We start from the raw sequence: 57,671 nt of genomic DNA on the forward strand, positions 1-57,671 counted from the left end.
TTTAGAGCGCACTCGGTATTATATTTATACAAAATCAAGGATTACCCCAGCTTCTTGTAGCGCACGCGCTTGGGCTCAACGTCGCCGAGGCGCTTCTTCTTGGCTTCTTCGTAGTCCGAGAAGTTACCCTCGAACCACACCACTTCTGAGTTGCCTTCGAAGGCCAGAATGTGCGTGGCAAGACGGTCGAGGAACCACCGGTCGTGGCTGATAATAACGGCGCAACCGGCGAAGTTTTCTAGTGCATCTTCCAGGGCTCGGATAGCATTCACGTCCAGGTCGTTGGTAGGCTCATCGAGCAGCAATAGGTTGGCGCCTTGCTTGAGCGTAGTAGCCAGGTTGACGCGGTTTTTCTCGCCGCCCGAGAGCATGGCTACCTTCTTTTCCTGGTCGCCGCCGCGGAAGTTGAAGTTGCTCACAAAGGCGCGTGAGTTGACGGGCCGGCCGGCCAGTAGCATGGTTTCGGTACCGCCCGAAATGGTTTCGAACACCGACTTATTGGGGTCCAGGCTTTCGTGCTGCTGATCTACATAGGCCGACTGCACAGTGGGCCCAACCACGAAGCTACCGGCATCGGCCTCCATTTGACCGGTTATCAAGCGGAAGAGCGTGGTTTTGCCGGCTCCGTTTGGCCCGATGATGCCCACAATGCCGCCCTGCGGCAAATTGAAGCTTAGGTTCTCGAACAGCAGCTTGTCGCCAAATGCCTTAGTTAATCCTTCGGCTTCAATTACTTGGCCACCTAGGCGAGGGCCGTCCGGAATGAACAGCTCTAACTTCTGCTCTTTCTCCTTGGCGTCTTCGTTCACCATCTTGTCGTAGCCGGCAATGCGGGCCTTGCTCTTGGCCTGGCGGGCTTTCGGGGCCATGCGCACCCATTCCAGCTCGCGCTGCAAGGTTTTTTGGCGCTTGCTCTCGGTCTTCTCTTCCTGCGCCAAGCGGTTCGACTTCTGCTCCAGCCAGCTGCTGTAGTTGCCTTTCCAAGGAATACCTTCCCCACGGTCCAGCTCTAGAATCCAGCCGGCCACGTTGTCGAGGAAGTACCGGTCGTGGGTTACGGCAATGACGGTGCCTTTGTATTGCTGCAAGTGCTGTTCCAACCACAGCACGCTTTCAGCGTCGAGGTGGTTGGTGGGTTCGTCGAGTAGCAGTACGTCGGGCTCTTGCAGCAACAGGCGGCAGAGGGCCACGCGGCGTTTCTCACCACCGGAGAGGTTGCCGATAATGGCGTCGGCATCGGGGGTGCGCAGAGCGTCCATAGCGCGCTCCAGCTTGCTGTCGAGGTTCCAGGCGTCGAGCTGGTCGAGGCGCTCTTGCACGGTACCCTGGCGTTCGAGCAATTTGTCGAAGTCGGCGTCTTCGGCCCCGAAGGCTTCGTTGATTTCGTCGAACTCCTTAAGCAAGGCCACAGTTTCGGCCACGCCTTCCTGCACCACTTCCATCACGGCTTTGGTGGGGTCGAGTTGGGGCTCTTGCTCCAGGTAGCCCACCGAGTAGCCCGGCGAGAACACCACGTCGCCTTGGATCTGCTTATCAACGCCAGCAATGATTTTCAGCAAGCTGGATTTACCGGATCCGTTAAGACCCAGCACGCCAATTTTGGCGCCGTAGAAAAACGAGAGGTAGATGTTTTTAAGAACTTGTTTTTGGGGTGGGTAGACCTTGGTTACCCCCGCCATCGAGAAAATAATAGTGGGCTGGTCGCTCATGCGGACGTATTTTTAAGAATGTTGCAGAAGTTTGGGCTAGTGCCAAGACCTGCCTATTGGCTTATGCAGGAAAGAAGCTGATTGTAAGTATAAAAGACCAGTGAAGTCTTCTGATTTCTAAAAGTGTTATTTTTCAAGTGGTCAGCCCTACCCGCGAGGGCCGCTCAACCTTCCGAACCGCGCTTACGTTCGGCTGAACAAGCATTCTGCCATTGCCGGCATTGTCAAAGGTAGCCAGCAGCTGCTTGGTTTGCCACCTGTGCAGAATGCAGCATATATTGCAACAAGACGTAAACTTGCACATCTTTCCATTTTAGGGTACTACTCCACGCTCTTTCATCCTACCACCACCGATTCGCCTTCGCGTTATTTGAGTTTATGGAACAACAAGACCACCTGCTGGCAGAAGCCCGCCGCTACGGCTACATCGAGGGCGACGAAGTGTGGCTCAAACCATTTATGAATCTGCCGGCCCGCAAAGTGGGGCAAGTGAAAGAATCTGCGGATGCTTCCTTGCTGTATTTTGCCAACCGCTTCGAGCTATTCCGGGGCAAAGTAGAAGATTTGCTGCAGAAGATAGAGGAATCCGAAAACAAGGGTTCATTTCTGATGAAGGCCCTGCACCTAAAGGAGCAAGTAGCTTCCTACGATGCTCTCGGTGACTTCGAAAGCCTGCACACCCGCCTCACCGAGGCCGAGGAAGCCATTAAGGTGACCGTGGCCCGCAACCGTGAAAAGAATCTGGCCACCAAGATCAGCCTGATTCAGCAAGTGGAAGCCCTGCACAACGCCCTGGACTGGGCTACCGCTGGCGACGAACTGCAGGAGCTGCGGCAGGCCTGGATCAAGACAGGGCCCGTAGACAAGCAGCACACCGACGACCTGGAAAACCGGTTTCGGGTGGCTGCCGACGAGTTTTTCATGCGGCGCAAGGCCTTCCAGAACGAGAAGAAGGCCATGACCAACCGTGCGGCCGAGCAATTCAAGGCGCTTATCCGGCAGTCGGAAGGGTTGCAGGATTCCACCGACTTCGAAGGCACCACGGCCAAGCTCAAGAAGCTCCAGCAAGACTGGAAAGAAGTGGGTGGCTCCTTGCCCCGCAAACAAGCCAACGACCTATGGACCCAGTTCCGGGCCGCGCACAACCATTTCTTTGAGCGCCTGAAGGTGCATATAGAGAGCAAGCGCACTGAATCCAAGGACAGCTCCACCGACGACAACTTGGCACGCAAGCGTGCTTTGGTGGCCGAAGCAGTGGAACTACTCAACCGACCCATGTCGGAGGCAGTGGCGCGGGCCAAGGAACTGCAGGCAGCCTGGAAAAAGGTGGGCCCAGTACGCGGCCCCGAATCAGACAGAGTGTGGGAGCAGTTCATTCTGGCCTGCGACCGGGTATTCGAGCTTAGCGCCCTAGAGCACTTCATCCGCAAACGGCCTGAAAACGCCACGGCCAAGCCCGAAGAGCAAGTGAACATGCGGGTGCAAGCCTTGCGCGACTTCATCAAATACGACCAGCAGGAGCAACTCACGCTAGAAGAGAACCTCGGCAAGCTAAGTTCTGCGCCGGCCAATGATGCGTTCCGGCAGATGCTGCAAGGCAAAATCCGTGCTTTCGAGCGAAAAATCCGCACTAAAAACGATTTAATCGAAATGTTGCGCCAACGCTTGGTTGCGTAGCCCAACCTTCGCGCCTATCTTACGTTGCTGCCAACTACAACAAGCCGCTTTTGGTCACGTTGTCAGTTATAGTGCTCCGGCCGGATTTTTGATAGCCGGAATTACCTTTCTTTTGACCACCTTTTAAGTACCCCCCACACTTATGTACTGGACGCTGGAACTTGCTTCGTACCTGGAAGATGCTCCCTGGCCCGCCACCAAGGATGAACTCATTGACTACTCTATCCGCTCGGGTGCTCCCATGGAAGTAGTGGAAAACCTGCAGGCCTTGGAAGATGATGGCCAGCCTTACGAAAGCATCGAGGAAGTGTGGCCGGATTACCCGACCAAGGAGGACTTCATGTTCAACGAAGACGAGTATTAATTGCTGCGTGTTGTGTGTTGCGTGTTAATCGAAGAGCTTTCTTACCCAGTTAGTTGAACGACCAACAATCAACCGCCGACACTCAACTGTTACCAGCTTTACGCACCGAGAATTTGGTTGCGGGGTACGAACCACGTGTTCTGCTCCGCAACCTTTTTTTAGAGGTAGATACCCCGTCATTTGTCGCTATTGTGGGTCACAACGGCTGCGGCAAAACCACCCTGTTCCGGACCATAACCGGGCAGCTACCATACTCCGGCAACGTTTGGCTGAACGGACGCAATTTGCGTACCGTTCGTCGGCCAGCTACGGCGGGCTTGCTGGCGTACCTGCCGCAGCGCACCGTAGTAGGCTTTCCTATCCGGGTACGAGAGCTGGTGGTGATGGGCCGCTACCGCCAACACGGCTTGCTCAGCACGTACTCCACCGCCGATTACCAGTTGGCTGATGCGGCGCTGGCGGCAGTTACTGCCACCCACCTTGCCGACCAAGATTTCACACTGCTTTCTGGGGGAGAGCAGCAACTCGTATGGCTGGCCCAACTCAGCCTGCAGGATGCCCCTCTGTATCTCCTCGACGAGCCCACCCAGCAGCTCGATGTCTACTACCGCCGCCGCGTATTTGATTTGATGCAGGCGTGGGTGGTAGAACAACGAAAAACGGTGCTCTGCATCACCCACGACCTCGATAATTTACTGACGTTATCTGGCTATCTGCTTAATCTCTCCCATCCTCAGCCATACTTGGAACCCCTTACCCCCAGCAGTGTGCGCGCCGCGAAAGAATTTTTGGAAGCTTCTCCGCTTTAGAACAACACCACTCTTCCCGACTACGGTGGCAGACAGCAACTTCTCAGCTCTAAGCGCGCTGGCTACGCTATGCACTCTAGGCTATTCAAACAGTAGCGTTATACTGCTCGCCCGAAGCACAGTAGGAACAAATACCCTTTCTGCTTCGTGTATAGCACTATCGACCCCAAAGGTTGGCGAGGTGGAAGGCACTACTTCTGGCAGTGGACGCAACAGGAGTGGGTGTGTTGTGGTTGGGTAGTTAACGGCTTCACTTCTCTCACGGTAGCAGTGTTTTGAGCTGGATTCAGAAATTATTTTGCACGCCTTGCTGACGAGCTTCTACTAAATTTACAGAATCACGTACACCCGCCCAGAGTAGATAGCGCAGCAGTTTTTTCCGCATGATTCACATTATTTACATTAGCCGGGCAGTGCGCCCGCTCTCCGACCAAGACTTACAATTGCTGTTGGATCAATGCCGCCGCGACAACGGCCGACACGATGTGACAGGTGTTTTATTCTACAGTCACGGGAACATTGCACAGCTTATTGAGGGAGAAGCGGACGTACTGGAACCGCTGTTCGAGAAAATCTCCCGCGACGGACGCCATTCCAACGTTACGAAGCTGGTAGACAAGCCGATTAGCGTGCGAAGCTTCGCAGAATGGTCGATGGCCTTTCACCCCCTGGAACCAGCTGGCTTCGAAACCTTGCAAGGCTTTTTCTTGCCTAGTGGGATGCCTCCAGCCCTTACTTCGCTAACTATTGCCGATGCTACACTCGTAGATTTGGTGCGCATAGCCGTTTTCGGGCCCGACGCTACTGCCACCTCGGTACTCCCTCAAGAGTAATTACAGGTATTTTGCTTTTTTCCTCGTCCTTCACCCGGAGTATCAGCATAAGTATGCTTTTTCTATTTCCAAGTACTGCGTATGCGTGAGCAGCAACTGCGGGACATTCTCCAGCATATGCCAGCCGGCGTAGCAACCTTGCAGGGCCCAGAACTGCGCTATGGTTTCGTAAATGAAGCTATGCAAGCAGCTCTAGGAGGCTCTGCTACAGAAGGGCGCCCCGCTGCCGATCCTCCAGGATGCCTTCCCGACGACTTGCTGAACGTGATGCAGGAGGTATACCAACGGGGCCGACCTTACGTGGCCAAAGCCTATCGGCTGCCTTTTCCTGGCACGGAGAGTGAGCCACCACGCATGCGCTATTATGATATTGCCTTGGAGCCCGTCCGGGAAGGGGGCGGGCCGGTGAGTGGCCTGCTGCTGTTTGCCGTGGACGTGACGGAGCAAGAAGAGGTTCGCCAACGAACCCATGAGTTGGCCATTGAAACCCGGCGCCTAGATACCCGCTTGCGGGTGCTCACCGAAACAGTACCTCAAATCACTTTCAGCGTAGATTCCAGCGGCAACTACGAGTACGTAAGTCCGCAGTGGTACTACTTCACGGGCCAGCCGCCTACGGCCGACCTGAACGCCATGTGGCCGTTGCTGATTCACCCCGACGACCGGCTGCGGGTACTCTACCAGACCGATGCGGCCCGCACCGCTGGCAACGGCTGGAGCTACGAATACCGGTTGCGCCGACACGATGGCCAGTACCGGTGGGTATTGAGCCGTGCCCTCCCCGAGTTTCAAGCCCCCGACAAACCAGTGTTTTGGCACGGCGCCCTAACAGAGGTGCACGACCAACGCGAACTATCAGAGGCCCTGCGCCGTGGCGAAGCCGAGTTACGCTTCCTCGCCGACAGTATTCCGGAGCTAATTTGGACGGCTACTGCCGAGGGCTTTGTAGACTATTATAATCAGTACTCCGAGGAGTATTCCGGCTTAACCGGCAAAGACCTTGGGCCTACCGGCTGGATCAACTTGCTGGATCCGAGCGAGCAGGCTAACGCGGCGCGGCGGTGGGTGCACAGCATTGCGAGTGGCGAAGCATTTGAGGGGCTGTTTCGAATGCGCCGGCACGATGGGCGCTACCGGTGGCATATCATTCGGGCGCGGCAGCTCACCGACGCGCGGGGCCTGCGCTGGTTTGGCGCCTGCACCGACGTTGACGACCAGCACCGCTTACGCGAGGTGTTGCAAACCCAATACGACGAGCTAGCGCGCACCAACCGCGACCTGGACACCTTCGTGTACACAGCCTCTCACGACCTCAAGCAACCGTTGCTCAACTTGCGCGGCTTGTTTGATGAGCTACGCCGCAGCGCTTCCTTCGACGACCCGCAGGAAGCCCAAATCCTAACTATGGTGGATGATGCATTGCGTCAGCTCGACCTTACGCTGCAGGATTTGGCGGCCACCGTACAAGACCAACGTGGCCTCTCCGCTCCCGCCGAGCCTCTGGACCTACGAAGCGTAGCAGAAGAGGTGCTATTAGGCCTGCGGGCCCAAGTACAGGAGTCGAATGCCGTCATCGAGTTGAACTTCGAGCTAGCCCCTACCCTAACCTATGGCCGTGCCAACTTACGCTCGGTGTTGCACAACTTACTCAGCAACGCCATCAAGTTTGCCCATCCTGAGCGCCCCGCACACATAACGGTGAAGAGCCACTTGTCCGCCACGCAGCACCCCATGCTCACGGTACAGGATAATGGCATGGGCATGATATTGCCGGACGTACCAGCACCAGTGTTTCAGCCTTTTGCGCGGCAGCATCCCCAGATTGGAGGCGCGGGAGTAGGCATTTACTTGGTGCAGCGAATCATCACGAGCCGTGGTGGGCACCTAGAGGTAAACAGCACCGTGGGGGAAGGCACTGCGTTCAACATCTACTGGTTCGATGCCTAGGACATAGCATAGGCTGAGGTAGCTACGCTCGTGTCCCTGGCCGCCCGCGCAGCAGATGCGTGATAGAGCGCAAAAACGGACCGGGCGTCACGGAGTTCATCAACTGCAAGTTTTCCCAGTTGGACGTGCGTTCATCTAGGAAGTCAAAGATTCGCTCGGGCGTGTTGCGGGTAAATAACTCACTGAAAATGTCCCGGGTTCGTTCGCCTTGGCGCTGCATAATATCCAGCAGCAGCGTATCGAAAACATGGAACTGCCATTGGTCGCCGGTGGAGTCGGCGGGCGGGTGGCCAGTGGCAGCTAGGGCCTGCACCAGACGAGCAGAATGGGCTTGGATACGCTTGAAAGCATATCCAGTGCTTGGTTTCGCCCGGCCAGCACGAGTGCCCAAGTTGATGATATGTGTGCCGTCGGTGCTGGGTAGAGGGTGGTCCGTCATCGGAATGGCTCCTACTTCCTCGGCCACAATTCGGAAGTCAGCAACGCCCAAGCTACTCAGGTACTCGCGCATAGCGGCTTCGTATTCTGCTTTCGGCAGCACCTTGCCCGAGAAAAGCGTGTACTCCACCAACGCCCGGTTCTCGCTGAACGGCAACACGTATATGAACCGAGCTTCGTGCTGCTGCTCGCCCCGAAAATCCATGAACTCCACCGTTTCGGGGTTGAATACGGGAGTGGTGGTTTCCACTTCCCAACCCACAAAGTGCTGAAGCAGGTAACGGTACTTATCAGGGCGCTTTTGAAGTTGCGGAGGGCGGCTGTCGAAGGCGAACTTTGCTTGGAATGATTCCCCGTTGCCCGTTTGCGCCACAATCCCAGTAGCAGTGTTTTCCAACGTTTCTACTATGCCCTGTACGCGACGGAACTGAGGTGAGGCCGCTAAGGCCTGCTCCACAAACGTGTAGAAGTCCAGCCCCCGAATCATTTTATAGCGGTGCCGGGCTAGCGTGAACACCTGTTCTACCTGGGGGCTTCGGAAGGCAATTTTCCCCCATTCATGCGCCACAATCCCATCGAACAGAGTGGGTGTATCCGTCCAGAACGACCACGTTCGGTCGTTCTGATCCTTCACTTCCGGCTCAATAAGCAGCACTCGTTTGTCGGCGAGCTTTGGCTCTTGGCTGATGTGATATGCCAAGCTGAGCCCTGCTGCGCCGCCGCCCACTATAAGATAATCGTATCTGGAGTCTGCTGCCACACCGTTTTCCTACTTAGTAGAGGTAGTTGTTGCAAGTTAACTGATAGCCGCCACATCCATTTTTCGGCTAGGTAGGAGCCAAGGCAGATGTAGCCCCTGCCAAGTCGCGCACCGCGTCACGCACGTCGAAATCGAGCTGGGCGCTGAAATGCTGCCGCCCGGGCAGAATGCTTACCTGCGAATGGAGGCGTTCCACCCACAGACGTTCGTTGTCTTGGTAGCCTGATGTGTACGGGTCATCGTCGGAGAGCAGCACAATCATCTTGTCAGTTGGAATGAGGCTGCGAGCTGCCTCGAAATCGATGGGCGCATCCATCCAGTTCTGAATATCCTGCCAAGGGCTATCCACTGAAAACCAGCCTGCTACGCATAGCACGCCTCCTACCTGCTTGGCCGCCGGGTTGGCTTTGGATACATTAGCCAAGTAGTGCAAAATAGCCAAGCACCCAACGCTGTGCCCCACCAGAATAATATCTTGGTTGAGCTTTTCGGGCGGTAGCACCTGCTGCAAGTACTCCACTGCTTGCCCAATGATGGGCAGGTCCCAGGCGGGCATGGTCAGCGTATGAATGCGGTATTCGATTCCGTCTTCGGCGGCTACCGCCCGTAGCTGATTGCCTAGCCAGGGGTACCAATCATCGTGCGGAGCACCGGCCCAGCGGGGCACAATGAACACTTCTTTCACTTCGGCTTGGGTAGGAGTCGTTTGCATACTCAGGGAATTTCGAGGTGGGAGTTCTAAAATACTCGATTTTGTGGAAGCAGGTTATTGCAACAATGATTTACCTATCAGCACATTACTAAGCTGGCTACAACGCAAAAAAGCCAGCTCTTGCACAGAAGAACCGGCTTTTTTACTGCCTGAAAGCGCAACTTAGAAGTTCGGCGACAGCAGATATTTTGAATAGAAATCGTCAATGATTTTAACGGCCGAAGCAGCATCATCTACGAGTTGCACGAGTTGCATGTCCTCGGCTGATATGTTGTGCTCTTCGTGGAGCATCACCTTCTCAATCCATTCGAACATCCCTTTCCAGTAGGCGGTACCCACCAGCACAATAGGGAAACGCCCGATTTTTTTGGTTTGGATCAGCGTAATAGCTTCAAACAATTCGTCTAGTGTACCAAAGCCGCCGGGCATACCAATAAAGCCCTGCGCGTATTTCACAAACATTACCTTCCGCACAAAAAAGTAGTCGAAGTTGATGAGTTTGTCTGGGTCGATGTAGACGTTATTGAACTGCTCGAACGGCAATTCGATATTCAACCCAACAGAACGGCCACCTTCAGCGCGGGCGCCTTTGTTGCCAGCTTCCATGATGCCGGGGCCGCCGCCCGTAATCACGCCATAACCATGGCGCACCAGCTTAGCCGCAATTTCCTCGGCCATTTGGTAGTAAGGGTTGTCGGGCTTGGTGCGAGCCGAACCGAAAATAGACACGCATGGGCCAATTTTCGACATCTTTTCGAAGCCTTCCACGAACTCGGCCATCACCTTGAAGATCTGCCAGGAGTCGGCAATCTTGATTTCATTCCAGTCTTTGTCAACGAAAGCCCGCCGGATACGCTGTTCATCGTCTAGCTGCACCGTGCGCTGACCGTGAGTTTGCTCTCGGATGTCGCTAATGCTGGTGACCTTGTTGTTGTTGACATCCGGCTGCCGGATGGTTTGGCCGCTACCGGCATTGAGCGCTTCATCGGAAGCTTTGGTCCGACTGGTTTTTTTGAGCTTAGACATTCTGTTTGCTTACTGATTGACAAGCCCGTAGGGGGACCAGCTTGCCAGGAAATGGGGAATTTGAAAAAGAGAAAGCCGCCCTACACAACGAGAGCGGCCAAAAGTACGGACGCGCAAATTAACAATTTGTTAACATTGAATGGCCAAATAGTTGCGATACTCGGCAGTGTCTGTCGAACCAGCAGCTACTCAACGCACTATCTTTTGCGAGGCAGTTTTATTTGCTTCGAATAGCAATAACCGGATCCAGGTTGGCGGCCATTACAGCCGGAACAATCCCAGCCAGCACCCCAATCACCACTGATACGGTGAGGCCCAATGTGATGTTGGCAGCGGAAAGCGTGAGCGGTAACGAGTCTTGGGGCACTAGCGTGATCAGCCACACCAGAAAAATGCCCGCAGCCCCTCCTATCAAACACAGGAAAATAGCCTCAAACAAAAATTGAAATAGGATAAAGTAGTTTTTAGCGCCTAATGACTTCTGGATGCCAATGATGTTGGTGCGCTCTTTCACCGACACGAACATGATGTTGGCAATTCCGAATCCACCTACCAGCATCGCAAACGAGCCAATAACGCCGCCGGCAATGCCAATTACCGAGAAGAGCTTACCAACCATGTTGGCTATCATCTCGGGGCGGTTCAGGGCGAAGTTGTCTTCCTCGCGAGGCTTGAGCGTACGGATGTTGCGGATCAGGCCTTTCATCTCGTACTCCAAGTCCAGAAGGCCGGCATCTTCTTCGCGGCCCTTCACGGCTATAGTAGGCGTTACCCCGGTCAGGCCGTTGGTGCTCAACGCAAACATCTTAGTGAAAGCCTCAAACGGAATAACGCAGTTGGTATCGTTGCTGGGCGTGTCCAGAATCTTTTTGCCCTCTTTCTTGACGATCCCAACAATAGTGAAGGAAAGGCCGCGCACCTTGAATTCTTGGCCCAGCGCCGAGCCGTTAGGATACAGGTTGGCCGCAACATCAGCACCTACTATGGCGACGTTACGCGCCGCTTCCACTTCCTGCGTGGTGAAGTAGCGGCCTTCGGCAATAGGCAAATCCGAAACGCTGCGGTAGTCATAGCTGACGCCCATGAGTGCGCACCCCTGCATACTGTTGGAACCCACACGCAGCGTGTTGCCACCCGTGGCAGCATATATAGCCACGCCGCGCTGGTTATCAGAGAGGCTACGCTGCAAAAGCTGAAACTCCCGCACCGTAGGCGCAGGCCGCTGGAAATAGCGCCACCACGGATAGTCGGGTTGGTCGAAAGTCCAGGGCATTTTCATCACATAAATCACCTTATCGCCAACGAAGCTCATGCTTTGGCGCACGTTGGCTTCCAGCGAGTCGACGACGGTGAAAACGGCAATAATGGCGAAGATGCCCACCGTGACGCCAAGCAAGGAAAGCACTGTCCGCAGCAGATTTGATTTCAGCGCTTGCCACGCAAAGCGGAAGCTTTCCAAAGTCAGACGCAGAGCTTTCATAAGGTGCAGGAGAGGGATGATGAAACAGTGAGGAGGAATGTTCTAATGGTATAACAAACGGATTGATTGAAGGTCAAGCGCGTTGTGCACCCATCTCACTATTTCACCTTTTCGGGCGAAAAGTAACGATAAATCAAGCTACGTTGCGTACTTTCGCCGACTCAAATTTTCTTTAGCTTCCCCAGCTATTGCCTTTGCCTTTCCTGCCTATATGAAGCTCTCCGAGTTTAAGTTTGACTTGCCTGAAGCCCTGGTGGCGCAACACCCGGCTAAAAACCGCGACGAATCGCGCCTCATGGTACTGCACCGCGACAGCGGCAAGATCGAGCACCGCACGTTCAAAGATATAATCGAGTACTTCGGTGAGGGCGACGTCTTTGTGGTCAACGACACCAAGGTGTTTCCTGCTCGCCTGTATGGCAACAAAGAAAAGACCGGCGCCAAGATCGAAGTGTTTTTGCTCCGTGAACTCAACAAAGAGATTCACCTCTGGGACGTATTAGTGGATCCGGCCCGCAAAATTCGGGTAGGCAACAAGCTGTACTTTGACGACGAAGGCGAAGTAGTAGCTGAAGTTATCGACAACACCACCTCCCGTGGCCGGACCATCAAGTTTCTGTTCGATGGCTCCGACGAAGAGTTCTACAAAGCACTGCACAACCTCGGCGAAACGCCACTCCCTCGCGAGTCTATCACCCGCGACGCTGAGCCAGCCGACAAAGAGCGTTATCAGACCATCTACGCCAAGCACACGGGGGCAGTAGCGGCGCCTTCGGCCGGTTTGCACTTCACCCGAGAGGTAATGAAGCGCCTCGAAATCAGAGGGGTAGAAATTACACCCGTTACGCTGCACGTAGGGCTAGGCACCTTCCGGACAGTGGACGTGGAAGATTTGACCAAGCACAAGATGGATTCCGAAAACTTCATTGTTCCGGCTTCTTCGGCACTGGTTGTGAACAAGGCCTTGGATGCCAAGAAGCGGGTATGCGCAGTAGGTACCACTTCTATGCGCGCCATGGAGTCGTCGGTATCAGCTAACTCGCGCTTGAAGGCCAACGAAGGGTGGACTGACCGGTTCATCTTCCCGCCCTACGATTTCAAAATAGCCAACACGCTGCTTACCAACTTCCACACGCCTGAAAGCACGCTCATGATGATGGCCGCTGCCTTTGCTGGCTACGACCTCCTTATTGAAGCCTACCAAACGGCTATTAAAGAGAAGTATAAGTTCTTCAGCTACGGCGACGCAATGCTCATTCTGTAAGGCAGAAGACAGCGTAACCTAGCACCCCAGAATATCAAAAGCCCTACTACCTTGCGGTGGCGGGGCTTTTTTGTTTGTGCCTGCATCTACACTATGACCGAATCAGAACTTTCCAACGCCGCAATGCCATTGGCTACCTCGGCAGCCATAGTGCCACGCGTTGCTATTATAGTAGCAGGGGGCAGCGGTACCCGTATGGGGGCCGACCGGCCCAAGCAGTTCCTGGCGTTGAATGGGGAGCCGGTGCTGCTACACACCTTGCGCCGGTTTGCTACCCCGGCCCTAGGCGTGACCACCCTGATAGTAGTATTGCCCCCAGATCAATTTGCTAGTTGGACCCAGCTGTGCGCCACGCACCAAGTACAGATTCCGCACGTGGTGGTGGCGGGTGGCGCTTCGCGGTGGGCTTCCGTACGCAATGGCCTTGCCGAACTAGCGGGGCATTCAACGGGTGTAGTAGCGGTGCATGATGGGGTGCGGCCCCTAACTCCCCTATCCGTTATTGAAAATACGTATGCCGCCGCCTTAGAGCACGGCGCAGCCATAGCCGCAGTGCCTCCCAAAGACTCGGTGCGGGGGCTGAGTCAACAAGGCTCCTATGCCCTAGACCGGTCCCGGCTACGCCTCGTGCAAACCCCCCAGTGCTTTGATTTAGAGCTACTACGGCGCGCCTATAACCTGCCTGAACTATCTACCTTCACCGACGATGCCAGTGTGGTGGAAGACTTACATCCTATCCGGCTAGTGGCGGGCGACTACTGCAACCTAAAAATCACGACTCCGGAAGACTTGCTGCTGGCTGAAGTGCTATTACGGCAGGAGGTTAAATTTTAACACGTTGCGACGTTCCTAGCCGCCAGTAAGAATCAATGGGCAGGACATAGTCTAGAGGCCAGTTCCATACGGAACTGGCCTTCTGTTATTCCTGAGCTACTCTCTAGCGCTTGAGCGGATACTTGAGCTCATGTACTACACGGCCAATAAGCACACTGCCAGTACATGGCTCCGCTGAATACAGTAGTTGCGCTGTTGCACTGGCTTGTTTCAGCTCAGGAACCGATGAGCGAGTACCTCCACGCAGAAGACAAGTGTCGCATTTTGGGAGATGCCTATCTGCCTCTACCCCAACCGCTAGCTAAGCTTGCCGTATAGCTTGACACATCCCTCGCTTTTCCTGTACATAACTCCGAAGTCATGCGCCTTTTTCAACTCTGTGCCTTACTTATCCTTCCCTGGCTTGCAGCCTGCTCGGGAGGAGAAAGCAACAAAGACCCTGTGGCAGAAGCCAAGTTCCAAAACGAAAAGCGCATCGGCGACGAGGCAGTGACTGAAAAGCAGGAGCGCGATGCTGAGTTCATGGTTACGGCAGCAAGCAGCAGCATGACTAATCTGGAAATCAGCCAGATTGCCCAGCGCAAGGCTACCTCTCCCGATGTGAAGTATCTCGCCCAAATGATAGTTGGCGAACACGGCAATATGCAGGCCGACTTGAAGTCACTGGCGCAGAAGAAAAGCATTGTACTGCCCACCAACCTCGGCGAAAACCAAGCAAAGATTGTTGGCGAACTGACTGCTCTCAATGGCGCAGGATTCGACCGCAAGTACCTTGACTTACTGGAAGACATCCACAAGAACAGCGTTGACGAGTTCGACGACCTAAGCGAGGATGCTTACGACGGTGATATTCGAGCTTTTGCCGCTAAGTATCTGCCAACACTCAAGAAGCACCGCGAGGCTGCCGAACAAGCCGCCGACAAACTCCCCAAATAATACCACTCCGTTTTCCTATCAACCACAAACCCTAATCCCTATGAAAACCCGCTTTCTTTCCCTCATTGCCCTCGCCACCGTTCTCTCCTTTAGCAGTTGCGGTAATACCGAACAACGGACCGACGGAACAGCTGGCGAAGCGGTGAGCGACATCGATAAAGCCGCTGAAGAAGGCGGAGTTGAGGCTGATGCCACGGTAATTGACAACGATGCCGGCCCAACAGTAACAGCTGATGCCGATTCAACCACGGCTACCGAATAATAGAGAACAAGCTCGTCTATAACCTAAGCTCGTCAAAAAGAGTACGTTGTACTTTAAACACCTCAACCGAACACGCTATGAAACGCTTTCTTTTTAGTGCCTCTTGTCTAGGGCTTCTCGCTCTAGGTTCATGTAGCCAATCCGCTGAAACCACTGCCGCCGAGGGCGATACCGCTACTGGCAGTGCTCCTACCAACACTGAAGCCGGTACCATGGATTCCACTGGCATGAGCGGCGACACCGCCTCAGCCAACGCAACGGGCGGTGGTGCTATGGCGGACCCTAACGGTCCTACTGCACCCCACAGCGATGACCCTACCTTCATGATGTCGGCGGCACACAGCGACCAAAACGAGATTCAGCTCAGCAAGCTTGCGCTGAAAAAGGGCGCTACCGGTATGGCACAGCAGCACGCCAACATGATGATCACCGACCACACCAAGTCGACAGCTGACTTGAAAGCTATTGCGCAGAAGAAAAGCGTGACGCTTCCTACCGATATGGATGCCGAGCACAAAGCCATAGCTGCAGAGATGGAAAAGCTTTCGGGCAAGGAATTGGAGAAGAAGTTCATGGATCAGATGGTAGTTGATCATCAGAAGACGATGAACACGATGGCTGCTCATCAAAAGATGACCAAGGACACGGATCTGCAGACCTTCATTACCAAGACCACTCCCGTAATCGAGAAGCACCTGAACATGTCGAAAGAGCATGCCGGCATGATGTAAAATAGACGCTAGCTTCCGCTAGTTCTGAAAGCCGTTGCCTCATCGGGCAGCGGCTTTTTTTATTTACTCCCTCACAATTTGTCTTGTCATGAGGGGCGCATTGTCTCTCTTGTTGCTTTAAAATTATCCTCCTGTGGAAGGCATGACGCAACCGCTACGGTTGGACTCAGCATTGCTAACACCGTCTGTGAGGCGGAGTAAAGCTCGATTTGAGCGTTATCGAACTACTTGCTACTGGTTGAGTATAAGGCAACGGATTGCTACCTCCTCTCTCTAGGGATGTATAGCCAAGTGGCTAGTGCTATTCCTGCCTAGCTTTCTTACAATCACTTTGCCTGACTTCTTGACTTATGAAAAATTCATTCAACCACCTAGCTGTTGCATTGCTACTTGCCGGTGGCATAGTAGGTAGCACGCTGCCTGTGCAAGCCCAAACCAAGCAAGCTGAAAAGATCAACAAAAAGCGTAGTAAGGCACTGGCCTCCAATTCAACCTATACCAAAGAGCAACTCAAGTACGATTCAGAGTTTACGGTAGCGGCAGCTAGCGCCAACATGCTGGAAGTGTCGCTCGGTAAGCTAGCCCAGCAGAAAGCAATTTTGCAGGAAGTCAAGGACTGGGGCAAAACCATGGACCAAGAGCACAGCGAAGCAGGTACGAAGCTAGAAGCCATTGCCTCACGTAGCAACATTGCGCTGCCAACCATGATGAGCACAGAAGACCGTAGCATCTACGACGATGTAGATGACCGCAAGTATTTGGGCTTCGACAAGAAGTACTTGCGGGATTTGAAAGACCTGCACGAGCGCACCGTGAAGCGTTACGCCGAAGCGGCCACCAAGCTAGCTAATCCTGAACTGCTAGCCTACGTGACGGAAATGCTGCCCAAGCTTCGCGCCCACGAAAGCCAGACGAGCATTCTGTTCGACCGGGCCAATGCACTGAAATAACAGGTACTGTACTTCCTTGACACACAAAAGAGCTCTAGCGGGTGCTAAGGCTCCTCGTGTTTGCGTCCTGAACAATTACCGCAGGCACTCTGCAGCTTACTAGCATGCTGCCTGACAATTCTATACGTACGACAGCGCCTGCTCTCCCATAGGAGAGCAGGCGCTGTCATTAATGGGTACGGTTATTATGTGCTGCTTACGCTTCCATGTATTTGCTGGTGCGCAGTTCCTCGGCCAGGAAACGGCTGGTGTGCCCTTTGCCTGATTTGGCTACCTGCTCCGGCGTGCCTTGCGCTACAATAGTACCGCCCGCTGCGCCCCCTTCAGGCCCAATATCAATCACGTGGTCCGCTACCTTAATTAGGTCGAGGTTGTGCTCGATGATGAGGACGGTGTTGCCTTTATCGGCCAGCTTCTGCAGCACATCAGCCAGGTGGCTGATATCCTCGAAGTGCAGACCGGTGGTGGGCTCGTCTAGGATATAGAACGTCTTGCCGGTGTCCTTTTTGCTGAGCTCGGTAGCCAGTTTCACGCGTTGGGCTTCCCCACCGGAAAGCGTAGTGGCTTGCTGCCCGAGCGTGAGGTAGCCCAAGCCTACCTCGTTCAGGGTCTGAATCTTGCGCAGAATACGGGGCTGAAACTCGAAGAAGTCCACTGCTTTTTCCACAGTCATGTCCAGCACGTCGGTGATGGACTTGCCTTTGAAGCGTACTTCCAGCGTTTCGCGGTTATAGCGGCGGCCTTTGCAAGTTTCGCAGGGCACGTGCACATCGGGCAGGAAATTCATTTCAATGGTCCGGATGCCGGCTCCCTCGCAGGTTTCGCAGCGTCCACCTTTCACATTGAATGAGAAGCGCCCTGGTCCGTAACCCCGGATTTTAGCTTCTGGCAACGACGAGAACAACTGCCGAATCTCGGTGAACACGCCAGTGTACGTCGCCGGATTCGAGCGAGGCGTACGCCCAATCGGTGACTGATCGACCTCAATCACCTTATCAATCAGGTCCAGACCTTCTATGCTGCCGTAAGGCAGGGGCTCGCGCTTGGCGTTGAAGAAGTGCTGGTTGAGGATGGGGTACAGCGTATCGTGAATGAGCGACGACTTGCCCGAACCCGACACGCCTGTTACAGCTACTAGTTTGCCGAGCGGAAACTTAGCCGTTACGTTTTTGAGGTTGTGCCCTTTGGCTCCCTTCAAGACCAAGTCTTTCCCTTCCCCAGTCCGCTTTTTCTTGCGCAGCTCGATGTGTTTTTGGCCGCTTAGGTATTGCGAAGTGAGGCTACCCGAGTTGAAAATCTCCTGCGGAGTGCCCGACGCTACAATGTGGCCGCCGTGGATACCTGCCCCCGGACCGATATCCAGCACGTAGTCGGCGTGCATAATCATATCCTTGTCGTGTTCCACCACAATCACCGAGTTGCCGATGTCGCGCAGGTGTTGCAAGGCTTTGATTAGGCGTTCGTTGTCGCGCTGGTGCAACCCAATACTGGGCTCGTCCATGATGTAGAGCACCCCTACCAGTTGGGTACCAATCTGGGTAGCTAGGCGGATACGCTGGCTTTCGCCGCCGCTCAGGGTCCGCACCGAGCGGTGCAGATTCAGGTAGTCGAGGCCTACTTCCAGCAGGAACCCAATGCGCTTGCGGATTTCCTTAAGCAACTCGCGCGCAATCAGGTTTTGCCGATCGGTCAGGCGCGTTTCCAAGCCCTCAAACCAGTCTGCTAGCTCGTTCAAGTCCATCACCGACAGCTCGCCGATGTGCTTGTCGTCCATCTTGAAGTGCAGGCTTTCCTTTTTGAGCCGGTAGCCATGACACTCCGGACAATCTTTGGCCTGGGTGTACTGCTGGATCCACTCCCGAATGTTTTCGGAATCAGATTCCATCTGGCGCCGCAGAAACGGAATGATACCTTCGAATGGCTCGGCGTAATTGGCCTTTTTGGGGTCGGCGTCTTCGTCTTCGGTGATGCCGTACAGCAGCCGCTCAATCAACTCCTCGGGCAGCTTTTCCAGTGCGGTACTTAAGCTGAACTTCTGCCGTTTCAGGATGGCGCTGAGCTGCTGAAAAATCCAGATGTCGCGGTACTCCCCAAGCGGCGCAATACCGCCGCGGCTGATGCTTAGCTTGCGGTCCGGCATCACCGATTCCTCGGTGATTTCCTGCACCTCACCCAAGCCGTTGCAGACAGGGCACGCGCCGTAGGGCGAGTTGAAGCTGAACGTGTTCGGCGCCGGATCGTCGTAGGCAATGCCCGTGACGGGGTCCATGAGGAACCGGGAGAAGAACTGCGTTTTTTTGGCCGCGCTTTTCTCGTCGGGGTCCAGCACTAACATGGTGCCTTTGCCGTGCGTTAAGGCGTTCTGCACCGAGCCAGAAAGACGGAACCGGTCCTCTTCCTTCACAACCAGCCGGTCAATCACGATTTCAATGTCGTGGATCTTGTAGCGGTCCACCTGCATCTTGGCCGTGATGTCGAGCAGTTCGCCATCTACCCGCACCTTGGTGAAGCCGAGCTTAGCAATTTGCTGGAATAGCTCACGGTAATGTCCCTTGCGGCCTTTCACCACGGGAGCCAACACCACCAACTTTTTGCCATCAAACTGCTGCAAGATGTAGTTGATGATTTGATCGTCGCTCTGCCGGATCATCTTGGCGCCCGTGGCATAGCTGAACGCCTCAGCCGTGCGGGCGTAGAGCAGGCGCAGAAAGTCGTATATCTCGGTAATGGTGCCCACCGTGGAGCGCGGATTGCGCGAAGTGGTTTTCTGCTCGATGCTGATAACCGGCGACAAGCCCTCTATCTTATCTACGTCGGGCCGCTCCAAGCCTCCCATGAAGCTCCGCGCGTAAGCCGAGAAGGTTTCCATGTAGCGGCGCTGCCCTTCGGCGTAAATCGTGTCGAAAGCCAACGAGGACTTACCCGAACCCGAAATACCCGTGAACACCACCAATCGGCCACGCGGAATCTGCACCGACACGTTCTTCAGGTTGTGTTCCCGCGCGCCGTATACTTCAATGAAAGGCGCCTCGGTATCGGCAGCGTGGCCGTTGAGCGGACTGGCAACCAACGGCGGCTGAACCGGAGTAGGCTCTGCAACCAATTCGGCTACTACCACTGGGGCCTCTTTGAGGGCCACGGCAGCTTTCGGGGCCTTAGGTGTTTTGGGAGCTTTAGGCGATGCAGCAGAAGATGCTGCGGTTGATTTTTTGGCCATGCACTAGCGAAGCGAATAAGTCTGCAAAGGTACGCAAAACCCGACCTTCTGACTACTCGGAATAGCTTATTTGCCAAGCGTTTTGGCAGGTATAAACAAGAGCACTCAGCCGACGATACGCGCGGATAGACTGCCTACAACAACGATGGTAGCCTAAAAGTCCCGCTACAGCTGAAGTTCTAACTCCAGCCTTGATTCTGTGTGGTTTAGGAAGTGCTCTTTCCTATAAATGGCGCTGTTATTGCCTATGGCAAGCTGTTCTTCATTTTTCTATTTCAACCATGAAACTGATGCTAAAATCGGGCCTCGTGGCACTACTGGTCTTGCTACTGCACGCCAGTACCGCGCAGGCACAAGTTCGTGTAAACGTCAACGTGGGTTCTCCGGCTTGGGGCCCGGCCGTTGGGCCAGACGTAGCGTACTACTACATTCCGGAAATTGATGGCTATTACGACCTGTACACGCAGCAGTACGTGTACCTAGACCGTGGCTACTGGGTTAGCTCGCCATACCTCCCTTCTCCCTACGCTCACTACGACCCTCGCTTTTTCCACCCTGTAGTGATACACTACGCAGGCCGGCAGCCGTGGAACTCTATCCGCGACCACCGAGCCTATTGCAACCAACGTGGCTGGCAACCCGGCCGCTATTACGGAAACAACGGCTACTATGGGGGCGGGCGCGACTATGGCTACCGTACTCCAGCTCCTGGCTATCGGCCAGCGCCGGGCAATTACGGCAATGCCCCTTACAACAACCGCCCTTACGCACGCAGCAACGAGTACGACCAGCGCAACACCCGCGGCTATTACGACCGCCGGGACGAGCGTAGCAACCAGAACGCCCCCAACCGCCCCGACCGTGGGGTACAACAAGGCCGCGATGGAGACAGACAGCCAAATTATGGCGGTGGCCGAGGACCGAGCCGAGGCTGGTAAATGGTCTGCTAACCCAATACTTTCAAAAAGAGCGCCTTCATAGAAGGCGCTCTTTTTCATTAAGCGAGTTTGCATTGTATATGCTCATGATATTGCCGCGCTTGGATAGTTGCGCTACAGTTTGGCCTCTTTCTTGCCTTCGTCCTACCAACACCACACACTACCATTCTTTCTACCATGAAACTTATCCTCAAACTTGCCTTAGCGCTATTGCTTACAGGCATCTCTTTTTCAAGCCAAGCGCAAGGGCGCAGCCGAATAGCGCATCCATCTTGGGGTCCTGCTGTGCCGGCTGGTAAACAGTACTACTACATCCCCGAAGTGGGTGGCTATTATGACCTCAGCGCCCAGCGCTACGTGGTGCAGCGCGACAACCAATGGGTGCGCGTTTCCGATATTAGCGGCTACTCTCCCTCATCGTTTCACCCAGTCATTATCGACTATGTAGGCGCGCAGCCATGGGGCCAGATTGGTCAACACCGCACGCAATATCCTGCAAGCTTGCCTCCGGGCCAAGTGAAACGCTTAGAAAACGGGAAAGGCTTGCCGCCCGGCCAAGCCAAGAAGCTAAGAGCCGCTGCTCCGGGTGGGATATATGTAGTGGAAGGCAACAACAAAGGCAACAAGGGCCACGGGAAAGGCCACGGCAAACACTAACCGGGTTTCTTTCGCCTCTGATGCGCCGAGCTTCTTCGAGAAGCTCGGCGCTTTTTTTTGTAGTGACTCTACCCGACCCGGCACGCGAAATTCTCAATTATTGGCTTGCAATACTAGCTTGCGCAAGCACACACTGCCCATACAAGTGCAACGGTTGAGCTTGGGCCGGCCAGCTTTTTGGTCAGCACCTTCATCATACAATTGATGAAAATGGGTTCGAATCTTACTTGTACGTGAGCGAACCAAGTAACGAGAAGGCGCTTTGCTCAATGTTTCTTACTACCCGTGTTCCCATTGCCAAGCGCAATATCTGGTGCTTTATCAAAGACAGCTTAAAGATGAACGTTCTCCATTTGAGCCCGATGAGCCTCGAATCGAAAGCATTTACGAGGTTGGTTTTGACCACGAGAGGTTGCTGGAACTACTAGGCCCCGCACCAATTGTACAAGCAGCAAAGTAGTTGTAACCACCAACGAAGCTTTGGTGAACAGTTGGTACCGCACCGAGTGCTAGGTCTATGGCATCTCAACAGGCGCGGCCCGCCGGAGTAGTATATCGGCGTCAGTCATTAATTCACAAATAGTCTCTTCCGCATTGTACGGGCGGGGCTGTTTGTGGATTGGATAAGTAACTTATATCGACTTTTAGGGCTCAACAACCGCCAATCCTGTACTTTCGGGCAGACATACGCTCTACATTATATGGTATTCAGCAGTACTCTCTTTTTGTTTTATTTCCTGCCAGGCTTTCTGCTTCTTTACTTTCTTACCCCTAATAAGTTCAAGAATACAGTTGCTCTCATAGCGAGCATTGCCTTCTATGCTTGGGGTGGAATCAATTTCCTGGCACTGTTTGTGGCCTCTGTTGTAGTTAACTTTTTCTTGATTCGGCTTATGGACCGAGCCGAAGGTTGGCAAAAGCGGATTTACTTAACAATGAGCATTGTTATTAATGTGGCAATGCTTTTTTACTTCAAGTACGCCAACTTCTTTCTGGAAAACTTTAGTGCGGTAAAGACTTCTTTGGGTGGAACAGCGCTGACATGGGAGAAAGTGGTGCTACCAATTGGCATCTCTTTTTTCACCTTCGAAAAGCTCACGTATACCATTGATGTGTACCGGGGTGTAAACAAGCCGTTACGCAGCTTTTGGGATTTCATGCTCTACATCATGCTGTTCCCAAAGATGATTGCCGGTCCCATCGTACGCTTCCACGAAATAGCGGGCCAACTTACTGACCGCCGAGCCTTCGATACGGTCGACCACAAACTAGCGGGGTTATTCCGCTTTGGTATCGGCTTGTCAAAGAAAGTGCTTATTGCCAACGTGCTAGGCCAAGAAGCCGACCGTATTTTCGGCCTGAACCTAAACGATGTATCGGCACCATTGGCGTGGTTGGGCGCCTTGGCATACACTTTCCAGATATACTTCGACTTCTCAGGGTATTCTGATATGGCCATCGGACTAGCTCGAATTATGGGCTTTCAGTTTCCCGAGAATTTCAACAACCCGTATGTTTCGCGTAGCATTACTGAATTCTGGCAACGCTGGCATATCACGCTAGGACGCTGGATGCGTGACTATCTGTATATCCCTTTGGGAGGCAACCGGGTGAAGCCTAGCCGGCTTTACATTAATCTCTGGACCGTGTTCATTCTCTCAGGTTTCTGGCACGGGGCGGCTTGGAACTTTATTGCCTGGGGTGCTTTCCACGGTTTATTCTTGGTGCTCGACCGCCTATTTCTGCTGCGCATTTCCAAGCGCTTGGGCGTCCTCAGTATCATTCCCACCTTCTTGGTGACAGTGGTAGGCTGGGTGCTATTTCGAGCCGACAGCTTGTCCGGGGCGTTGGCTTACTTACAGCGAATGTTTAGTGGGAGTTCAGCTACCTCTTCCCCTTACTTCAGCAATGAGTTCTGGGTCACACTCGGCTTAGCTATTCTCTTTGCTTTTATGGCTGCTTTGCCACGCGTAGAACGTTGGGAAGTGAATATGCTGTCTGGCGAGAAGCTGAGCATACCTCGTGCAGTTGGCCTTACCCTAGCTACAACAGTGCTGCTTGTGCTCAGCGCTGGCGCTATAATTGGCAACTCGTTCAACCCATTTATTTATTTCAGATTCTAACTTATGCCGACTTATAATCTCGTTCTATTGAAACGCTTTCTATTCGGCATTCTTCTAGTAGTTCTAGTTTTACCCGCTATACAGACTAAATTTCCAATTTTTGAAATGGGCAGTTTAGGTGGGTATGCTGAACGTGCACCGCACCCCGAGTTCAATTACGCTGATATACTAAATAATAGTTATCAACCAGCATTAGAAAAATATGTTGAAGACCGAATAGGGTTTCGCGAAGCTTTAATTCGCTTACGAAATCAATTAGGCTACTCGTTATTCGGTGTAAGCAAGGCAAACGGTGTCCTTGTAGGTAAAGACAACATGCTATTTGAAGACGGCGGAATATATGGCTACTTAGGAAAGGATTTCAGAAGTGCTGATGTTGCCCGTATGAACGTACGAAAGTTCAAACTAGTACAGGATACACTGGCCAAGAGGGGTATACTATTAGTTTTTGCTATTGCGCCTGACAAAGCCAACTTCTTTTCTGAAAATATTCCTGATTATTATCGTAAACAACCTCGTTCCCAAACGAACTATAGTGTTTACGCTCAAGAGATGGAGCGCAAGGGAGTTAATATGGTTGATTTAGCAAAACTTTTCAAACAATGGAAAGACACAGCCCGTTACCCCTTGTTCCCACGCGGTGGAATTCATTGGAGCGGTTATGGGATTACGCTAGCGGCCGATACGCTCTTCCGCTATATAGAACAACGTGGCCATTTTGATTTGCCTAATTATTCTATTACAAGCCATACTGTTACGGATAAGCTTCGGGAATCCGACAACGACGTAGCAAAGTCTTTGAATTTAATTTGGGAGCCAACGCCATTTCAAATGGCTTATCCCGAAATCAAATTCGAGAAGCCAACTCCTACCCAGCAAAAGCCTAAGGCTATAGTTGTTGGGGACAGCTTTACGTGGGGATTTTTCAGCTTTTATCCTTTCATGTCAAATTTATTTGATTCAAAAATTCAATTCTGGTACTATAATACACAAGTCCAAATTGGTGGTCGAGATGATATGCCTCCCAGTCGAGAAGTGCGGCTTCTGAATTTTGAAGCAGAGGTACTGGCACAAGACGTAATTCTCATACTGTTCAATCAGCATAACATGGATTCTTTTGACCATGGCTTCTCTATAACGGCGTATGACTTATTTTTTCCTCTTACTGACGTTGATAAGAAAAATATTGAAAGTATTAAACAGAAGCTGAGTCAAGATCCTAAAGTGCAAGATAAAATATGGAAGCAAGCCAACACTACCAACCAAGATTATAATCAGTTACTCTACGGTATGGCTGTTGAAGAGTACGAACTGCATCGACAATAAACAGTGAATTGCCTTATTAATTCTTAATACACTAATTTCTTATTCTCGCTACTAGAATTAATAGCATAGGTTTATTTGCTGTCATACACTAGATGCATTGGATGCATTTAGTGTATTTTACGGCGGCCGTAGCACTAGCATTTACAAGCTTATATATGTCGGAACCAGTACACGAGACAAGGAATAAGCAGCGGTTACTCGGTGTCTTACTCTTTCTGCTACTGCTGCCTGCTATTCAAGCTGGGTTGAACATGAAAATCTTCCGGGCGCCGCCTCCCGGCTTCGAAGCCGACTTACCTCGCCCGGTGTTCAGCTGGGCGGGGCTGTGGAGCACTGAGTTTCAGCCCAAATTAGAAGCTTTTGCCACTCAGAAACTGGGATTCCGAAAGTGGTTGTTGCGGCCGCGTAATCAACTATCCTTTTCGCTATTTCGGGAGCCTCGCAATCAAATTATTCTTGGCAAGCAAGGAATGCTTTTCGAGAAAGAGCCGCTGCGAGCAGCTATGGGCCGCGACAAAGTGCTAGCCCCCGCCGAGGTGCAAGCCAGCGTGCAGCGCCTCCGGACGCTACAAGACACGCTGGCGCGCCGTGGCAAGCTCCTGCTGTTTGTGGTAGCGCCCAGCAAAGCAGCCTTGTATCCGGAAAACTGGCCCGACTCCTGCCAGTCCCAATGGAACCAGCCTAGCAATTATGAACGGCTTCGGCAGCCCATGCAGGCAGTAGGCCTCAACTTGCTCGACTTAAGTGCTTTGTTTCGCGCGTGGAAAGCCACCAGCCCGCATCCGTTATTTCCACAGGGGGGCATCCATTGGAGTGGCTACGGCCTGACTCGGGCGGCCGACACCTTGCGTCAGTACTTCCATGCGCACAGTCATTTTCAGCTACCGGCAGTGCGGCAGACGGGGTTGGTGGTAGGTGCCCCACCCCGCTACACCGACGATGATTTGCTGAAAGTACTGAACCTGTATGTTGACCCTTCCCCCAATCCGCCGCTTGCTTACCCTGAGTTGGCTTTCGAGGCGCCCAACCCGGGTAGCCCACGCCCGCGGGTGCTGCTGGTAGCCGACAGCTTCGGTTGGGGCTTGGTGGAGTTCTACCCCTACTTCGATAACTGGTTTGCGCCTGGTTCCCAATACTGGTATTACAACAACGAGGTAGTCTGGCCAAAAGTAAATGGAGCAGTGGAAGGCCCCGTCGCCGTTGCCGACCGTGACATGCGCGTTGAATTGGCCACGCATGATGTGGTGCTACTGCTTTTCGGCGAGCAAACACTAGGAGAAGTTGACTGCGGATTTAGCGAAGCCGCTCTCCGAACATTCCAGCAACAGGCCAACTAGAGGCTTGCGTCGCTTACGTACTGGCAGCAAGGAGTCTTTAACAGGTATGTGAGCCTCATTAGACAACTAGTTGAGGACCAACAATCGTATCAGGAGTGTACCCAACCTCACGACCATGCCCGCCTCTTACCAACCCATCAGCTGCTCCTTCTATGACGAGCTAGAAGCCCGTGCCACCACCAGCCAGACGTGTACCCTCACGTACCGCACCGAACCAGATACCCCGCCCAGCACCTACCAAGGCACTATTCAGGACCTCTTCATTAAGGACAAAGTGGAGTACCTGCGGCTCGCCGACGGCTTCGAGCTGCGGCTAGATGCGCTAGTGGCCGTGGATGACAAAGAGTTGCGTAACTATTGCTAGAAAGTCACATCTTGACGAATATGAAGTATTTGCTCTGTTTGTGGGTAGCGCTTACCGCTTGTTCAGCTCCAGCCCGAGACATTAAAGGGTATAAGTATCGCCTATCAGTAACTACGAGCAACTTTAAACTCGCGTCTTACCGCGACACAGTGAAACTTGTCATGTCGGTGGACGCTGCCAATAGTGATAGACTCACTTCTTACACTTGGGTAGCGCCTTACAGTGTAGAAAATTCTGATGGCTTGCAAAACAGTGCTGGAATTTTAGCTGCAAGTGCCGCAGACAGTGTGTTTTACTACGTCCAGCAAATATTCTCTCAAATACCTATTACTTCTGGCAACACTCTCATTCCCTCTATAACGGATGGGCCTGAAACCAAAATAGATGTAGTTACCGAAGCTGACTCTCATGCTACCATTACTTTCTCTAATGCTGCTATACCGTCAGCCTACTATAAACTTTTAAGATTAATGGAACGCCAGCCTATCGAAGGTCAATAAACCAAAAATGTCCGCCTGAAGTGGGCGGACATTTCTGGTTAGCATTTCTAGAACTCGGCGCTCTTGGGGAAGCGGGGAAACGGAATAACGTCGCGGATGTTGGCCATGCCGGTGACGAAGAGAATCAGGCGCTCGAAGCCCAGGCCGAAGCCAGCATGCGGCGCGGTGCCGTAGCGGCGGGTGTCGAGGTACCACCAGAGGTCTTCTTCGGGCACGTGCATCTCCTGCATTCGGGTCAAGAGTTTGGTGAGGTCTTCCTCCCGCTGCGAGCCACCGATGATTTCGCCGATGCCGGGAAACAGCACGTCCATGGCGCGTACAGTGCGGCCATCCTCGTCCAGCTTCATGTAGAACGCCTTGATTTCCTTGGGGTAGTTGGTTAGGATAACAGGCTTCTTGAAGTGCTTTTCCACCAAATACCGCTCGTGCTCTGACTGCAGATCGGTGCCCCAATCCACTGGAAATTCGAACTTCTGCTTGGCTGATTTCAGGATTTCAACGGCCTCCGTGTAGGTGAGGCGCTGGAACTCGTTGTCCACCACGAACTTCAAGCGGTTCAGTAGTTCCTTGTCGTACTGGTCGTTGAGGAACTGCAGGTCGTCGGGGCAGTGCGTTAGCGCATAGCGAACTAGGCTGCGGAGGAAATCCTCGGCCAAGTCCATGTTGTCCTCTAAGTCGTTGAACGCTACTTCGGGCTCGATCATCCAGAACTCGGCGAGGTGACGGGCCGTGTTGGAATTTTCGGCGCGGAACGTGGGGCCGAACGTGTAGATCTTGCCTAGTGCCAGAGCGGCCAACTCGCCTTCCAGCTGCCCTGATACCGTGAGGTTGGTGGGCTTGCCGAAGAAGTCTTGCTTGTAATCAACCTGGCCAGCGTCGTCGAGCGGCGGGTTTTGCTCGGGCAGCGTGGTTACGCGGAACATCTGGCCGGCACCCTCGGCATCGGAGCCAGTGATGATGGGCGTGTGGACGTAGAAGTAGCCGTGGTCGTTGAAGTACTGGTGAATGGCGAATGCCATGGCGTGCCGGATGCGCAGCACGGCCCCAAATGTGTTGGTACGGGGGCGCAGGTGCGCTATTTCGCGCAGGTACTCCAGCGAGGTAGCCTTCTTTTGCAAAGGGTACTCCTCCGGGTCGGCGGTGCCCAATACTTCTATTTCAGTGGCCTGAATTTCTACGGCCTGTCCTTTGCCTTGCGATGCTACCAGCTTGCCGCGCACAGCTAGGCAGGAGCCCGTGGTTACCCCTTTCAGATTTTCCTCCGGAAATTTCTCGGCATCAGCTACCACTTGGATATTGTGGATGGTGGAGCCGTCGTTGAGGGCAATGAATTGCACGTATTTGTTGCCGCGGCGGGTACGCACCCAGCCACGTACTAGCACTTCACGGTCCAGGTCGGTGCTGCGGAGCAAATCCTGCACGCTGGTCTTTCGGAGGTCGGACATTGGGACTTTACTTCTCGAGGTTGATAGTCATGGATAGAGGGGGTAAAGGTAGGACTTTTGAAAAGGCTCTGAAAACCGCTCACTCAACAGGCGTATCTTCTTAGAAAACGTGGCTCCTCTCCTGCTTGCAGGCCGAGCGGCAGGTTGCGTGTGCCAGATGGCATCTGACGTTTGTATGCCGCTTCCACACGCGAGCAACAGCTGAACCTTTCCTCATTTTAGCGGCTCTTGCTGATGGTCAATGAAAGTGGCGAACCACTGAAATTGGCTATGCCCTATTTATCCTTGCTTGCGTCTTATAGTGGCTACTTGAGGCGGATTATTTCTTGTTTATGGCAATCCGTACCCCAACATTTTACAGTAAACGCAAGTACAGAAAGGCCTATATTTGACCTAACCGCCCCCGTTTCCACCTAGCGGGGCGTACGAGTTTTAGAGCGTATGCAACGACTGGATATGAAGCAGCTTCTTTCGCAGAAGCTGTCGCCCCAACAGATACAATTCATTAAGCTACTACAAATCCCGACGGCGGAGCTGGAAGCGCGCATCAAGGAGGAGTTGGAGGCAAATCCGGCGCTGGAAGAAGGCGACGATGCCGACGACGAGGTGGAGGACCAAGAGCGCGACGACTCGGATGATGCCGATGATTTTGATGACCCGGATGCCGAGTTCGACAACCCCGACAATACGTTGGACGAAGACTTCGACAACGACGACCGCAGCGAAGAGCAGCCCGAGATAGAGCTGCCCACCAAAGACGAGCCGCTGGAGCAAACTGCCGAAGCCAGCAACGACGACCTCGACCTGAGCGACTACCTCAACGACGATGAAATAGCGGGCTACAAAATGCAGGGCGACGGCCCCGGCGAAGACGAAGACGACCGGGAAATGCCACTAGCCGACACCGGCGGTTCCCTCATCGACAGCCTAATCGACCAGTTGGGCTTCGCCGACCTCGACGAGAAGCAGGAAGCCATTGGCCGCCAACTTATCGGGTCCATCGACAACGACGGCTATATCCGCCGTGACTTGTCGGCCATTGCCAACGACCTGGCGTTTGCGCAGAACATTGAAGCTACCGTATCCGAGATTGAAGGGGTGCTGCACCTGATTCAAAGTTTCGACCCCGCCGGTATTGCCGCGCGCGACCTCCAGGAATGCCTCATTTTGCAGTTGGAGCGACGCCCACAGGACGACGTGACCGAGCACGCGGAGCGCATTCTGAACGAGACCTTCGATGAGTTTACCAAGAAGCACTACCAACGCATCCAGCAACGGTTGGACCTGGAAGACGAGGAGTTGAAGGAAGCCATTGCGGTTATTCTGAAGCTTAACCCCAAGCCCGGTGGCAGCGGCCCGGTTGGGTCTGGCAAGGTTCAGTACATCATCCCCGACTTTATCCTGACCAATGACAACGGCGTTTTCAACCTGACGCTTAACTCCCGGAACGCCCCCGATTTGCGCGTGTCGCCGGCGTACACCGAGATGTTCCGCGCCTACGATAAGGGAGCTAAAAAAGACAAGAAGCTGAAGGAGGCCGTAACCTTTGTAAAGCAGAAGCTGGATTCGGCCAAGTGGTTTATTGATGCCATCAGGCAGCGCCAGAACACGCTGCTACGCACCATGGACGCTATTGTCCGCTACCAGCGCGAGTTTTTCCAGGAAGGCGACGAAAGCAAGCTGCGCCCCATGATTCTCAAGGACATTGCGCAGGAAATCAACATGGACATCAGCACCGTGAGCCGGGTAGCCAACTCGAAATCGGTGCAAACGGAATTCGGTATTTACCCGCTGAAGTACTTCTTCTCGGAAGGCATTGCCACTGATTCGGGAGAAGATGCCTCTAGCCGCGAGGTGAAGCATATCCTGAAAGAAATCATCGAGGGCGAAAAGAAAGACCGGCCACTCTCCGACGACAAGCTAGAGAAGATGCTTAATGCCCGCGGCTACAACATTGCCCGCCGCACCGTAGCCAAGTACCGCGAGCAGCTAAACATTCCGGTGGCCCGGCTACGCAAGGAACTGTAAGCTAGCGGCTTCTTGCCAACGCGTCAGAGTTGCCGTTGTATATGTATCAAAAAAAGCCCGGAGCTAGATGCTCCGGGCTTTTTTTTGATGCTGTTATTTCGGTGTTGCTTATTGCTTCACAACGCGCTGCGTGGCGGTTTGTCCGTTGCCTTTCACCGTCAGCACATACGCGCCAGCGGCAAGGGTAGTAGGTGCCTGCACTGCAAACTGACTAGCGGCAGTCCGAACGGCAGAGCGGTACACCACCCGGCCCTGCATGTCAGTGAGGGTGAGGCTAGTGCCCGCTGCAGCCGGACGGTCCAGCGTAATATTCAGCGTTTCGCGGAACGGATTTGGGTAGGCGCTACGCACAAAGGTGCTGGCAACGGCTGCCTTACCACGTGTGTTCAGTATCCGGAGTGCCTCCGTAGTATAGATACCCCGGCCGTGGGTAGCTGCTACCACTTGTTTGTCGGAGTTGCGAATGCGCAGCATGTCCACCCGCACGTTGGCAAGGCCCATGTTGATCGGTTGCCATGCAACAGTGTTTGCGGCAAGGTTGTCGCTACCCCAAACGCCTAGTTCGGTAGCCAGCATAATGCGTGTGCCATCAGCAGGGTCAAACAACGCCCACCGAATAGGCATGTCGGGCAGGTTGCCTTCTACGCTCCGCCAGGTGGTGCCGCCGTTGGTGGTTTCCCACACGCTGTTCACGCCATAGTTGGAATACGTGACCACTAAGTGCTGCTCATTAGTACGGTCCACAGCCACGCAAGACACCGACGCGGAAGGCGTCACTGGTCCGCGGATTTCGGTGACGCGCGGCGCACGAGGAGCTACGTTCTGGACCGAATCGACCCGCAACACTTTACCTGAGTTGGTGCCTACATACACGCGGTCCAGTACGCCTGGCGAAACGGTTACGTGCGTGACGTTACCCGCACCAGGCAACGCAATAGCCGTAGCCGTGCTAGTAGCCGTGGTGGGGGCGTTCAACCACCGGAACATCTGGTTGGCGCCGTACCCACCGAACATAGCGTTGGAGCGGCTGTCGTAATCGGTAGGGTTGATGAAAGACCCCAACGTGGAACTGATGGCGTTGAAATTACCGAAACTAGTTCCTCCGTTGGTGGAGCGGGCATACTGCGCATATACGTAGCTCGTGAATTGGTACTGCGGCTCATCTTCGTCGATAAAGCAGAAGCCGCCGTCGCCACCGGTAGCGGAGGTAGTACCCACAAGGCCAGGGCCGTTGAAGCGCTGCGTACCGTTGTCTTGCGAACCCGCCAAGAAGTAGTTGGCATTGGTGGGGTGCGTTGCCACAGCGTAAAACTGTGTGATGTTTAGGCCATTGAGGCGGGTGCTGAACACTGGTGTAGCGGGGCTTTCCACCGCAGCATTCAACGTAACTGATACGCCACCATCGTTGCCGAAGTAGCAGATATCGGGTGTAGCGAAGGCAATGGCATGATGGTCGGCGTGCAGGTAGCCCGCCGCGCTGCGGTTGGCTGTCCAGTTCGATACTTTGGTCCAGATAACCGGATCATCAGCTGCGGTGGAAGAACGGAACACGTCCAGTCCGCCCACATAAATCAGGTCGGGGTTAGTGGGCGATACGCCAGCTAGCAAATCGTACCAGGCCTGGCTGCTAGCCAGGGCGGTAGTGTTGCCACCGGGCAAGGTCATAGTTACCCACGTTTCGCCGCCATCGTCGGAGCGGTAGAGGTTGAGGACTCCCCCAGTAGTGGAGCTTTCCATAATGGCATACACGCGCCGGGCCCGGCTGGGTGCGCAAGCCAGTTCAATCCGCTCGTAGCCCGTGGTAGGCAGGCCAGAGTTCATTAAGGTGTTCAGCTTGGTCCAGGAGTTGGCGTCGCCGGAAGGAGAGCGGTAGATACCGTCGGTTTGGCCAATGCCTGCTGTAACGAACAGCTTTCCGTCGGCGGCAATTTCGATGTCAGCAATCCGATCAGCCAAGGCGCCTAAGCCTGCGCCCAGCACTTTGGTCCAGGTGGTGCCACCGTTGGAGCTGCGGAACAAGCCAGCACGGGTTCCCGCGTACAGGTCGCCGTTGGTTGGATGCACCAGCAGCTTCTGCACATACTGGAAGTTGACACCGTTGGTGGTGGGCAACTGTGCCCAGGTCTGGCCGTGGTTGGTGCTCTTCCAAATGCCTTCGCCCCGAATTGCGTCGGCATTCAGAAAGCCTTCGCCCGTACCGAAATACATGACATCAGGGTTGCGCGGATCGGCAGCCAGCGTTGTCACGGCCAGATTAGAGAAGAAATTATCTACACTCTGCCAAGTAGCGTTGGGGTTAAGACCGTTAGTGGTTTTCCAGAGGCCACCGCCTACTGATCCGCACCACACTGTGTTGCCGCTGGGGTCGCCGGCGTCTACGAGCAGAGCACGGGTCCGGCCTCCTACGTTGGACGGCCCCCGTTCAGCCCACTGGGTTAGTGCAAGGCTGCCCGACGACGGGCGCTGATTGGCACGCTCAGCTACCAATTTCTGAGCGTATTGCTGTGCCTCCACCAGCCGCTCACGTGGCACCGTACCAGTAGCCGGGTCCATAGTACGCGCTATTTCCTGCTCTATGGCTAAATCCGGACGATCCTCGCCAGCTTTTCCTTCTTCCTCTTCTTCCCGCTCCCTTGCATCGCGCAGTTCCTGCGGGGTACCGGCTTTTTCAGGTTGTTGCTGCCACCACCAAGCACCACCCGCAAGAGTGCCGGTTGTGGCCAAGCCAAGTACTAATTGTCGCCCACGGGGCCCGAGTAATTTACGCATCATAGGGTAATGGTGAGGTGTAAGAAATCAGTTCTTCATGTAAACTTCATGTGCTTCACACATGAGGTTCCTAAATATAAGCAGCAAGCCGTGAAAGCCAGCGGGTTTGGCGAATTTGGCACACAATCTTGCCTTGCCAGAGTCCAACTATTTCCTTGAGACGGTCTGTTGCCACTTTTTTCTGTCATAGGTCATCCTCTGTTACTGCCCGGTTGTTTGTTTTATCTGGTGTGCTATCAACTGCCGGGCACTGTGCTATATCCCTTCTCGCTGACTGGTGGCGGCTGACTGGCCTAGTTGTGCTCTTCCCGTTGGTGTTGCCCTGGGTTGGCGCAGCCTTTCTGTTGTGGCTTGGCATTGTGAAGGGCAACCTTGAACTGCGCGAACGGCAACAACGCCCGTCGCCCTTTTTGCTGGCAGCCCTCAGCTTCGGGGTGGCTATATTCCGGTTGTATTGCGCCCTGCAGGCCCTCGATAATTTGTTGCGCTTGTATGATGCTGGCCGCCGTGCTGACTCTGCTAGTTTCCTTACGCTGGAAAATAAGTAACCCACGGCGTAGGAGTTGGTAACGGTGTGGCCCAAGCTGTTGCTGACCCTACTTTACAGCAACAGCTTGGGCCGCACCGCTACGCTTTGGTGGCTGCTGAGCAACATCTTACTGGCAGGAGTTGTGTTTAGCGCCTAGCCAGCACCTACCCCAACTCATACTCCAGCATGAGTTGGGGTAGGTGCTGGGCTGGTGGTATCTGGGGTTGCCTCAGCACTTATGTAAGGCCCTCCACGCAAGCAGTACCAATACCTACCTTGGTGTGCTGGCGAGAGTTGATTGAATGTTAACTGCACTGTAAGTGAAAGACCATAGAGCCACTTACCCCGCTACCCTATCATTCGGCCAGAACTCAATGCAGTTTGCTCATTTCATCCTGTAATAGAGTCTGAACTAGCGGCTGGGTGTAATCGGCCTCGGCTTGAATGTGCGGCATCAGGCGGCGCATAATTTCCTCTTGGCGCTGCCCATTGGCCAGGGCTTCAGCATAGGGTATATGGGAGAATGTTACTTGAGAATACAGCGGCAACCATTGCCCCGGATATTGCGCCGAGATTTTACTTTCTATTTTCTTTTGTAGCAGAAACCGTGGATCTGCTACCCGGTCGCGCATTTCCTCGAAGTTGTAGATAGCCAAGTCAGCCATAGCATCGGCGTCGGGTTTGCGCTGGTTTTGAAACTTCTGGAACACGGTGCGCCAGTCGGGTCCGTGCTGCTTTAATAAGGCATTCAGCACGGAGCAGTCCTCGAAGCCAGCGTTCATGCCTTGGCCATAAAAGGGCACAATGGCGTGCGACGCATCCCCAATAAGCAATACATCATCGTCGAAAGCCCAGGGAAAACAACGAACGGTAACCAAAGAACCTGTTGGGTTATCAAAGAAGTCGGCTGTCAGGTCCGGCATCAGCGGCACCGCATCCGAAAACACTTCCTCGAAAAAAGCCTGCACCTGCGCTGGCGTTTGCATGGTGGCGAAAGAATGCGGGCCTTCGTATGGGAAAAAGAGGGTGCACGTAAAGGACCCATCCAGGTTAGGCAAGGCAATCATCATGTACTGCCCGCGAGGCCAGATGTGCAGAGCATGCTTCTCGAGCTGCCAGGTACCACCTGGACCAGGCGCGATATGCAATTCCTTATAGCCGTAATCGAGATAGTTCTGGGAGTAGTTGTAGCGGTCGGTTTTCTGCATGGCGCCTCGCACAACCGAGTACGCACCATCGGTACCAAACAGCCGGCCGAAAGGCCATAGTTGCTCTTGGCCGGTGGTAGCGTCACGCAGGGAAAGCGTATGGTCACGCAAGTCCACGTTCAAGCATTGCTGGTTGAAGTGCAGCGCAACCCCTGGCTCAGCTTCCACCAGATCCAGCAGCTTGCGGTTTAGCCCCGCTCTTGATACCGAGTAAATAGCTTGATTGTCTTGCCCATAGGGCTGGTTGGTAAGCTGCCCGCGTTGGTCGTGCATCATCCGGCCGTACATCGGAATGCCTACTTGACGTACTTCGTCGCCAATGCCTATTCCCTCAAGTGCCCGCCAGCCGCGGTCTGAAAGCGCCAGGTTGATAGACCGGCCCTCGAGCGGGCCAGCTAGCCGCGGGTCGGCACGCCGTTCGAACACGTCCACGCGGTGGCCGTGTCGAGCCAAATACAAAGCCAGCAGCGAGCCAACAAGTCCCGCGCCCATTAGCGTGAGCGACTCGGAACCACCCGTGGTGGTAGTACTGGCAGAAGAGGTAGCGTCGGGCATGGCAGCAAACAAATAAGGTAATGGCGACGAAGCTAGTGGTTGGCGCTGAATTTAGCTTACCACGTGATGCCAGTTTAACGGACAAACACCCTAGTTCATCTTGTATCCGTCCTGGGTTCGTCGGAAACTCAGTTTTAGCGCCTTTGCACCCGCTAGATTTGAATTATTAAACGAAGCAGTTGAACAAACCCATAAGGTTGCCCATACACTTCTTTAATAAGCTCAACAGTTACACTTTTTCCGCCCTCACTCTGCTCTGTGTGGCTGATCGTTCATCCTCCTCTACCCCTCCCACCACTATGCCAATCGTGGCTCCCGAACAACAAGATTGCAATCAGATTGCAATGCCTACCCCCGACTCATCAGATTACTTGCCCAACGAAGTTTTTCGGATTGGCGAGTTTTTAATTGGCAACAGCGAATCCTCTAACCTAGGAGGTCACCCTGGCATTCGGTACTAGCCAAAGGCACTTTGTAGCACTGTACAGCAATCTTTCACTTCCATTCAACCGCCTTGTGGCGGTTTTTTTATGTGCCCTCATGTAGATCTGTTCATCAAAGCACCCTGTTTCCACGCATCACTTTTATGTATATAATACAAAAATTTATGATTAAGATATTTAATCATATTTATAATATAAATACGCATTGCTTTTAAAGCGCAAGAATCCTACTTTTGTAGGATAATAATAGTGCAACTCGCTACCACTACCCACCTTCTGCATCTTACATACATGAATAAAATCTACTACACAGCTGCAATACAAGCTTTTACAGCCTTTGCAGCTACTTCAGCTTATGCTCAGGAGGCTACTAATATCAGTGGCATCGTACAAACGGAAGCTGGCGTACCTCTGCCCGGCGCAACAGTATTTATCAAAGGAAGTTTTATAGGAAGCAGCACCAATAGAGAAGGTAAATTCATACTCAAAGCTGATTTCACTAATCTTCCGGTAGTACTATCAGTATCTTTTGTAGGCTACGAAAGCCGAGAAGTGTCTCTGTCGCAGCCCGACAACTCGGTGCAGGTGGTACTCAAACCGAACGCCACCCTGACCAACGAAGTAATTGCTTCGGCTTCGCGGGTTGAAGAAGGCATTCTGCAGGCTCCTGTAACAGTAGAGAAGCTGAATACGCAACAGGTTGAGCGCATTCCCACAGCTGATCTGCAAGTTGGCCTCAATCAATACAAAGGCATTGATGTGAACAGTGCCAGCTTGCTGATGAACTCGCTGAGCACACGCGGTTTCAACTCGGCCAAGTCGGAGCGCCTGATTCAGCTCACCGACTACTTTGATACCCAGTCGCCGAGCTTGAACGTGAATGCAGGTAATCTGCAAGGCTTACCCGAGTTGGATGTAGAAAGCATCGAGGTTATTCACGGCCCGGCTTCGGCACTGTACGGAGCCAACGCCTTTAACGGCGTGTTGCTGCTCAACTCCAAAGATCCTTTTGTAACAGAAGGCTTGAGCGTACGAGTACGGGGCGGCGAGCGGAGCTACTTTGATGGGCAAGTGCGATACGCCAAAAAACTCACCGAAAAGCTGGCGTTCAAAATAGTGGGCTCCTATCTGACAGCCAACGACTGGATGCCCAGCAACTACGCTGCTACCAGCTTACGCGTAGAGCGCGGCAACAATCCTGAAAACTCCACTTTAGGCTATGATGCGGTCAACCGTTACGGCGAGGTGGGAGGCTATACCTTTGCCAACGCCACCAGCACTCCAGCTGAACTACGAGGCAAAACGGTGTATATGCCCGGCTTCACCGAGCAAGAACTGGTAGCCAACGACGACCAAGCTAAATCAATCAAGATTCACCCTTCGCTTTCCTACCTGCTAAGCAGCAACGTGAAAGTGACGGTGGGAGTGAACTACAACCGTGGCACAGCCAGCTACCAGAGCAGCAGCCGCTACCGTTTCCACGACTTCGGTACCAACCAGTTTCATGGCGAAGTGAAGGGGACCCGCTGGTTTATACGTGGCCAGTCGGTACAGGACTTTGGAGCCGATTCGTATGACCTCAGCTTCTTAGGTTCGTTCATTCAAACCTCCACCATTTCGCCGGATGGGACTGGACCTACGTATGCGCAGTCCTACTACTCGGCGTACCTAACTGAATACCAGACGTCTAGAGCGCGGGGCAACTCGGTGAATGACGCTCTGGCGTCGGCACAGCAGGTAGCCGCTTCTCGGCAGTTGAAGGCAACTGACGCGCGGTTCCAGCAATTGCGCACGCAGATCATCAACGATGCCACCCCCGGCCGAGGCGCTCGACTTAATCCTAGCTCGTTGCTAAATGAAGGCAACGCTCAGTACAACTTGCCACTAGCTGAAAACACCGACTTAATTATCGGAGGAGCGTACCGCAAGTTCCGCCTAGGTTCGAGCGGCAACTTATACTCCGATGATAACGAGCGTATTCAGAACCACGAGCTGGGCGGCTATGCGCAGCTAACGCAAAAGCTATTTGCAGAGCGCCTGAAGCTGGCAGTAGCAGGCCGCGTAGATGAATTCAAAAACTTCAAGCCCGCATTTTCCCCCCGTGCTTCGGCGGTGTATTCAGCTGGTGCCAGCAAACAGCACAACTTCCGGGCTTCGTATGGCCGCGCTTTCCGTTCCCCTACTCAGCTCGACCAGTACATCCGCCTCGACGTAGGTCGTGTTGTTCTTTTGGGGAACGTAGGCGACGGTTTCAAGGGATTCAGTACCATCAACGCGGCCGGCCAGCCGTTTGGCACGCCTGGTGTTCCGCTCTCGTCGTTTGAGTACGAAGCTCCAGCGTTGACTTTGGAGCGCCTTAGCACTTATGAAGTAGGCTATAAGGGCACGCTGGGAGAAAAGGTGGCGCTGGACATCAACTATTTCCGGTCTTACTACAACGACTTCATCGGCGCTCAGCGCTTCATTGGCAACCGTGACGGGAGCCGGCCGTCGGATGTGCAGTTGGCAGCAGAGTTTGCTCGCCCACAGCAAATGCCCGCAGAAACGCCTTTCCAAAGCCCTTCTTCGCAAACCCGCGTACTACAAGTTTGGACCAATGCTCGTCAGGAAGTGCGCACACAGGGTGCCGCAGTGGGCTTGAGCTACAACGTATCGACACCGCTTACTTTGACGGCCAATTACTCGTTGAACGTTCTGGACCGCAGCAACTTGCCAGAGGACTTCCAAACGTTTTTCAACACTCCCAAGCACAAATACAATGTGGGAGCTAATGGTAATGTAGCCCGCAACCTGAGCTACTCCGTGAACTACCGTTGGGCACAAGGCCACCTCTACGAGTTGCCGTTTGCAGTAGGCGAGCTGAAAGATTACAGCGCTGTAGATGCATATGTGGGCTATGCAGTACCGAAGCTGTTAACCACTTTCCAAGTAGGTGGCTCCAACTTGTTGGACAACACCAACACCCAGGTATATGGGGGCCCGAACATCGGCCGGTTGGTTTTTGTAGGTCTCTTGGTTGATATTAAATAGCACAAGCAGTTGCGTATCTAATCTATTACGCCTTACATAACCCAAACAAAAAGCCCGCGCATAGTGCGCGGGCTTTTGTTTGTTATAGATATACAGCTCTGCGTTTTCCAACGGTACTCAGCGGCACAGCTATGCTGTAGTTACCAACCGAAACGTCAGATTCAAACGGGGAGTGGTGGGGCGCGCGGTTTTAGGTATTGCGTGAAGCCAATGTTGCTGGGTGGTACCACGCATCAACAGCAGGCTTCCCGAATTCAAGTCCAAGGCAACCGAGTCGTGACGCAGTCGGTCAGGATGGCGCGGGCGCATGCGGAAACGACGAGTGGCGCCCAAACTAATAGACGCAATAACGGGCTCGGGCCCTAGTTCAGGCTCATCATCGGCGTGCCACCCCATACTGTCTTGGCCGGTGCGGTACAAGTTGAGCAGCACGCTGTTGAAACGAGTATTCGCCGCAGCCTCCACCTGTTCGCGCAGTTGTTGCAAAGCGGGCGTGAAGGGAAGTGGCTCCAAGGCCAGGCCAGAATATGCATAACGAGCTCCAGGGTCGCCGTACCAAGCGGTAAGCCGAGGTTGCATCACTTCCTTACCGAAAATTTTGATGGGCTCGTGCCGCCACGCAATGGTATCAGATAGCTCTGCTAACAGGCTGGTGGCAGCTTCCGCGGAAAGGAACTGCGTGTCAAGCAACACAGTGGCTTGTGGAAGTGAAATAGGCGTCAGGGGCACAGAATACAAGTAGAGGGCCGGAACGGAGTTAGCGCTTCATGAGCTGCTCCATTTCCATTTGCACTTCCTTGGGCTGCTGTTTGATAAGGTACGGCATGGCTTTTTGCAGCCCCCACACGATTAAAAAGCAGATAACAATAGGAGGCAAGATGCTCCGGCTACGGTAGGTATCGGTGTTTACGTAGCGGGGCCAGAACCAGAACATGTAAACCAACACCGCTGGGATGTTGAACAGCAAAGTACCGAGAAATGGATTCAGCCCTTGCTGCATAACCGCCCACGTCAACAACTGAGAGCCCACCAGCATGTAGGCTACAACGAATGCAATTAGCCCCAACAGGGCCCGCATCCTTTTCAGCCGGAACAAGTTTATTCCTAGCAATACCCCTCCGCCTATCATCATAGACATGGGCAGCATAGAGAACAATACAATAGTGCCCGGCGAGTACAGCAGCGGGGCATCTGTTTGGGCGAAAGGCTCTCCCGTAGAGGATGCTTCGGAAGTCTTGCTGGCTGCTTCGGCAGCGGCTTTTTGATGCTGCTGGCGCTCTACTACGGGCCGCAGTTCAGCTCGGATAGCGGCGGCATCGGCAGGGTGTTCTCCACGACGTTCCAACTCATCAAGTGCAGCCAAAACAGCATCCTCACGGTATTCCGCGCGGTTTTGCACGTATAGCAACAACTCAACTAGGGGTTTGCGGGACATTTTGTCCGCGTATTCATCAGCCATGGTACTGTAAGTCAATTAGGAAAACCACCGGTTCCTGGTAGTACAACGGAAAACACTGTTGCTTGACGAATGATGCCCGAAATGTTACACAATACGCCTTCTTCTATGCCTTTCAAGCAGGAACTTTACTTGAGTAGCAATGCTCGGCTAGCCTTGCTGAGAGGCAGCCCACTCAGACAAAGCGACACCAACACGCTGCACATCTTGAAAGGAGTTGTATAATGGTACTGGAGCCAAACGAATGACGTTGGGTTCCCGCCAATCACCGGTAATACCGACAGACATCAGGTGGTCGAATAGGTTGCGGCCGTTCTGATGCACCAACAACGAAAGCTGGCACCCGCGCTGCGTAGGATCGGCTGGGGTGATGATTTCGAGCACCGTTTTCGGGAGATGCAGGCTCTCAATCAGAAATTCTAAGTAGCCTGTCAGCAACTCACTTTTGCGCCGCAACGCCTCCATGCCACCAGCGGCATCGTGCAGCGCGAGTGCCGCTTCGTGCACCGCCATCGTTAGAATAGAACTGTTCGAGAGCTGCCAGCCAGCGGCGCCACGCATCGGCCGGAAGCCCTTCCGCATCTTGAACCGCTCTTCTTCGTCGTGCCCCCACCAGCCGGCTAGGCGGAGTAGCTCGGGTTGGTCTGCGAACCGCTCGTGCACGAACGCACCAGCCACGCCACCAGGACCAGAATTCAGGTACTTATACGTACACCAGCAAGCGAAATCCACGTCCCAGTCGTGCAGATGCAACGGGATGTTGCCCGCCGCGTGTGCTAGGTCGAATCCTACTTTTGCCCCAACTGCGTGGCCAGCTCGGGTAATGGTCTCCATGTCGTATACTTGGCCGGTGTAGTAGTTGATGCCGCCCATGACAACGGTGGCCAAAGAACCGCCTAACTCTTGGATTTTGGCGGTAATATCCTCGGTGCGCAGCGTGTGCTCACCGGGGCGAGGCGAGAGTTCTACAATGGCATCCTCGGGGCTGAGGCCATGTAGTTTCACCTGCGTTTCGAGGGCATATTGATCGGACGGAAACGCGCCGCCCTCCATTAACACCTTGTAGCGCGAAATAGTAGGCCGGTAAAACGAAACCAGCAACAAGTGCAGATTAGTGGTCAAGTTGTTCATCACCACCACTTCCACGGGCTTAGCTCCTACCACGCGCGCAGTAGCATCAGCCAAACGGGCATGAAAATTCAGCCAGGGCGTTTCACCTCGAAAGTGGCCTTCCACTGCCATCTGCTCCCAGTTGCTGAATTGCAGTTCCGCCGCGCCGCGTGCAGAGCGCGGTTGCAGCCCCAACGAGTTACCGCACATGTACACGCTTTCTTGCCCATCAGGACCGGGCGGGATATGAAACTGGCGGCGGGACTCGCGCAAAGGATCTTGCGCATCTAGCTGCGCAGCAAAGCCGGGGGTGGGATCAAAAGAGGTCATTGCGAGCAAAGATAGGCTGCTAACCGACTACTACCCCGCCAGAATTCCGGCCAAATGTGAATCAGCGAGTCCCAGCCAATCCAGCGCGTTCTGACCTAGCATCCGAGCCTTCACTTCCGGAGCGTAGGCCATGGACTGAATCAGTTCACCCGGGGTCAGCTCGCCGAGCGGAAATGGGTAGTCGGTGCCCAGCACAATTTTATCGGGGCCGAGGGTTTTCACCAGAAAGTCAAGCATAAGCGGGTCGTGCACCAGTGAATCAACCCAAAAACGTCCCAAGTAAGCGCGCGGGTTCACGTTGTTGTCGACAGCGCACAAGTCGGGGCGGACCTTGAAGCCGTGCTCGATGCGGCCGATGGTGCTAGCAAACGTACCGCCGCCGTGCGCCACTGCCACGCGCAGGCGTGGCAACCGCTCCAATACGCCCCCGAATACCAACGAACACAGCGCCAACGTGCTTTCGGCGGGCATACCAACCAGCCAGGGCAACCAGTATTTGGGCATCTTCTGCTGGGCCATCATGTCCCAGGGGTGCACAAACACACAAGCTCCCAATTCTTGAGCCGCCGTAAATACCTCGAATAGTTCGGGAGCATCTAGGTTCCAGTCGTTGACGTGGGTACCAATCTGAATACCGGCCAACCCCATTTTCATACAGCGTTCCAGTTCTCGAACCGCCAAGTCGGGGGCTTGCATGGGCAGCGTACCAAGGCCTACGAACCGTCTGGGGTAGCGGCGCACCACATCGGCAATATGGTCGTTGAGTAATTGACTGAGGTCCAGGGCATCAAGTGGCTTAGCCCAATAGCTGAACATAACGGGCACCGTGCTAAGCACTTGCACCTGTACACCAACTTGGTCGTACTCCCGCATCCGTACTTCGGGGTCCCAACAGTTGTCTTGTATTTCCCGGAAGAATTTGTCGTCTTGCATCATGCGGGCACAACACGGCTTATGATGCTCCAGCCGAATGAAACCGCCATAGCCATATCGTTCGCGCAAGTCGGGCCAGCGTTCCGGCAAGATATGCGTGTGAATGTCGATGACGAGCGACGAACTAGATGGGAGCGGCGAGGCAGCGGCAGAGTGGAGTGACAAGGACATTGCCGCAAGTAGGCTTAAACGTACAAAAGAGCTACTCGGCAGGAACTGCCACCGGAGCTGGAGGCGCCATAACGGTGCCACACACTTGACAGGTCCGTTTGTGTTCGTCTTGCCAGAATCGGTTCATAATGGGAGGCAACTGGCTCACAATATCTGTTATTTCAGCAAACTCCTCGTAGAGCTTGTTGCCGCAGTTTTCACAGTACCACTGAAACCCATCTACCTCACCAGCAGTACGGTATCGCTCCAGCACTACACCAATAGACCCAGCTGGTCGGCGCGGAGAGTGGGGCACTTTGGGTGGCAGCAGAAACATGTCGCCGGCTTTGATTTCGATATCGACTGGCTTGCCGTCTTCAATAATCTTGACCACGATGTCACCCTCCAGCTGTAGGAACAGCTCTTCTCCTTCATCGACGTGGTAGTCTTTGCGGGCATTAGGGCCGCCTACCACCATCACAATAAAATCTTGGTTGGCCTTGTACACCTGCTGGTTGCCAACGGGCGGCTTGAGTAGATGGCGGTGCTCATCAATCCAGTTTTGCAAATTGAAGGGGCGGGCTACAGGCATGGTTTCGGGGAAGTTGAGTGAGAATTAGGTAGGCAGGCACCGGGCCGAGCAACGTGGCCGAACTTACAGAAAACCCACACGAATTTTCTGGCAATCTGGTGTAGTGGCGGCCGGCTATGGCTCCCATTTGTTTGGTGCTTGGTTTCTTTGCCATACGCAGCAGCCACTTGTACGCTGCTGCGTATGGCAAATTCTTGTTTTGTATGTACTGTAGGCAAGGTTATATTTTGTCTCTTTGAAGCGTGTACTCTTACCCCACGATGTCCTGTGAATCTTGATTTTTCCTCTCAGCGCGCTCTAGTAGGCGGTAGCACTCAGGGTATTGGCCGAGCAATAGCCGAAGAATTAGCAACGGGTGGTGCCACCGTTACGCTATTAGCCCGAAACGAAGACCATTTGCGCGAAGTACTAGCTACTCTACCCACTCCCAACAACCAAGTCCATGACTATGTGGTTGCTGACTTCACCGAACCCGACACCCTTACCCAACAGGTGCAGCAGTACTTAACAGCCCATCCGGAGGGGTTCCATATTTTGGTTAACAACACCGGTGGTCCGGCAGGTGGCCCTATTTTGGATGCAGCTGTGGATGCTTTTCGGGCGGCTTTCGAACAACACCTCGTTTGCAACCATCTGCTGGCGCAAGCAGTGGTACCCGCTATGCAAGAGCGGGGCTATGGACGCATCATCAACATTATCAGCACCTCCGTAAAGCAGCCCCTACCCGGCCTGGGTGTTTCCAACACCATTCGGGGCGCCGTGGCCAACTGGGCCAAGACGCTGGCCAACGAATTGGGTTCCTGGGGTATCACCGTCAATAATGTTTTGCCTGGGGCTACCGTCACGCAACGGCACACTTCTCTCATCGAAAAGAAAGTGGCCCAAACCGGACAGACTACCGAGGAAATTGAAACGGCTATGCGCAAGTCCATCCCAGCCAATCGTTTTGGGCAAGCCGAAGAAGTAGCTGCCGCGGTGGTATTTCTGGCCTCTGAAGCGGCCGGCTACATCACGGGCACCAATGTTCCCGTTGACGGCGGGCGCACAGGAAATTTATAGAAAGAAGGATGTAAGCCGAATGTACTAAGCGGTGAGCCCGACTACCCTTTTATCAACACCAAGAAGAACCCCTATTTTTACTGGCTCTACGCTTAGTTTCCCTGCATTTTGATATCCATCAATAAGCTCTCCATCATTATTCCGGTTTACAACGAAGCCCGTACCATCCATCAAATTTTGGATTTGCTGCGCGAGCTTACCCTAGTGAATAACATCGAGAAAGAGATTATTATAGTCAATGACTGTTCCACCGACGAGTCAGTGGAAGTCATCCAGTCGTACGCTGCACGGCACCCGCAAATGGGAGTAAGGCTGCTACAACACAGCGTCAACAAGGGAAAAGGCGCAGCTCTACATACCGGCATTCGGGAAGCAACCGGAGAGTATGTTGTCATTCAAGACGCTGACTTAGAGTATGACCCTGAAGAGTACAACTTGCTGCTCAAGCCCGTGTTGCGAGGGTTCGCCGATGTGGTGTATGGCTCACGCTTTATGGGCGGCAACCCTCACCGCATCCTGTTCTTCTGGCACAGCATCGGCAACGCGGTTCTAACGTTCCTGTCGAATATGTTCACGGACTTGAACCTAACCGATATAGAAACCTGCTATAAGCTATTCCGCCGCGACATCATTCAGGGCTTGAAGCTAGAGGAGAACCGTTTTGGGTTTGAACCAGAAGTAACCGCCAAAGTCTCGCGTGTACCCAATGTGCGCATCTACGAAGTAGGCATCAGCTACTACGGCCGAACATATGCCGAAGGCAAAAAAATTGGGTGGCGTGACGGCTTTCGAGCCATCTATTGCATCGTCAAATACGGTCTATTCCGATAAGACCGTCAACTATCAGCACGCATGTAGTGTAAGTGCCCGTTGGCGCGTTACGCGTGGCGCGGCGTTTCAGACGCAGTTTTCTCTGTGGAGGATGTAGTACCGGCCACAAGCAACAGCAAAAACAGCGAGGGGAAAATTCCTACCATTGCCAGATAGCTATAAGGCACCTGAATGAACGCGTAGAAAGTGATTAGGTAGAGCTTGAGTACCAGCACTGCATAAATCCGATAATCGGAGCGCTGGCCTTGCTGGCGCCAATACAACCAAGCGGCTCCAGCAACAATGAACAAGAGCAATGCTATGTGCACGGTCTTGAGTAACCGTATTCGCTCAACTAGTTCGCCGTCGCTGAAGCGAAAAAAGAAGTTACCTAACCCTATCCCGTTGTAGAGGTGCATGGGCAAACCAGAGTCGTTTAAGTGACGCCATTCATTTACGGCTACGTCTGTGTAAGAGGACTGCACGCGCATAAAAAGGCCCCAGTCGTGTGACAAGAAGGGCACAACATACAACAGTAGAATACCAGCAGCTACCAGACCAGATAGCAAGAAAGCCTTCTGCCGCGAATCCTGGAAGAAGACCAGAAGCACGTAGAAGGGAACCCAAAAAACCAAGGAAAACCTTGACAAAAGGCACAACAGCAACCCTAATACTTGCAGGGGCCAGGAGCGCAGTAGAATACCAGTTATCAATATGAAATAATAACCGACTATCATAGTCTCAACCGTGTACCCCAATATGGAGGCATCAGTCCGAATTACTGCGTAGGTAGCCGCAAAAGGCAAGAACGCTAGCAGAAAGGTGTAAGAGGCCGGCTTACGTAGTCTGGCCAGTACTACCAAGTATCCTACGGTACCTAGTAGCAATAGAAAGCTACTCATCCACCGATAGTCGAAATTGAAATGCCCGGGCAGCAGGTATGGAAACCAAGTTGCTGGCAAATAGGTCGGCAAGGCGAAATAGCCTAACTCAGCCGTGAAAGGCGTGTACACCTCTTCGCCAGCCAAAAACCGTTTGACGTAGACACTGAGAGCAGGAATAACATCAGAAGACGCTATTTGAATAGCGTAATTCCTAATTACCTCTCTCATCCCCTTCACACATAGCAACGTGCCAAAACCAGTCGCCAGTAAGATGGGCAACCATGGCTGCTTCATCTGGCTTGCTGTAGGTGTAGACCACTCTCGGTGCCGCGTAAAATAGTAGACAGCAACACAGACCACAATGCCTACTAGATAAAGCAGAACAGGGCTTAAGTAGTCACCGAACTCACTACGCATAAATGTAAACAGCGCGGCCTCCGTTGCCAAAAGCCAATAGATTACACGTCGTTGATCAGAAGAGGAAGTAAGCGCTGATAACATAGAATGAGCAAGAAAGGACAAACGGGAATAACAGAAATCGACTACGCAGTACAACTAGCACGCTTTGAGGCCGACGATAACCCTAAGAGTCGCCAAAACCCATAGCCTATGCAGTTAAATGGCACTGCAAACCAGCTACAACAAAACGCCTGGTGCTACTCAACACCATTCTTCGGCACAACCAAGTCGAACACTTCTCTACGTGCCTTAGCCTGGGTACTAGGATAACGTTTAGCCGGCAAATGTATGTGTTCAAGGTCATTTTTGATGATGGCTCATCTGTCAATATGCCCCAGCATCGACCTCGATTCTGGTGCCAAAGGCATCCCGCAAGCTACCAACATCCTACTCTACACCGTATGCGAATTAAATAGCCGCTGCACACAAGTTAGTCTTTACAGGTGCTAGCTCCCGGTAACTTACTTTGCAAGAATTGAATATTACCCACTGCTTCAGCCACTTACACCGCTTCGCAACAAATCAGCCGCAATAGGAACTACACAAGCTCCTATTGCGGCTGATTTATTGCGAAGCAGTATTTAAAAGGCTAATTAGCTCAGAACTGCTTAAGGTACTAGTTGAACTGCTAGATCATCCAAGTACACGGGAGCTGATACGCTTCCGGAACGCCACAGGTAGATAGAAATTCTACTAGTATAGGTAGCCTCTGCCGGCACTACTATTTCCTTGGTTATTTCCACCCATTTGTTGAATTGACCACGAACGGACTCGCTCATATTCGCTGCCTCCCATAGCAACGGCTGGCCATTGGCCTCGGCCCCATCAATGGTAGTAACTAATGCTGCCTGCGCCTGAGCGTTAGGTACGAATACCCAAGCACTAATCTTCATTTTTTTGACACGAGCAGAACTCAGTTGCCCTAGGTTTGCCCGATAAGTGAGACTGTACTCGTAAGTAGGATCTATCTTAATGGAGTATTTGCCAGAATGCGCTTTGTCACGAGTTAGAGTAGGATTCTGAAGATCTGGCAACCAACCTTGTATCGACTCAAAATCACTAGCCATTAGTGTGTTTTGATCGACTTTGTCTTGACTGCCGCACCCAGCTAGTACAATAATAGACAGGCTAAAAAGTAAACGTTTCATTGAGTGAAAGTAAGAAAGGTAGTAAGGTTAATACTGTGACTGTAGGGTTGTGAGCATAGTGAAAGTACTACCTATTGGGTGGCACCATATATGAAGATTCGGTTACTGAACCTCGTCGGCACACACAGGCTCGTCGGCATAATGTGTTGGGAATAAATTGCCAACTCAACAGATCTGCGAATTCTTTTATCATTTCAAAGCCTCTTCTCACCTTCTCCCTGTAGAATCTACTTTCTATCAGAATACTATTCTGACGCAGCAACATGCCCTCATAAGTATAGAATCACAATCTCCACCACAATAACGTCATGTCAACCAAGCTCAGCCGCTACGCCCAAACACGACTTGCGACACGGTCTGCTCGATAGCCATAGATTCGTGATTAAAAATAATTCAGCACAGTTTTTTTTACTAGCGACAATAACAGAGCTTAAATGCAAAGCAGATAAGATGGTGTAAGAGTTACCCGCAAAACTAGGTAATTAAAGCTAGTCTCTGACCTATTTCTGTGTTGCATGCAATGCACATGAGAGCAAATAGCCGCTAACGAAACGTAGCGTTTGTTGTATCCTGAAGCTTTGGGCCGTAGTCAGTACTTTTGTGTAGCTGATGGCTGGGAATCTTATGTGTGCCCACTTTAGCGAATCAAGCTACGCTTACTCCTCTTCGTTGTCACTTTGCCCTATATACACTAGCTTAACTTCTTGCAAGGCAGATACATACTGTGTGCACCATCATTCACTTTCACTAAGCATTACGCGCATTTCTTCTTCGCATTCTCACACCACCCCATGGATCTGGCTTACGAGCAAAAGTATCATCAACTGGAAGAACAACATTGGTGGTTTGCTGGTCGCCGTGATGCTATACGCAAGCTGATCCACCGCATGCAAGTGCCTCTTCAAGCCGACATTTTGGAAATTGGCTGCTCAGCAGGACCCCTACAGCAAATTTTGCACACCGACGGTTACACCAGTTTAACAGGCATTGACATTAGCGAGAATGCCATTGCATTAGCCAAGCAGCGTGGCGTTCCGAATGTGTCGGTGATGGACGGAGCAAAACTCGATTTTGCAGACGCCTCCTTTGATTTTGTGTTGGCTTCAGATGTGCTGGAGCATATTGAAGACGAAGAATTGGCAGTGCGCGAATGGACGCGCGTACTCCGGCCGGGTGGCCGTATGCTGGTATTCGTACCGGCCTTTCAAATGCTGTGGACGCACCACGACGAAGTCAATCATCATTACCGTCGTTACACAGCAGCTCACCTGCGGCGGGTCTTACAACAAGCTGATTTGGAAGTAGAGCGTTCTTCCTACTGGAACTCCACACTGTTTTTTCCTGCTTCAGTGGTGCGCCTAGCCAAACGAGTGTACTCCCGCCCCGTCAGCGATACTGCGGACACTGGTGATTTGCAACAGTTTCCTGGCTGGCTTAATAGCCTGTTTAGTAGGTTGCTGAAGACCGAGAATACGTTTCTAAAATATGGTTCATTTCCGGTGGGAGTCAGTGTATTTGCGTTAGGCCGCAAACGTTAGATTTCTCATTGGCAAGGCCATAAAAGTAACTACTCATCTAACGTCAAGGTTGTCTTAGTCCGCATTGTTGTACTGAGCCCTTTATACGAATGTCGTACTTAGCACTACCCGGCAGCTTGTACTAGGCAAGCTTTGGTGAAGGTTACTTGGCAATTTCATCTTAAGTTAAAAACGGCGTGTGCTTTGTTATCTACGCTCCGTTTTAACCTCTCAACAAGAATCCGCTCAAAGTTCTCACTTACCGTTGTCCCGTCCTATGGATCTTTCCATTGTCATTCCTATCTACAACGAAGAGGATAATATCCGGGCGCTTTATGAGCGGCTATGCGGGGTTGTCGGTCCAATGCACTTACGCTATGAGTTCATCTTTGTCAATGATGGATCGAAGGACCGCTCATTGGCTTTGGTGCAGGAACTGGCGTCACATGATGAGCGGGTACGATACATAGATTTCAGCCGCAACTTTGGTCACCAGATTGCCGTGACGGCCGGGCTTGACTTATCGGTAGGCGAAGCAGTAGTGATTATCGATGCCGACTTACAGGACCCCCCAGAGTTGATTGTGCCGCTCTACCAGAAACTGCAACAGGGGCATGAGGTAGTGTATGCTAAGCGCCGGACCCGACAGGGAGAAAGTGTTGCCAAGAAATTCACGGCCAAGCTTTTCTACCGCATCCTTGCCCGCATCACTAATATTTCTATCCCGGTGGATACCGGTGATTTTCGTATTATTTCTCGCAAAGTGGTAGATGCCCTGAAGCTAATGCCCGAGCAAAGCAAGTTCATTCGGGGCCAGATTTCCTGGATCGGCTACCGGCAAACGTACGTTGAGTATGACCGCGCGGAGCGAGCAGGTGGCGAAACCGGCTATACCTACAGCAAAATGATCAAGCTGGCACTGGACGGGATTACTGCCTTTTCAGACGCGCCTCTCAAAGCCGCCACCATCAGCGGATTCATTGTATCAGGAGTGGCTTTCTTGGTGCTGCTGTACACCTTGTATTCACGTTTCGTAACCAAAGAATACGAGCCCGGATGGCCGTCTTTGATGACCAGCATCCTGTTTTTGGGCGGCGTACAACTTATTGCGGTAGGTATTATTGGAGAATATATTTCCCGGCTTTCTGCCAATGTGCGCCAACGCCCGCTCTATATCATCTCGGACACCAACATCACCCGAAAAACACAGCAGCCAACCAAGGAACTCCAATAAGCAGGTAGCTGCTATGCATTTGTGTACTAGGCACTAGGCCGATAATACCACGCACTATCCGTGTACCAACCAGCAAGTTGAGACAAACAAATCGGAGTAATTGCAAGGTGTGGCAGCTTGAGTAAGGACGGCTTATAGAGGGAATACGCGCAGCTTCTTTACCTTGCTGTAGGTCATTAAGGCTTATTTACGCTGTGCTTCAACTCGCAAACTATATCAACGGTCGGTTGGTGCCGCCAACTGCCGGCCGCTACCTTCCTACTACTGAGCCGGCTACTGGTTTGGTGTACTCCCAGGTCCCAGCCTCGTCGGCTGTTGACGTGGAGCAGGCAGTGGTGGCGGCAGAAGCAGCTTTGCCCACATGGCGTAGAATGCCCGCAGAGGAACGGGGCCGTCTGCTGGTTCGTATTGCCGAACTACTTGATCGGGATCTAGAAAGGCTGGCACAGGCTGAGAGCCTCGACAACGGCAAACCGGTGAGTTTAGCGCGTAGTGTGGATATTCCGCGGGCAGCCAGCAACTTTGCTTTTTTTGGTACCGCCGCTCAACATTTTGCATCGGAAACACATTTTCAGGAAGGCGTAGCGCTTAACTATACGGTGCGCCACCCGCTGGGCGTAGTTGGGTGCATCTCTCCCTGGAACTTACCGCTGTACTTGTTTACGTGGAAGATAGCCCCGGCCTTGGCTGCGGGCTGCTGCGTGGTAGCCAAGCCCTCGGAAATCACGCCCTACACTGCATTTCTGCTAAGTGAGCTGTGCATAGAAGCTGGATTGCCAGCGGGCGTACTCAACATTGTGCATGGTACTGGGCCTGAGGTAGGCCAAGCCCTAGTTGAGCATCCTGGCATCAAAGGCATTAGCTTCACTGGCGGCACGGCTACCGGTGCGCATATTGCCCGTACGGCAGCGCCGCTGTTCAAGAAACTCTCTCTGGAACTGGGCGGCAAGAACCCGAACATCATCTTTGCCGACTGCGACCTGGCAGAAGCAGTGCAAACCAGTCTTCGTAGCAGCTTCTCTAACCAGGGCCAGATTTGCTTGTGTGGGGCGCGCATCTTTATTGAAAGAGCTATCTACGAGCAGTTTAAAGCGCAATTCCTGGAAGGTGTGGCGAGCCTTACTGTGGGAGACCCATTAGATGCCAGCACTCGGCAAGGAGCATTGGTCAGTGAAGCTCACCTGCAGAAAGTACTAGGCTACATAGCGCTGGCGCACGAAGAAGGCGGCACCTTGTTGGCCGGCGGGCAGCAGGTGCGGCTGCAAGGTCGCTGTGCCACTGGCTACTTTCTGCAACCTACTGTTTTTGAGGGCTTGGCTCCTACTTGCCGCGTCAATCAGGAGGAGATATTCGGCCCTGTAGTCACCCTCACGCCTTTCGATACGGAAGACGACGCGCTGCACTGGGCCAACAGTTCCGAATACGGATTGGCAGCCACTATCTGGACCAAAGATCTAAACAAAGCGCACCGCGTGGCACACGCGCTGCAAGCTGGCATTGTATGGGTGAATACCTGGCTGCACCGAGACTTGCGCACGCCATTTGGTGGCATGAAGAATTCTGGCGTTGGCCGTGAAGGGGGGGTGGAAGCACTTCGTTTCTTTACAGAACCCCAGAGTATTACGGTGAAGCTCTAACAAAAAACACTCGTTCGGCTCCTCGTATCTGGCTGCTTCACGTAGCGTTTCTGCTAAAGCCGGTCCAGCCGCCGCTCTAATTCCTCTAGCGTGGTTTCGCGGAACTCCAAGGGAGCAGTAGATGCCTGGCCGGTAGTGGTTTCCTGCCAGGCCAGGTAAGGCACGCTACCCTGATAGCGCAAACCCACTAGCACTGCACGGCGGCCAGCTGGCAGATTTTCGAATTGAAAACCGTCGTCCGTTGCCTTACCCGTTAGCACACTTGGGGTGGTGCCTGGCAATAGCAGCCGCACTGTGGTTGCTTGATCCGGAGTAGTAGAAGCTACTAGCATGGCCGTACCGCTATTCAAAGGCCGATCTATGTTCAGCCAGCCCAGCTGTGAACAGTTGAACACATACCGGTCAGTGGGGGGTGCGTCGGGTGCGGGTTCAGAAATTGCCGGTTCGGATGTGGGCTCAGTGCTAGCCGTAAGGCTAACCTGGCTGCTGTCAAAACTAAGCTGGCCGGGCTTGAAAGAGAAGCGGATAGGCAGCACCATCTTCACCTTCACGAATTCGCCATTTCGCTGCCCCGGCGTCCAGTGCCCCGAGGTTTGGCGCAACACCCGCAACACTTCCTCGTCGCAGCCATGCCCGATACCTCGCAGAATCACGGGCTTTTGCACTCGTCCGCTTTCATCAACCACAAACGAGGCAAACACCACCCCCTGTACCTGGCTTACCATCGCCTCCCGAGGATACCGAACGAGCTGGTTGATGTCGGCTGGTCCGCGGCCGTAAGCTGGCATCGGTTGGGCATCCGTGAAAATGGTTTCGGTGGCAGCAACAGCCGCTGCCTTGGGAGCAGCCACCCACCGCACGGGTGCGGCGCCCTGCCCATAGTATAGCTCCATACCAGTAAGCAAATGGCCTTTGGAAGCAGGCATTTCCAGGCGCATGGTTTTGCCGGCAACTAGTTGCAGAGGCTGCCCCGCAGCAGTAGCCCGTACGAGTACCATGCCACTGCTTTGTAGTGGTTCGTTGTTGGTTGTAAGCGTTGCGAGGTCGGTTAGCACCATTTCGGCTGCGGTGTAGCACTCTTTCAGCTCCACCCACACCGGACCGGTAGCTGGGCGCTGGTTGGCATCTACTAGGGTTTGGGCTGCCAGGCGTAGGACGGTACCTGCCCGGCCACGTACTTCCGCGGCTTTGGTAGGGTCAATCTGAAAGTATTCACTGGCTTTGCGGGTTACATCAAACAGCGTGGCTTCACCGGGCGGAGTGGAGGCAACAAGCCCGGTTGGTATTCGCTGGGTGCTCCGATAGACAACAAGCGGCGCGCGCGGATTGGTAGGCTTAGTAAGACGGTGCCAGTCGCGCCGCACGGGTGTTGTGTCCGCGGTTCCCACTGGTTCAGCCAACGAATCTAGGTTGAGTATATCAGCAAGAGCAGGAGCGGCTTGCTCCGTACGGGTGGGCTTATCGGGTTGGCAGCCGCTGATAAGTAGCAAACCAACACTAAGAGCAGGCAGAAAAAACGTCCGAAACACGACCATACCGCGAACTACGGCAAATTTTTAGAAGGTCCATGCGCTTCTTGCATCAATCCTATAATTATTTATTGAAAACTACACTCAAGCCATATTCAGCATCAAATTCCTACCGTTTCCAAGCAGCATCCGCAGTTCTGTAAAGAGCATTCTATTGCCACATTCAGCTTATGTGTCAACACCAACGGAGTCGACAGATCATATATTCCAGGTAATATGGCATAAGCTACTCCTCTCCAATGTCTGGGTTGAAATTTCCTGCTTGGTGAAGAAAATGGATGCGCAACATTATCGTTAAGCAAAGACAATGCACTACCTCCCGACTTCTTGTCGATAGGCAAGACTTCCTATGAACCTCCATTGCACTTGCATAGCGCGACTTTGTTTGCAAAGTCCGATGGGGCCCAGCCTTAAATTCCGACCTTTGCTGCTACTATGCGCCTTTATTTGTTTCTGCTTCTGTTAGCTTCCGCCCTGCTGACATCCTGCAATCCTGACCCTGAGTCTGGCCCTCGCATTGATTTGGTGGGGGGCAACCGATTTCTTTCCTTTAGCCGTGTAAGCAGCATTCCTGGCGATACATTTACTACGCGCGTCTTCGTCGATACTCGAGACGGCACAGAAGCACCCCTGAAGCGGTTGAGTATTACTGTAAATTACCTACCTGGGCTCTATCCGTATGCGTATCCCGCCGTTGGTTATAATCGTGATAGTATTCCGAAACAGCCTGCATCTATTGTATTTCTAGACTCGCTGCTCACGGGGCCTCAGGCGCAAGCAGTAGCATTTCAATTTCGGGCAGGCACCCGCACTACCTCAGGACAGGAGGATTGGGTTTTTACGGCAGAGGATATTAACGGCAAAAAAAACAGCCGCAGCTTCCGTTTGACACTCCGCAATAATGACTCGCTACGGCTGGCTTATCATAGTTACACTATTCTGCTGCCAGCGCCATTAACCCCCGACTCTCGCAGCTACTTGTCGCTGCGGTCTGGGCTGGCTTTCGCTCCTTTCGCCTTGCGGCAACAACCTCCTAATCAAGCCTTGATTGATGTAGCTTATCTGCCGTTACGCGATGGTGGTCGGGCGTTGGCCGCACTGAATGATAATCTTCTGGGCCTGAACAACTCCTTGCTGAATGCCGGTAATTGGCTGAATCGCCGTGTTACGGAGTTGCGCAGTACCAGCCTTGATAGCACTGGCTTTAGCCGAGCTGATACTCCGGAACTGATAACAAGGGCGTTTGAAGCTGGTATTCAGACCACTCCTAGTACTCGTACCAGCGCGTTGCAAATCCGAGGGGCAGCCAACCGAGTCATTGCCTTTCGTACCGCAGCCCCTAACCCAAAGGTCGGACTTATCTTCATTCAATCTTTTCCTACGGCACCTCTACCCGCTATCCGAATGCAAGTGCGCATACTCAAATAACACAGCACACCTGATAGCAGCACAGCGTCGTTAACAGCAAAGCGCCCACCTCCAGACAGGAGATGGGCGCTTCTATTTACAGCACAGCCGGAGTTACTATCTAGCAGCGGCTAGAACAGAAAACCAGCGGTGATAGTGGTGGTGAAGCGAGTGGCATCCACTACAACTTCGGGCGTGTTTTGAGGGTCGTTGGGCAATATATAGGGGTTGTAGAACCGGTTGGAAGTCCCGTATACCCCTGCCAGGTCGAGATAAAAATTGTTCTGACGCAGGCCTACACCACCCGTGTAGTAATTCTGAGTCCGGTCGCGGCTACTGTCTTTGTATGGGTCACCGTAGCGAGCAAAGCCAGCGCGCACCCGGAAGATGTCGAAGCGCAGTTCCCCTCCTAGCCGTAGGTTCACTGCTGACTGGTATAGGTCGCGAATAGCATCGTTGTCGGGGCCGAAGTTGCGGGAATTAGCACCGCTGGGGTCATTGGTGTTGTCCTCGCTTAGGCGGGCTTGACTGTAGTTCACGTACTCTACATCGCCACTTAAAAAACCATGCTTGCCTACCACAACCGCAGCACCTCCCGACGCGCGAAATGGTGAAGTTAGTGCGTAATTAAACTCCCCGACGTCAGCAGTAGCATCACCCGAGTTGTACGTTTTGCCTTCCACTTCAATCGGTTTGTCGTATATGGCGTTCAGAGACTCGGTGTACGTTTCGGACAGCGTAGATAGCGTTGGCGTTTGCACAGACGCCCCTAATCGCACCGCGTCATTTACCCGATAAATGGCTCCAATACGGGCATTAATACCTGCTCCGCGCGTTTCCAAGGTTTCACGATATGTGAGGCTACCAAAAGACGTACCCGGAGCGTTGCTGACAGGTGTCGGATCGGTGGCAGTTAAAGTACTGGTAGAGTTGAAACGAGTACTGACAATGCCGATAGCTCCGCCTATATAAAGTCGGTCACGGTAGTTAGCACCGTAGCCCAAGTCAAACTGGGTTTTAGAACCGGTTGTCAGCACAGTTTCGGTCTGGTTGAGCGGGCCGGTATCTTCGTAATCTTCGGGGATATAAGTGCCCTGATTATCGCGCTCTGTTACAAATGCCTCATAGGCTAAGTCATCCAAGCCTGTTAATTCAGACTCGGTTGGGTTACGTCCGAGATAAGCAAAAAGGTCTCTATCGAGCCCAGGGGTTCCTCGGTAGCTGAAGCTTTGATTGAAATCATCGATACGGTTCAAGCCAACAGCCCACGTGCCACCTCGCCACGGATTTGTATCACCATCAGGCCGACGGCTCGTGAAAGCAGCGCCTAGACTAGCTATATGCAGGCTATTGCGGCCATCAGTGGTGGTGTTACCAAATGCTCGGCTATTCGTGTTTCCAACACCAAATCCTGGTGTTAAGCTAAATTCCGAACGCTGATATAGACCAAGTCCTGCGGGGTTGGTAACCAAGTTGCCTAAGTCGGCTCCTACAGCTACGTTAGCCCCTGCTACTCCTAGCGAGCGGGCAGTGCCGGATGGTTGAGTCTGCGAAAAGCGCAGGGCATCCACTTCATATTGGGCATAGGTGTAGCTGGCTGGGCTCAATAGAGCCACAGCAAGCCAGTATTTCAAGTTTTTCATTTTAGGGAGAAGAGAAGGCGGCCACTGATGGCCCGTCACAAATCAGGTTCCGAACAGCAAGCGTATTAGTTACGACCACGGCCACGGCCGCCACCACCACCGTCACCACCGCCGCTATTGCCACCGCCACCCATAGAAGGAGACGAGCTACGCGAAGGCGATTCGTAAGAACGTTGTGGGGCCTCATAGGTGCGCTGCGGTGCTTCGTAAGTACGCTGTGGCGTATAGGCACGCTGCGGACTTTCCGAACTTTGTGGCGTCTCGTAGGTGCGCTGACGACGAGTTGGCTGGTCTGCCGTCTGACCACCACCGCTCTGGTTGGTATTCAACTCACTGAAACGGCTGCGACGCGGCTGCGAATACTGTGGCTGGGCAGCGGCATCGGTACCGGCTCCAATACGTTCGGCCACCCGCTGACGGCTGCGAGTACCGTAAGAAGATGGCTGTGGTATGTTGTTGCCGGCATTATCTACGGCTGTCCGGTATCCACGCTGGCCTTCATCAGTAGGCTGCTGTGATATAACACCTGGATTCCCCTCGTTTGCAGTACCACCTTGGATAGTGCGCGACCG

Annotated in this window: 47 protein-coding genes (2 of these 47 running past the window's edge); 27 read left to right on the top strand and 20 right to left on the bottom strand. The window is 53.2% G+C overall.

The genetic code is table 11. The features are described from left to right. Together MTX78_RS21355 and ettA are read right to left on the bottom strand one after the other, a co-directional pair. Nucleotides 1-12, bottom strand: the 5' end (the start) of a protein-coding gene (locus MTX78_RS21355; protein WP_243798169.1) for a phospholipase D-like domain-containing protein. 1,062 nt of this gene lie to the left of the window's left edge; only the first 12 of its 1,074 coding nucleotides appear in the window; the start codon lies at nt 10-12; its stop codon lies beyond the left edge, outside the window. A 29-nt stretch (nt 13-41) separates the two neighbouring features. Then, nucleotides 42-1,709 carry an energy-dependent translational throttle protein EttA gene (ettA, locus tag MTX78_RS21360; RefSeq protein WP_243798171.1) on the bottom strand — a complete coding sequence of 556 codons (1,668 nt, stop codon included), beginning with the start codon at nt 1,707-1,709 and terminating at the stop codon, nt 42-44. Between the two features lie 378 nt (nt 1,710-2,087). On the opposite strand from ettA, the gene MTX78_RS21365 reads away from it, so the two are divergent. The 5 genes from MTX78_RS21365 (at nt 2,088) to MTX78_RS21385 (ending at nt 7,339) form a co-directional block, all read left to right on the top strand. After that, a complete protein-coding gene (locus tag MTX78_RS21365) occupies nt 2,088-3,386 on the top strand; it encodes a DUF349 domain-containing protein (protein WP_243798173.1) in 1,299 nt (432 codons plus the stop codon). Nucleotides 3,387-3,528: 142 nt separating this feature from the next. Further along, nucleotides 3,529-3,750, top strand: a complete 222-nt coding sequence (locus MTX78_RS21370) for a DUF2795 domain-containing protein (protein WP_022821757.1) — start codon at nt 3,529-3,531, stop codon at nt 3,748-3,750. A gap of 53 nt (nt 3,751-3,803) precedes the next feature. Further along, entirely contained in the window at nt 3,804-4,559 is a 756-nt protein-coding gene (locus MTX78_RS21375; protein ID WP_243798175.1) for an ABC transporter ATP-binding protein, read from the top strand. A 383-nt stretch (nt 4,560-4,942) separates the two neighbouring features. After that, a complete protein-coding gene (locus tag MTX78_RS21380; RefSeq protein WP_243798176.1) occupies nt 4,943-5,392 on the top strand; it encodes a BLUF domain-containing protein in 450 nt (149 codons plus the stop codon). An 81-nt stretch (nt 5,393-5,473) separates the two neighbouring features. Beyond that, a complete protein-coding gene (locus tag MTX78_RS21385) occupies nt 5,474-7,339 on the top strand; it encodes a PAS domain-containing sensor histidine kinase (RefSeq protein ID WP_243798178.1) in 1,866 nt (621 codons plus the stop codon). 22 nt (nt 7,340-7,361) lie between these two features. Here MTX78_RS21385 and MTX78_RS21390 read toward each other — a convergent pair whose 3' ends face one another. The 4 genes from MTX78_RS21390 to MTX78_RS21405 form a co-directional block, all read right to left on the bottom strand. Next, nucleotides 7,362-8,477 (bottom strand): lycopene cyclase family protein, encoded by a 1,116-nt coding sequence (locus MTX78_RS21390; RefSeq protein WP_243798179.1) that lies wholly within the window; start codon nt 8,475-8,477, stop codon nt 7,362-7,364. A 127-nt stretch (nt 8,478-8,604) separates the two neighbouring features. Then, nucleotides 8,605-9,249: an RBBP9/YdeN family alpha/beta hydrolase gene (locus tag MTX78_RS21395; RefSeq protein WP_243798181.1), complete on the bottom strand. Its 645-nt coding sequence runs from the start codon at nt 9,247-9,249 to the stop codon at nt 8,605-8,607. Between the two features lie 162 nt (nt 9,250-9,411). Then, nucleotides 9,412-10,275: an LOG family protein gene (locus tag MTX78_RS21400; protein WP_243798183.1), complete on the bottom strand. Its 864-nt coding sequence runs from the start codon at nt 10,273-10,275 to the stop codon at nt 9,412-9,414. A 217-nt stretch (nt 10,276-10,492) separates the two neighbouring features. After that, the gene (locus MTX78_RS21405) at nt 10,493-11,755 is read right to left on the bottom strand and encodes an ABC transporter permease (RefSeq protein WP_243798184.1); all 1,263 of its coding nucleotides are present in this window, start codon (nt 11,753-11,755) and stop codon (nt 10,493-10,495) included. A 211-nt stretch (nt 11,756-11,966) separates the two neighbouring features. Between MTX78_RS21405 and queA the strand changes: the two genes are divergently transcribed. The 6 genes from queA to MTX78_RS21435 all read left to right on the top strand — a co-directional run bounded on the left by queA (nt 11,967) and on the right by MTX78_RS21435 (nt 16,732). Beyond that, nucleotides 11,967-13,019: a tRNA preQ1(34) S-adenosylmethionine ribosyltransferase-isomerase QueA gene (gene queA / locus MTX78_RS21410; RefSeq protein WP_243798186.1), complete on the top strand. Its 1,053-nt coding sequence runs from the start codon at nt 11,967-11,969 to the stop codon at nt 13,017-13,019. A gap of 93 nt (nt 13,020-13,112) precedes the next feature. Then, on the top strand, nt 13,113-13,853 hold the full coding sequence (locus MTX78_RS21415) for a 2-C-methyl-D-erythritol 4-phosphate cytidylyltransferase (RefSeq protein WP_243798188.1): 741 nt from the start codon (nt 13,113-13,115) through the stop codon (nt 13,851-13,853). A gap of 360 nt (nt 13,854-14,213) precedes the next feature. After that, complete coding sequence (locus MTX78_RS21420; RefSeq protein ID WP_243798189.1) at nt 14,214-14,789, top strand: DUF4142 domain-containing protein; 576 nt, start codon at nt 14,214-14,216, stop codon at nt 14,787-14,789. Between the two features lie 40 nt (nt 14,790-14,829). Beyond that, complete coding sequence (locus MTX78_RS21425) at nt 14,830-15,051, top strand: hypothetical protein (RefSeq protein WP_243798191.1); 222 nt, start codon at nt 14,830-14,832, stop codon at nt 15,049-15,051. 77 nt (nt 15,052-15,128) lie between these two features. Then, complete coding sequence (locus tag MTX78_RS21430) at nt 15,129-15,782, top strand: DUF4142 domain-containing protein (RefSeq protein WP_243798192.1); 654 nt, start codon at nt 15,129-15,131, stop codon at nt 15,780-15,782. Between the two features lie 350 nt (nt 15,783-16,132). Next, nucleotides 16,133-16,732 (top strand): DUF4142 domain-containing protein, encoded by a 600-nt coding sequence (locus tag MTX78_RS21435; protein WP_243798194.1) that lies wholly within the window; start codon nt 16,133-16,135, stop codon nt 16,730-16,732. A gap of 196 nt (nt 16,733-16,928) precedes the next feature. On the opposite strand, the gene uvrA is transcribed toward MTX78_RS21435, so the two are convergent. Next, nucleotides 16,929-19,949, bottom strand: coding sequence for an excinuclease ABC subunit UvrA (uvrA, locus tag MTX78_RS21440; protein ID WP_243798195.1), 3,021 nt, complete (start codon nt 19,947-19,949; stop codon nt 16,929-16,931). 281 nt (nt 19,950-20,230) lie between these two features. Between uvrA and MTX78_RS21445 the strand changes: the two genes are divergently transcribed. From MTX78_RS21445 to MTX78_RS21475, 7 genes are all read left to right on the top strand, one after another. Beyond that, complete coding sequence (locus tag MTX78_RS21445) at nt 20,231-20,887, top strand: hypothetical protein (protein ID WP_243798197.1); 657 nt, start codon at nt 20,231-20,233, stop codon at nt 20,885-20,887. Between the two features lie 177 nt (nt 20,888-21,064). After that, a complete protein-coding gene (locus MTX78_RS21450) occupies nt 21,065-21,544 on the top strand; it encodes a hypothetical protein (protein WP_243798198.1) in 480 nt (159 codons plus the stop codon). 701 nt (nt 21,545-22,245) lie between these two features. Further along, entirely contained in the window at nt 22,246-23,667 is a 1,422-nt protein-coding gene (locus MTX78_RS21455; RefSeq protein WP_394805598.1) for an MBOAT family O-acyltransferase, read from the top strand. A gap of 27 nt (nt 23,668-23,694) precedes the next feature. Then, complete coding sequence (locus MTX78_RS21460; RefSeq protein WP_243798201.1) at nt 23,695-24,993, top strand: alginate O-acetyltransferase AlgX-related protein; 1,299 nt, start codon at nt 23,695-23,697, stop codon at nt 24,991-24,993. Between the two features lie 251 nt (nt 24,994-25,244). Then, on the top strand, nt 25,245-26,330 hold the full coding sequence (locus tag MTX78_RS21465; RefSeq protein WP_243798203.1) for an alginate O-acetyltransferase AlgX-related protein: 1,086 nt from the start codon (nt 25,245-25,247) through the stop codon (nt 26,328-26,330). A gap of 115 nt (nt 26,331-26,445) precedes the next feature. After that, a complete protein-coding gene (locus tag MTX78_RS21470; RefSeq protein WP_243798205.1) occupies nt 26,446-26,694 on the top strand; it encodes a hypothetical protein in 249 nt (82 codons plus the stop codon). Between the two features lie 20 nt (nt 26,695-26,714). Then, nucleotides 26,715-27,194 (top strand): hypothetical protein, encoded by a 480-nt coding sequence (locus MTX78_RS21475; RefSeq protein WP_243798206.1) that lies wholly within the window; start codon nt 26,715-26,717, stop codon nt 27,192-27,194. 47 nt (nt 27,195-27,241) lie between these two features. Here MTX78_RS21475 and asnS read toward each other — a convergent pair whose 3' ends face one another. Beyond that, the gene (gene asnS / locus MTX78_RS21480) at nt 27,242-28,639 is read right to left on the bottom strand and encodes an asparagine--tRNA ligase (RefSeq protein WP_243798208.1); all 1,398 of its coding nucleotides are present in this window, start codon (nt 28,637-28,639) and stop codon (nt 27,242-27,244) included. Between the two features lie 441 nt (nt 28,640-29,080). Between asnS and rpoN the strand changes: the two genes are divergently transcribed. Next, nucleotides 29,081-30,667 (top strand): RNA polymerase factor sigma-54, encoded by a 1,587-nt coding sequence (gene rpoN / locus MTX78_RS21485; RefSeq protein WP_394805599.1) that lies wholly within the window; start codon nt 29,081-29,083, stop codon nt 30,665-30,667. 108 nt (nt 30,668-30,775) lie between these two features. Here rpoN and MTX78_RS21490 read toward each other — a convergent pair whose 3' ends face one another. Then, nucleotides 30,776-33,439: a T9SS type A sorting domain-containing protein gene (locus MTX78_RS21490; RefSeq protein ID WP_243798212.1), complete on the bottom strand. Its 2,664-nt coding sequence runs from the start codon at nt 33,437-33,439 to the stop codon at nt 30,776-30,778. A gap of 296 nt (nt 33,440-33,735) precedes the next feature. On the opposite strand from MTX78_RS21490, the gene MTX78_RS21495 reads away from it, so the two are divergent. Beyond that, on the top strand, nt 33,736-33,984 hold the full coding sequence (locus tag MTX78_RS21495) for a hypothetical protein (RefSeq protein WP_243798214.1): 249 nt from the start codon (nt 33,736-33,738) through the stop codon (nt 33,982-33,984). A 352-nt stretch (nt 33,985-34,336) separates the two neighbouring features. Here MTX78_RS21495 and MTX78_RS21500 read toward each other — a convergent pair whose 3' ends face one another. Then, nucleotides 34,337-35,728 carry an FAD-dependent oxidoreductase gene (locus MTX78_RS21500; RefSeq protein ID WP_243798216.1) on the bottom strand — a complete coding sequence of 464 codons (1,392 nt, stop codon included), beginning with the start codon at nt 35,726-35,728 and terminating at the stop codon, nt 34,337-34,339. 734 nt (nt 35,729-36,462) lie between these two features. Between MTX78_RS21500 and MTX78_RS21505 the strand changes: the two genes are divergently transcribed. After that, entirely contained in the window at nt 36,463-39,201 is a 2,739-nt protein-coding gene (locus tag MTX78_RS21505) for a TonB-dependent receptor (RefSeq protein ID WP_243798217.1), read from the top strand. A 129-nt stretch (nt 39,202-39,330) separates the two neighbouring features. Here the strand turns inward: MTX78_RS21505 and MTX78_RS21510 are convergent, their stop codons facing one another. From MTX78_RS21510 to MTX78_RS21530, 5 genes are all read right to left on the bottom strand, one after another. Next, on the bottom strand, nt 39,331-39,930 hold the full coding sequence (locus MTX78_RS21510; protein WP_243798219.1) for an alpha-ketoglutarate-dependent dioxygenase AlkB family protein: 600 nt from the start codon (nt 39,928-39,930) through the stop codon (nt 39,331-39,333). Between the two features lie 28 nt (nt 39,931-39,958). Next, nucleotides 39,959-40,636 carry a hypothetical protein gene (locus MTX78_RS21515; RefSeq protein ID WP_243798221.1) on the bottom strand — a complete coding sequence of 226 codons (678 nt, stop codon included), beginning with the start codon at nt 40,634-40,636 and terminating at the stop codon, nt 39,959-39,961. A 171-nt stretch (nt 40,637-40,807) separates the two neighbouring features. After that, the gene (gene kynU, locus MTX78_RS21520; RefSeq protein WP_243798223.1) at nt 40,808-42,097 is read right to left on the bottom strand and encodes a kynureninase; all 1,290 of its coding nucleotides are present in this window, start codon (nt 42,095-42,097) and stop codon (nt 40,808-40,810) included. 30 nt (nt 42,098-42,127) lie between these two features. Then, nucleotides 42,128-43,201 (bottom strand): amidohydrolase family protein, encoded by a 1,074-nt coding sequence (locus tag MTX78_RS21525; protein WP_243798225.1) that lies wholly within the window; start codon nt 43,199-43,201, stop codon nt 42,128-42,130. A gap of 31 nt (nt 43,202-43,232) precedes the next feature. Continuing rightward, nucleotides 43,233-43,772 carry a 3-hydroxyanthranilate 3,4-dioxygenase gene (locus MTX78_RS21530; protein WP_243798226.1) on the bottom strand — a complete coding sequence of 180 codons (540 nt, stop codon included), beginning with the start codon at nt 43,770-43,772 and terminating at the stop codon, nt 43,233-43,235. A 267-nt stretch (nt 43,773-44,039) separates the two neighbouring features. Here MTX78_RS21530 and MTX78_RS21535 point away from each other — a divergent pair, with 267 nt between their 5' ends. Then, nucleotides 44,040-44,831: an SDR family oxidoreductase gene (locus tag MTX78_RS21535; protein ID WP_243798228.1), complete on the top strand. Its 792-nt coding sequence runs from the start codon at nt 44,040-44,042 to the stop codon at nt 44,829-44,831. A 111-nt stretch (nt 44,832-44,942) separates the two neighbouring features. Continuing rightward, nucleotides 44,943-45,662, top strand: coding sequence for a glycosyltransferase family 2 protein (locus MTX78_RS21540; protein ID WP_243802937.1), 720 nt, complete (start codon nt 44,943-44,945; stop codon nt 45,660-45,662). Nucleotides 45,663-45,709: 47 nt separating this feature from the next. Here the strand turns inward: MTX78_RS21540 and MTX78_RS21545 are convergent, their stop codons facing one another. Beyond that, nucleotides 45,710-46,165, bottom strand: coding sequence for a hypothetical protein (locus MTX78_RS21545; protein WP_243798229.1), 456 nt, complete (start codon nt 46,163-46,165; stop codon nt 45,710-45,712). Between the two features lie 1,427 nt (nt 46,166-47,592). Next, a complete protein-coding gene (locus MTX78_RS21550; RefSeq protein WP_243798231.1) occupies nt 47,593-48,132 on the bottom strand; it encodes a hypothetical protein in 540 nt (179 codons plus the stop codon). Between the two features lie 791 nt (nt 48,133-48,923). Between MTX78_RS21550 and MTX78_RS21555 the strand changes: the two genes are divergently transcribed. From MTX78_RS21555 to MTX78_RS21565, 3 genes are all read left to right on the top strand, one after another. Then, nucleotides 48,924-49,670, top strand: coding sequence for a class I SAM-dependent methyltransferase (locus MTX78_RS21555; protein ID WP_243798232.1), 747 nt, complete (start codon nt 48,924-48,926; stop codon nt 49,668-49,670). Between the two features lie 256 nt (nt 49,671-49,926). Continuing rightward, nucleotides 49,927-50,883 (top strand): glycosyltransferase family 2 protein, encoded by a 957-nt coding sequence (locus MTX78_RS21560; RefSeq protein ID WP_243798234.1) that lies wholly within the window; start codon nt 49,927-49,929, stop codon nt 50,881-50,883. Between the two features lie 194 nt (nt 50,884-51,077). Then, complete coding sequence (locus tag MTX78_RS21565) at nt 51,078-52,520, top strand: aldehyde dehydrogenase (RefSeq protein WP_243798236.1); 1,443 nt, start codon at nt 51,078-51,080, stop codon at nt 52,518-52,520. Between the two features lie 53 nt (nt 52,521-52,573). On the opposite strand, the gene MTX78_RS21570 is transcribed toward MTX78_RS21565, so the two are convergent. Then, on the bottom strand, nt 52,574-54,055 hold the full coding sequence (locus MTX78_RS21570) for an energy transducer TonB (protein ID WP_243798237.1): 1,482 nt from the start codon (nt 54,053-54,055) through the stop codon (nt 52,574-52,576). Between the two features lie 429 nt (nt 54,056-54,484). On the opposite strand from MTX78_RS21570, the gene MTX78_RS21575 reads away from it, so the two are divergent. Beyond that, entirely contained in the window at nt 54,485-55,477 is a 993-nt protein-coding gene (locus tag MTX78_RS21575) for a hypothetical protein (RefSeq protein WP_243798239.1), read from the top strand. 110 nt (nt 55,478-55,587) lie between these two features. On the opposite strand, the gene MTX78_RS21580 is transcribed toward MTX78_RS21575, so the two are convergent. Continuing rightward, nucleotides 55,588-57,099, bottom strand: a complete 1,512-nt coding sequence (locus MTX78_RS21580) for an OmpP1/FadL family transporter (RefSeq protein WP_243798240.1) — start codon at nt 57,097-57,099, stop codon at nt 55,588-55,590. Nucleotides 57,100-57,164: 65 nt separating this feature from the next. After that, nucleotides 57,165-57,671: the 3' end of a hypothetical protein gene (locus tag MTX78_RS21585; protein WP_243798242.1), read on the bottom strand. Its footprint extends 825 nt past the window's final position; the window shows 507 of its 1,332 coding nt (coding positions 826-1,332); the start codon falls outside the window, past its right edge — the gene reads right to left on this strand; its stop codon occupies nt 57,165-57,167.

Source organism: Hymenobacter tibetensis (assembly GCF_022827545.1).
Lineage (GTDB): Bacteria > Bacteroidota > Bacteroidia > Cytophagales > Hymenobacteraceae > Hymenobacter > Hymenobacter tibetensis.

What these genes read in the sequence shown, in the direction of transcription:
- ettA (WP_243798171.1), bottom strand. Translation starts at nt 1,709, where the DNA reads ATGAGCGACCAGCCCACTATTATTTTCTCGATGGCGGGGGTAACCAAG.
- MTX78_RS21365 (WP_243798173.1), top strand. Translation starts at nt 2,088, where the DNA reads ATGGAACAACAAGACCACCTGCTGGCAGAAGCCCGCCGCTACGGCTAC.
- MTX78_RS21370 (WP_022821757.1), top strand. Translation starts at nt 3,529, where the DNA reads ATGTACTGGACGCTGGAACTTGCTTCGTACCTGGAAGATGCTCCCTGG.
- MTX78_RS21380 (WP_243798176.1), top strand. Translation starts at nt 4,943, where the DNA reads ATGATTCACATTATTTACATTAGCCGGGCAGTGCGCCCGCTCTCCGAC.
- MTX78_RS21385 (WP_243798178.1), top strand. Translation starts at nt 5,474, where the DNA reads ATGCGTGAGCAGCAACTGCGGGACATTCTCCAGCATATGCCAGCCGGC.
- MTX78_RS21395 (WP_243798181.1), bottom strand. Translation starts at nt 9,249, where the DNA reads ATGCAAACGACTCCTACCCAAGCCGAAGTGAAAGAAGTGTTCATTGTG.
- MTX78_RS21400 (WP_243798183.1), bottom strand. Translation starts at nt 10,275, where the DNA reads ATGTCTAAGCTCAAAAAAACCAGTCGGACCAAAGCTTCCGATGAAGCG.
- MTX78_RS21405 (WP_243798184.1), bottom strand. Translation starts at nt 11,755, where the DNA reads ATGAAAGCTCTGCGTCTGACTTTGGAAAGCTTCCGCTTTGCGTGGCAA.
- queA (WP_243798186.1), top strand. Translation starts at nt 11,967, where the DNA reads ATGAAGCTCTCCGAGTTTAAGTTTGACTTGCCTGAAGCCCTGGTGGCG.
- MTX78_RS21415 (WP_243798188.1), top strand. Translation starts at nt 13,113, where the DNA reads ATGACCGAATCAGAACTTTCCAACGCCGCAATGCCATTGGCTACCTCG.
- MTX78_RS21420 (WP_243798189.1), top strand. Translation starts at nt 14,214, where the DNA reads ATGCGCCTTTTTCAACTCTGTGCCTTACTTATCCTTCCCTGGCTTGCA.
- MTX78_RS21425 (WP_243798191.1), top strand. Translation starts at nt 14,830, where the DNA reads ATGAAAACCCGCTTTCTTTCCCTCATTGCCCTCGCCACCGTTCTCTCC.
- MTX78_RS21430 (WP_243798192.1), top strand. Translation starts at nt 15,129, where the DNA reads ATGAAACGCTTTCTTTTTAGTGCCTCTTGTCTAGGGCTTCTCGCTCTA.
- MTX78_RS21435 (WP_243798194.1), top strand. Translation starts at nt 16,133, where the DNA reads ATGAAAAATTCATTCAACCACCTAGCTGTTGCATTGCTACTTGCCGGT.
- uvrA (WP_243798195.1), bottom strand. Translation starts at nt 19,949, where the DNA reads ATGGCCAAAAAATCAACCGCAGCATCTTCTGCTGCATCGCCTAAAGCT.
- MTX78_RS21445 (WP_243798197.1), top strand. Translation starts at nt 20,231, where the DNA reads ATGAAACTGATGCTAAAATCGGGCCTCGTGGCACTACTGGTCTTGCTA.
- MTX78_RS21450 (WP_243798198.1), top strand. Translation starts at nt 21,065, where the DNA reads ATGAAACTTATCCTCAAACTTGCCTTAGCGCTATTGCTTACAGGCATC.
- MTX78_RS21455 (WP_394805598.1), top strand. Translation starts at nt 22,246, where the DNA reads ATGGTATTCAGCAGTACTCTCTTTTTGTTTTATTTCCTGCCAGGCTTT.
- MTX78_RS21465 (WP_243798203.1), top strand. Translation starts at nt 25,245, where the DNA reads ATGAAAATCTTCCGGGCGCCGCCTCCCGGCTTCGAAGCCGACTTACCT.
- MTX78_RS21470 (WP_243798205.1), top strand. Translation starts at nt 26,446, where the DNA reads ATGCCCGCCTCTTACCAACCCATCAGCTGCTCCTTCTATGACGAGCTA.
- MTX78_RS21475 (WP_243798206.1), top strand. Translation starts at nt 26,715, where the DNA reads ATGAAGTATTTGCTCTGTTTGTGGGTAGCGCTTACCGCTTGTTCAGCT.
- asnS (WP_243798208.1), bottom strand. Translation starts at nt 28,639, where the DNA reads ATGTCCGACCTCCGAAAGACCAGCGTGCAGGATTTGCTCCGCAGCACC.
- rpoN (WP_394805599.1), top strand. Translation starts at nt 29,081, where the DNA reads ATGCAACGACTGGATATGAAGCAGCTTCTTTCGCAGAAGCTGTCGCCC.
- MTX78_RS21490 (WP_243798212.1), bottom strand. Translation starts at nt 33,439, where the DNA reads ATGATGCGTAAATTACTCGGGCCCCGTGGGCGACAATTAGTACTTGGC.
- MTX78_RS21500 (WP_243798216.1), bottom strand. Translation starts at nt 35,728, where the DNA reads ATGCCCGACGCTACCTCTTCTGCCAGTACTACCACCACGGGTGGTTCC.
- MTX78_RS21505 (WP_243798217.1), top strand. Translation starts at nt 36,463, where the DNA reads ATGAATAAAATCTACTACACAGCTGCAATACAAGCTTTTACAGCCTTT.
- MTX78_RS21515 (WP_243798221.1), bottom strand. Translation starts at nt 40,636, where the DNA reads ATGTCCCGCAAACCCCTAGTTGAGTTGTTGCTATACGTGCAAAACCGC.
- kynU (WP_243798223.1), bottom strand. Translation starts at nt 42,097, where the DNA reads ATGACCTCTTTTGATCCCACCCCCGGCTTTGCTGCGCAGCTAGATGCG.
- MTX78_RS21525 (WP_243798225.1), bottom strand. Translation starts at nt 43,201, where the DNA reads ATGTCCTTGTCACTCCACTCTGCCGCTGCCTCGCCGCTCCCATCTAGT.
- MTX78_RS21530 (WP_243798226.1), bottom strand. Translation starts at nt 43,772, where the DNA reads ATGCCTGTAGCCCGCCCCTTCAATTTGCAAAACTGGATTGATGAGCAC.
- MTX78_RS21550 (WP_243798231.1), bottom strand. Translation starts at nt 48,132, where the DNA reads ATGAAACGTTTACTTTTTAGCCTGTCTATTATTGTACTAGCTGGGTGC.
- MTX78_RS21555 (WP_243798232.1), top strand. Translation starts at nt 48,924, where the DNA reads ATGGATCTGGCTTACGAGCAAAAGTATCATCAACTGGAAGAACAACAT.
- MTX78_RS21560 (WP_243798234.1), top strand. Translation starts at nt 49,927, where the DNA reads ATGGATCTTTCCATTGTCATTCCTATCTACAACGAAGAGGATAATATC.
- MTX78_RS21570 (WP_243798237.1), bottom strand. Translation starts at nt 54,055, where the DNA reads ATGGTCGTGTTTCGGACGTTTTTTCTGCCTGCTCTTAGTGTTGGTTTG.
- MTX78_RS21575 (WP_243798239.1), top strand. Translation starts at nt 54,485, where the DNA reads ATGCGCCTTTATTTGTTTCTGCTTCTGTTAGCTTCCGCCCTGCTGACA.
- MTX78_RS21580 (WP_243798240.1), bottom strand. Translation starts at nt 57,099, where the DNA reads ATGAAAAACTTGAAATACTGGCTTGCTGTGGCTCTATTGAGCCCAGCC.